At 56.4% G+C, this 55,273-nt stretch carries 48 protein-coding genes (1 of these 48 running past the window's edge); 12 read left to right on the top strand and 36 right to left on the bottom strand.

Going from position 1 to position 55,273, the window contains the following annotated elements; translation table 11 throughout:
- Nucleotides 1–538: flagellin (locus C0V97_RS07550; RefSeq protein WP_199751706.1), on the bottom strand; the 538-nt coding region annotated here is incomplete at its 3' end.
- Between the two features lie 638 nt (nt 539–1,176).
- Between C0V97_RS07550 and C0V97_RS07545 the strand changes: the two genes are divergently transcribed.
- Together C0V97_RS07545 and C0V97_RS07540 are read left to right on the top strand one after the other, a co-directional pair.
- The gene (locus C0V97_RS07545) at nt 1,177–1,791 is read left to right on the top strand and encodes a MotE family protein (protein ID WP_127102015.1); all 615 of its coding nucleotides are present in this window, start codon (nt 1,177–1,179) and stop codon (nt 1,789–1,791) included.
- A gap of 147 nt (nt 1,792–1,938) precedes the next feature.
- On the top strand, nt 1,939–2,292 hold the full coding sequence (locus tag C0V97_RS07540; protein ID WP_127102014.1) for a flagellar biosynthesis regulator FlaF: 354 nt from the start codon (nt 1,939–1,941) through the stop codon (nt 2,290–2,292).
- Nucleotides 2,293–2,335: 43 nt separating this feature from the next.
- Here the strand turns inward: C0V97_RS07540 and C0V97_RS07535 are convergent, their stop codons facing one another.
- The 20 genes from C0V97_RS07535 to C0V97_RS07435 all read right to left on the bottom strand — a co-directional run bounded on the left by C0V97_RS07535 (nt 2,336) and on the right by C0V97_RS07435 (nt 23,547).
- Nucleotides 2,336–2,680, bottom strand: coding sequence for a hypothetical protein (locus C0V97_RS07535; RefSeq protein ID WP_127102013.1), 345 nt, complete (start codon nt 2,678–2,680; stop codon nt 2,336–2,338).
- 115 nt (nt 2,681–2,795) lie between these two features.
- The gene (locus tag C0V97_RS07530) at nt 2,796–3,356 is read right to left on the bottom strand and encodes a chemotaxis protein CheD (protein ID WP_127102012.1); all 561 of its coding nucleotides are present in this window, start codon (nt 3,354–3,356) and stop codon (nt 2,796–2,798) included.
- Complete coding sequence (locus C0V97_RS07525; RefSeq protein ID WP_023980065.1) at nt 3,356–3,745, bottom strand: response regulator; 390 nt, start codon at nt 3,743–3,745, stop codon at nt 3,356–3,358. Before C0V97_RS07525 ends, C0V97_RS07530 begins: the two co-directional genes overlap by 1 nt.
- A 78-nt stretch (nt 3,746–3,823) precedes the next feature.
- Nucleotides 3,824–4,864: a chemotaxis response regulator protein-glutamate methylesterase gene (locus C0V97_RS07520; protein ID WP_127102011.1), complete on the bottom strand. Its 1,041-nt coding sequence runs from the start codon at nt 4,862–4,864 to the stop codon at nt 3,824–3,826.
- A 2-nt stretch (nt 4,865–4,866) separates the two neighbouring features.
- Nucleotides 4,867–5,709 (bottom strand): protein-glutamate O-methyltransferase CheR, encoded by an 843-nt coding sequence (locus tag C0V97_RS07515; protein ID WP_127102010.1) that lies wholly within the window; start codon nt 5,707–5,709, stop codon nt 4,867–4,869.
- Nucleotides 5,706–6,176: a chemotaxis protein CheW gene (locus C0V97_RS07510; protein WP_127102009.1), complete on the bottom strand. Its 471-nt coding sequence runs from the start codon at nt 6,174–6,176 to the stop codon at nt 5,706–5,708. Before C0V97_RS07510 ends, C0V97_RS07515 begins: the two co-directional genes overlap by 4 nt.
- 38 nt (nt 6,177–6,214) lie before the next feature.
- Nucleotides 6,215–8,497, bottom strand: coding sequence for a chemotaxis protein CheA (locus tag C0V97_RS07505; RefSeq protein ID WP_233582036.1), 2,283 nt, complete (start codon nt 8,495–8,497; stop codon nt 6,215–6,217).
- 27 nt (nt 8,498–8,524) lie between these two features.
- Nucleotides 8,525–8,908, bottom strand: coding sequence for a response regulator (locus C0V97_RS07500; protein WP_127102007.1), 384 nt, complete (start codon nt 8,906–8,908; stop codon nt 8,525–8,527).
- Nucleotides 8,905–9,195, bottom strand: coding sequence for a hypothetical protein (locus C0V97_RS07495; protein WP_127102006.1), 291 nt, complete (start codon nt 9,193–9,195; stop codon nt 8,905–8,907). Before C0V97_RS07495 ends, C0V97_RS07500 begins: the two co-directional genes overlap by 4 nt.
- Nucleotides 9,195–10,706, bottom strand: a complete 1,512-nt coding sequence (locus C0V97_RS07490; protein ID WP_158625371.1) for a methyl-accepting chemotaxis protein — start codon at nt 10,704–10,706, stop codon at nt 9,195–9,197. The genes C0V97_RS07495 and C0V97_RS07490 overlap by 1 nt, the downstream gene beginning before the upstream one ends.
- Nucleotides 10,707–11,206: 500 nt before the next feature.
- Nucleotides 11,207–13,171, bottom strand: a complete 1,965-nt coding sequence (locus C0V97_RS07485) for a methyl-accepting chemotaxis protein (protein ID WP_158625370.1) — start codon at nt 13,169–13,171, stop codon at nt 11,207–11,209.
- Nucleotides 13,172–13,895: 724 nt separating this feature from the next.
- Complete coding sequence (gene fliP, locus C0V97_RS07480; protein WP_233582035.1) at nt 13,896–14,735, bottom strand: flagellar type III secretion system pore protein FliP; 840 nt, start codon at nt 14,733–14,735, stop codon at nt 13,896–13,898.
- A gap of 384 nt (nt 14,736–15,119) precedes the next feature.
- Entirely contained in the window at nt 15,120–15,479 is a 360-nt protein-coding gene (gene fliN, locus C0V97_RS07475; RefSeq protein WP_127102003.1) for a flagellar motor switch protein FliN, read from the bottom strand.
- A gap of 3 nt (nt 15,480–15,482) precedes the next feature.
- On the bottom strand, nt 15,483–16,226 hold the full coding sequence (locus tag C0V97_RS07470; RefSeq protein WP_127102002.1) for a hypothetical protein: 744 nt from the start codon (nt 16,224–16,226) through the stop codon (nt 15,483–15,485).
- Nucleotides 16,226–17,275, bottom strand: a complete 1,050-nt coding sequence (locus tag C0V97_RS07465) for a flagellar motor switch protein FliG (RefSeq protein ID WP_233582034.1) — start codon at nt 17,273–17,275, stop codon at nt 16,226–16,228. The genes C0V97_RS07470 and C0V97_RS07465 overlap by 1 nt, the downstream gene beginning before the upstream one ends.
- Nucleotides 17,272–18,945, bottom strand: a complete 1,674-nt coding sequence (fliF, locus tag C0V97_RS07460) for a flagellar basal-body MS-ring/collar protein FliF (RefSeq protein ID WP_127102001.1) — start codon at nt 18,943–18,945, stop codon at nt 17,272–17,274. The genes C0V97_RS07465 and fliF overlap by 4 nt, the downstream gene beginning before the upstream one ends.
- Before the next feature lie 626 nt (nt 18,946–19,571).
- Nucleotides 19,572–20,315 carry a flagellar basal-body rod protein FlgF gene (flgF, locus tag C0V97_RS07450; RefSeq protein ID WP_127101999.1) on the bottom strand — a complete coding sequence of 248 codons (744 nt, stop codon included), beginning with the start codon at nt 20,313–20,315 and terminating at the stop codon, nt 19,572–19,574.
- A gap of 75 nt (nt 20,316–20,390) precedes the next feature.
- A complete protein-coding gene (flgC, locus tag C0V97_RS07445) occupies nt 20,391–20,798 on the bottom strand; it encodes a flagellar basal body rod protein FlgC (protein WP_127101998.1) in 408 nt (135 codons plus the stop codon).
- Between the two features lie 22 nt (nt 20,799–20,820).
- A complete protein-coding gene (locus tag C0V97_RS07440) occupies nt 20,821–21,231 on the bottom strand; it encodes a flagellar basal body protein (RefSeq protein WP_127101997.1) in 411 nt (136 codons plus the stop codon).
- A 144-nt stretch (nt 21,232–21,375) separates the two neighbouring features.
- Complete coding sequence (locus C0V97_RS07435) at nt 21,376–23,547, bottom strand: hypothetical protein (protein ID WP_127101996.1); 2,172 nt, start codon at nt 23,545–23,547, stop codon at nt 21,376–21,378.
- Nucleotides 23,548–24,774: 1,227 nt separating this feature from the next.
- Here C0V97_RS07435 and C0V97_RS07430 point away from each other — a divergent pair.
- Nucleotides 24,775–25,578, top strand: a complete 804-nt coding sequence (locus C0V97_RS07430; RefSeq protein ID WP_127101995.1) for a response regulator transcription factor — start codon at nt 24,775–24,777, stop codon at nt 25,576–25,578.
- 84 nt (nt 25,579–25,662) lie between these two features.
- Here the strand turns inward: C0V97_RS07430 and C0V97_RS07425 are convergent, their stop codons facing one another.
- The 10 genes from C0V97_RS07425 to flhA all read right to left on the bottom strand — a co-directional run bounded on the left by C0V97_RS07425 (nt 25,663) and on the right by flhA (nt 38,913).
- Entirely contained in the window at nt 25,663–26,433 is a 771-nt protein-coding gene (locus tag C0V97_RS07425; RefSeq protein ID WP_127101994.1) for a flagellar hook assembly protein FlgD, read from the bottom strand.
- 43 nt (nt 26,434–26,476) lie between these two features.
- Entirely contained in the window at nt 26,477–27,847 is a 1,371-nt protein-coding gene (locus C0V97_RS07420; RefSeq protein WP_158625369.1) for a hypothetical protein, read from the bottom strand.
- Nucleotides 27,848–28,436: 589 nt separating this feature from the next.
- On the bottom strand, nt 28,437–29,309 hold the full coding sequence (gene motA, locus C0V97_RS07415; protein WP_127101992.1) for a flagellar motor stator protein MotA: 873 nt from the start codon (nt 29,307–29,309) through the stop codon (nt 28,437–28,439).
- 104 nt (nt 29,310–29,413) lie between these two features.
- Entirely contained in the window at nt 29,414–30,475 is a 1,062-nt protein-coding gene (locus tag C0V97_RS18320) for a flagellar motor protein MotB (protein ID WP_158625368.1), read from the bottom strand.
- 18 nt (nt 30,476–30,493) lie between these two features.
- Nucleotides 30,494–31,252, bottom strand: coding sequence for a hypothetical protein (locus C0V97_RS07405; RefSeq protein WP_127101991.1), 759 nt, complete (start codon nt 31,250–31,252; stop codon nt 30,494–30,496).
- Between the two features lie 113 nt (nt 31,253–31,365).
- Complete coding sequence (locus tag C0V97_RS07400) at nt 31,366–31,800, bottom strand: hypothetical protein (RefSeq protein WP_127101990.1); 435 nt, start codon at nt 31,798–31,800, stop codon at nt 31,366–31,368.
- Nucleotides 31,797–33,167, bottom strand: coding sequence for a FliI/YscN family ATPase (locus C0V97_RS07395; protein ID WP_127102024.1), 1,371 nt, complete (start codon nt 33,165–33,167; stop codon nt 31,797–31,799). Before C0V97_RS07395 ends, C0V97_RS07400 begins: the two co-directional genes overlap by 4 nt.
- A gap of 62 nt (nt 33,168–33,229) precedes the next feature.
- On the bottom strand, nt 33,230–34,981 hold the full coding sequence (locus C0V97_RS07390; protein ID WP_158625367.1) for a DUF1217 domain-containing protein: 1,752 nt from the start codon (nt 34,979–34,981) through the stop codon (nt 33,230–33,232).
- 49 nt (nt 34,982–35,030) lie between these two features.
- Entirely contained in the window at nt 35,031–36,608 is a 1,578-nt protein-coding gene (locus C0V97_RS07385) for a globin-coupled sensor protein (RefSeq protein WP_127101988.1), read from the bottom strand.
- Between the two features lie 271 nt (nt 36,609–36,879).
- Complete coding sequence (gene flhA, locus C0V97_RS07380; protein ID WP_127102023.1) at nt 36,880–38,913, bottom strand: flagellar biosynthesis protein FlhA; 2,034 nt, start codon at nt 38,911–38,913, stop codon at nt 36,880–36,882.
- 386 nt (nt 38,914–39,299) lie between these two features.
- On the opposite strand from flhA, the gene C0V97_RS07375 reads away from it, so the two are divergent.
- Nucleotides 39,300–40,874 (top strand): tetratricopeptide repeat-containing glycosyltransferase family protein, encoded by a 1,575-nt coding sequence (locus C0V97_RS07375; RefSeq protein ID WP_233582033.1) that lies wholly within the window; start codon nt 39,300–39,302, stop codon nt 40,872–40,874.
- Between the two features lie 4 nt (nt 40,875–40,878).
- Here the strand turns inward: C0V97_RS07375 and C0V97_RS07370 are convergent, their stop codons facing one another.
- Complete coding sequence (locus C0V97_RS07370; RefSeq protein WP_127101987.1) at nt 40,879–41,721, bottom strand: transglycosylase SLT domain-containing protein; 843 nt, start codon at nt 41,719–41,721, stop codon at nt 40,879–40,881.
- Between the two features lie 410 nt (nt 41,722–42,131).
- Here C0V97_RS07370 and C0V97_RS07365 point away from each other — a divergent pair, with 410 nt between their 5' ends.
- Genes C0V97_RS07365 through C0V97_RS07355 form a run of 3 tightly spaced genes read left to right on the top strand, consistent with a single transcriptional unit; the run spans nt 42,132 to nt 43,964 of the window.
- Nucleotides 42,132–43,223 carry a flagellar basal body P-ring protein FlgI gene (locus C0V97_RS07365; protein ID WP_233582032.1) on the top strand — a complete coding sequence of 364 codons (1,092 nt, stop codon included), beginning with the start codon at nt 42,132–42,134 and terminating at the stop codon, nt 43,221–43,223.
- Between the two features lie 10 nt (nt 43,224–43,233).
- Nucleotides 43,234–43,560, top strand: coding sequence for a rod-binding protein (locus C0V97_RS07360; RefSeq protein ID WP_127101985.1), 327 nt, complete (start codon nt 43,234–43,236; stop codon nt 43,558–43,560).
- A complete protein-coding gene (locus C0V97_RS07355) occupies nt 43,557–43,964 on the top strand; it encodes a hypothetical protein (protein ID WP_127101984.1) in 408 nt (135 codons plus the stop codon). The genes C0V97_RS07360 and C0V97_RS07355 overlap by 4 nt, the downstream gene beginning before the upstream one ends.
- Before the next feature lie 595 nt (nt 43,965–44,559).
- Here C0V97_RS07355 and C0V97_RS07345 read toward each other — a convergent pair.
- The 4 genes from C0V97_RS07345 to C0V97_RS07330 all read right to left on the bottom strand — a co-directional run bounded on the left by C0V97_RS07345 (nt 44,560) and on the right by C0V97_RS07330 (nt 48,852).
- Nucleotides 44,560–45,162, bottom strand: coding sequence for a DUF6468 domain-containing protein (locus C0V97_RS07345; protein WP_127101982.1), 603 nt, complete (start codon nt 45,160–45,162; stop codon nt 44,560–44,562).
- A gap of 51 nt (nt 45,163–45,213) precedes the next feature.
- On the bottom strand, nt 45,214–46,224 hold the full coding sequence (fliM, locus tag C0V97_RS07340; RefSeq protein ID WP_233582031.1) for a flagellar motor switch protein FliM: 1,011 nt from the start codon (nt 46,222–46,224) through the stop codon (nt 45,214–45,216).
- A 178-nt stretch (nt 46,225–46,402) separates the two neighbouring features.
- The gene (gene fliL, locus C0V97_RS07335) at nt 46,403–46,921 is read right to left on the bottom strand and encodes a flagellar basal body-associated protein FliL (RefSeq protein WP_127101980.1); all 519 of its coding nucleotides are present in this window, start codon (nt 46,919–46,921) and stop codon (nt 46,403–46,405) included.
- A 212-nt stretch (nt 46,922–47,133) separates the two neighbouring features.
- Nucleotides 47,134–48,852 (bottom strand): flagellar hook-basal body complex protein, encoded by a 1,719-nt coding sequence (locus tag C0V97_RS07330; RefSeq protein ID WP_127101979.1) that lies wholly within the window; start codon nt 48,850–48,852, stop codon nt 47,134–47,136.
- A gap of 501 nt (nt 48,853–49,353) precedes the next feature.
- Between C0V97_RS07330 and C0V97_RS07325 the strand changes: the two genes are divergently transcribed.
- The 5 genes from C0V97_RS07325 to flgG all read left to right on the top strand — a co-directional run.
- Complete coding sequence (locus C0V97_RS07325) at nt 49,354–50,673, top strand: PAS domain-containing methyl-accepting chemotaxis protein (RefSeq protein ID WP_127101978.1); 1,320 nt, start codon at nt 49,354–49,356, stop codon at nt 50,671–50,673.
- 184 nt (nt 50,674–50,857) lie between these two features.
- The gene (flgK, locus tag C0V97_RS07320) at nt 50,858–52,426 is read left to right on the top strand and encodes a flagellar hook-associated protein FlgK (protein WP_127101977.1); all 1,569 of its coding nucleotides are present in this window, start codon (nt 50,858–50,860) and stop codon (nt 52,424–52,426) included.
- Nucleotides 52,427–52,444: 18 nt separating this feature from the next.
- Nucleotides 52,445–53,530: a flagellin gene (locus C0V97_RS07315; protein ID WP_127101976.1), complete on the top strand. Its 1,086-nt coding sequence runs from the start codon at nt 52,445–52,447 to the stop codon at nt 53,528–53,530.
- Nucleotides 53,530–54,936: a tetratricopeptide repeat protein gene (locus C0V97_RS07310; protein ID WP_127101975.1), complete on the top strand. Its 1,407-nt coding sequence runs from the start codon at nt 53,530–53,532 to the stop codon at nt 54,934–54,936. Before C0V97_RS07315 ends, C0V97_RS07310 begins: the two co-directional genes overlap by 1 nt.
- A 297-nt stretch (nt 54,937–55,233) precedes the next feature.
- Nucleotides 55,234–55,273: the 5' end (the start) of a flagellar basal-body rod protein FlgG gene (flgG, locus tag C0V97_RS07305; RefSeq protein WP_023980023.1), read on the top strand. The gene runs 746 nt beyond the window's last position; 40 of the gene's 786 nt are visible here — the first part of the coding sequence; its start codon is at nt 55,234–55,236; its stop codon lies beyond the right edge, outside the window.

The raw sequence follows: 55,273 nt of genomic DNA, 5'->3' as shown, positions 1-55,273 counted from the left end.
AGCCGCCCATGTAAGAAGCGATTGCTGCGTTGAAGCCCGTGATGGTGGTCTGGTCACCCTGCAGACCGGTGATGTAGCTCAGATTGTTGGATGTAATGCCCAGGCCATCGCTGGTGCTGCCCGAGATCAGGTTGACGCCGTTGAACGTGGCGTTACGCGCGATGGTGTCGATCTGCTGAAGCAGGCCGGTGATCTGCGTGCCGATCTGATCGAGAGCGGCCGGGCTGCCCTGGTTGTTGCCAAGGGTGGTGACGGCGTTCTGCACGCTGTTGAGCACGCTGATGATCTGGTTGACGGCTGTGCTCGTCGAGCTAACGGTCTGAGCGGCAAAGGAAAGGCCGTCATTCACGGCGGACTGGCCGGAGACGTTGCCCTGCATCTGCTGCGCGATGCCGTAAGCTGCCGCGTTATCTGCAGCGCTCGACACCTTCAGGCCGGTCGAGATGGTGTTTTCTGCATTGCTCAGAGCGGTCTGGGTAGCGTTCAGGGTCTGAACGGCGACCATCGCCGAGGCATTGGTGTTGATTGAAAGGCTCATCGAGTTTCTCCTGGTGCTCGCCCAGATATCGGGCCACGCAACCACCATAAAAACCCGAATGGATAAGAGAAGATTACCAGAATTCGCGTGACGTGAAACCGTGGCGGAAAAAAAGCGGTCTGATGCTCAGGCGAGTTTCCCCATGTTGCGCAGCCCCAGATGGGAGCGCTCAGAAACTGCTTGCCAAATCACGTTGCCGTAACTATCACGTGATCGTGGTGTCATGGATATGTCGACGTTCTGCGGGCATTGTAACGGACGGCTAATATATGTCATCGCTAAGTATATATTAACTCGAATACATTAATGGTTCTTTCAAGCTCAGAGACTTAATAACTTACTTATATTTGGGTTACATGGCGATGCCAAGACTGCCTTTGGGACGTTTGCTCCATATTTCGACTGTGTTCATGACCCTTGCGCTCGCAATGAATGTGCATGCGCTTGCCAGTCGCATGGGGCAGGATGAGCGGCCAGTTCAACCTGAAAATTCGGACCCGGGGATGGCGCCCAGCAAGGTGCCCACGGGATCAACCAGGGCTCGAGAGAATACTCTCGAAGCCGCGGCAAACGTGGGGCGCAAAGATGGTTGGCAGGCAATCCCAGTCGTGAGCCAAGGGCCAGCCCCTGGAGATGATATGGTGCCGGTAGATGCAGCTTTTCTCAATAACGACGCTCCTGCCTCGTCGTGTGTCGCAACGCCTTGCGTACCGGGCAGTATCGGCGAAACGACAGGACCGACCAAAGAGCAAGCCCAGGCGGAGCTGGTAAAGCGATTGCTCTCGCGTCAGGGTTCGATCGAAGACGAGCAACACAGGCTGGAAGAACAGAAGCACGTTTTGGACTCCGCGCGTATCGCTCTTGAGGACAGGATGCGTGCAATCGATAATTCGATGGCAGAGCTTGCGGAGAAACAGGCGCAGCATAAGGAACTGATGGTGGCGGAGACGTCACGACTGGTAAAAATTTATGAAGAAATGCCTCCACGGGAGGCTGCTGCCGTCTTCAATATCATGGATATCCATGTCTTGGTGTCGATTGCAAACAGCATGAATCCGAGGAAAATTTCAGCCATCATGGGCTACATGTTTCCGGAGCGAGTTAATACAGTATCGCAATATCTGGCCGGAGTGCGGAGCTTCCGTCCCAATCGTACGACGCCCGACAGTATGCTCGGTCATGCACCGAGTGCAGGGGTTCTTTCATGGCTACCAAACGTTCCCGCAGACCGTAGTCCAAGTGCGAAAGAGTAGACCTTGCTACCGCTGTCAATTCGAGCGTTACGATGCCCCGACGTGCGATATTGTCTGATGGCGGTATGTGCGCGTTGCAGGTTATCGTGCCCGTTATCAGCTGTGCGATCGTCTTTGATATCATAGACATGTTGGGATAGGTTCGAAATGCACCCTGGGTTGCGCGCCTACAAAGCCGTTGCAGATACAAGCATGACGGGCAGAGAGGCGGAGATCGCTTGCTTCACCATGATGATTGATGAGTTGAGCAGGGCCGAACAAGACGCATCAATGCGTATGAAGGCTCTGGATCGCCATCAGAAACTCTGGTCCCTCATAATGAAAGCGAACATCATAGATAGCGGGTTAACGCCCGACGAGGAGCGGGCCTTGATCATCGATCTCGCCGATAAAGCGCAGAGATACGGCATCCAGGCAATCCTCGATGACCGTCTGACGCTGAATCCTCTGATCGATATTGCGCAGGATGTCCTTGATGGCCTGACGGGTGTGGCGGGTTGAGGGACCGTATCCTTCTCTGCCCCACCCTCCTGGGTCTCTTCGCTTAGAAAAAATCCACCTCGCCGACAGAAGAGGGCGGCTCGCTCGTCTTGCCGGTGAAAAGGCCGCGCACACTGCCAAGCTGCACATTTTGGAGGAGCGAATCCAGGCTGACTGGCCTGTCGCCATTATGACAGGCCGTGTCCATGAAGTTGCGCAGAATGATCGTAATTGCATCCACAAATTGTGTCGCATGGTCGAGCTTCTGCAGATTCCTGATCTCACTTTCGTGAAAACTCGTATTCAGAGCAGACCTCTCGATCGCCGCCTGCACGCTTAGGAGATCACCATGTGTGATAACAAGCTGCGCAACGATATTGGAAATGACTTCGCGGGGCTCGGTGTTCATCGATTACATGATTCCCAAGTGACGTGGGGGAGGAAGCAATCCGTAAGGGGCGGCTTCCAGGTGCAAAGAGGCGACGCCGGATAGCGGGTAAATGATGAGCATGGGCGCAACCGAGCTAGAAGAGTTCGACATGTGCAACTTCGCTCATCTTCCACTTCTTCTCGTAGGCGGCCTCTTTTTTGTTATATGCTTGTTCTTCCACGCTAATAGCGCGGCCATCTTCGACGAGGTTTTGCTGTGCCTTTCCGGTCGCTGGCCAAAAGCGTATACGTCTGGCCTGAGTGCCACCGAGGCTCTGTGCTATGCAGGATATACGTTCGTCGGCCAGATAGCCGATGACAAAAACCGCGTTCTCATGACCAATCTTCCCGAGTGAGGGCACGATCGCTGCTCCGCCGAAAGCTTTGCACAAAAGCCGGTCACGTTTCCCACCAGAAGTGAGAATGCCATTTATGAGCTTTTCCATCGCGTTGACGCCGAAGCGGAGCGCGGTGTTGTTGTCGCATCCTTCTCCCGTCGGCAGGAGGAAGTGATTCATGCCTCCTATCCGGGCGATTGGATCGTACATGCAGACGGAGATGCACGACCCGAGCAGGGTCGTGAGCAGGGTATCGCTCCCGCTGGAGATGACGACCTCACCCTGAATGACGGTTTGAGCCTGCATCGGTTGCTGCATCAGGTAATAGGCCCGAAGACCTTCTCCAGTACTTCGCGAAGTTTCGCGACGGTGTAGGGTTTTGCAAGAAAATTATTGACGCCAGCCTTGATCGCTTCCTGCACAAGGTCTCGGCTGGCTTCGCTCGTTAAGATCACGAAGGCGGTCTTTTGGGTTTTTGGATTTTCGCGCACTGCGCGGAGCAGAGCCAAACCATCCATGACTGGCATGTTGAAATCAGATATCACGAGATGTGTAGGGTTCTGGCCCAGATACTCCAGAGCTTCCTTGCCGTCCTTACGTTGGGCCACCTGTGTGAAACCAAGTTGCGCCAGATTATTAGCGAGAACCTGGCGTATGGAGGCCTGATCATCGACGATCAGAGCTCTAATTTGAGAGGCAGCGGGCATATCAGGTCCTTAGAGCTTCGCGCGGAGGGAAATAACGTGATGCGGCTTGATGACTTGGAGGTGTATTTGAAGGAGAAATCATCGTATTCGTGCGGTCATCGCAGCATGACTGATTTGGCCGAGCGGTACGATCTGCGCGGCACCCCCAATTTCAGCCGCGACACGAGGCATCCCGTATACCACCGAAGTGGCTTTGTCTTGCGCAATGGTCCAGGCGCCTGCGCGGCGCATGGAGAGCAACCCCTCGGCACCATCCTGCCCCATACCGGTCAGGATGATTCCAAGCGCCGCTTTGCCAACCTGTTCCGCAACCGAGTCAAAAAGCACATCGACTGAAGGCACGTGGCCGCTGACCGGGGGCCCCGAATGCAGCCTTGTCGTCACCGCGCGATCCTTTGTAGCCACTGTCATATGACGCGTCCCCCCTGGCGCTATTCTAACATCGCCAGGCCCGAGGGTCTCGCGATCTTGCGCCTCGCGAATGGTTAGTCCCCCGATTTTTTTATCAAGGCGAGTTGCAAAGCTCGCTGTAAAAAACGCTGGCATGTGCTGACATATGACGATGGGAGGACTAGAGGCGGGGAAGCCGCTTAGAACCTCTTCCAGCGCCTCTACACCTCCTGTCGAGGAGCCGATTGCAATGACCGAGAATTCCTGCGCCCAGCCTCTAGGCTCAGGCGTCATCCTTACCGCCGAGAGCTCTTTGACACGCGTTTCAGGCTTGGACTTCGCTGCCTGGCGGACAATTCCTGGAAGGCCGGAATAGGCGTTCACACCCGGTGCAGATGACATGGCTTTCGGAAAACAGTCGAATGCACCCATCTGGAGCGCGGTGAGCGCCAGTTCGGCGTTTCGCTCGGTCAGGCTCGAGACCATGACGACCGGGATCGGTCGCAGCCGCATGATTTTGTCCAGAAACTGGAGCCCATTGATGTTGGGCATTTCGATATCGAGCGTGATGACGTCGGGCTGTTCCTTGATGATCATGTCCTTGGCCTCGAGGGGGTTCGAAGCCTCGCCTGTAATCACGAGGTCAGGATGACCTTGGAAAGCGTGACGGATCATCGCACGCGCTGTACGCGAATCATCGACTACGAGGACCTTCACCGGGGGGATCATGCTCAGCCCTCCTTTCTGTAAATGGTCGGTGCAATATTCACCAGGCCGCATTGCGTGGCGTTTGCCACGCGTTCGGAGTGACCAACATACAGGAAGCCACCCGGCTCGAGGCGTTCGGACAAACGCGCCCATAATGCTTCCCGAGTTTCGTCATCGAAATAGATGACGACGTTTCGGCAGAAGATGACGGAAAAACTGCCCCGAAACGGCCAGGGAGCATTCAGGTTGAGCACCTTGAAACTTGGTAACTTACGTAGAGAAGCGCTGAAGCTCAGTGACCCAGCGCCATCGTCCTCCAGATAGAGTCCGCGCTCCCGCTCGGGAATTCCCTCCAATTCGTCTCGCCCGTAAATGCCACCGGCCGCCCGCGCTACAACCTCGCTATTGATATCTGTGGCGAGGATACGAAAATCGTAGTTCCCGATTTCCGGGAAGCTGCCCTCCACCGTCATGGCGATACTCCAGGGCTCTTGTCCAGTAGAGCACGCTGCTGACCATATGCGCGTCTTTTTTCCCTGGCGAAGCACTGGGATCAACGACGGCATAACCTCAGTACGCAGATGATCGAAATGATTTCTTTCCCTGAAGAACCCTGTCACGTTCGTCGTAATGGAACAAATGAGTTTCTCCATCTCGACTGTGCCCGAAGGACTGGTTGTAAAGGCGAGATAGTCACTGAAGCTCGCCATCTGCAGTTCTCGGACGCGCCGTGAAACACGCGCATAGACGAGCGCCTTTTTTGTATCAGGGAGGCAGATACCTGCCTGTTCTTGCGCGATCGCCTGAAGACGCCGGAAATCAGCATCAGTGTATTCCGGAGCGGAGAGGGTGATCGGTGTCGTCATTCTTTCGGAGATTCGCCAACGAGTTGCTTCACGACCGTGTCCAGCTTCAGGATGCCGATCATCCTGTTATCGACGAGCACAAGACCATGAAGGCATCCTCCCTCGTCAGACGTCGGCTGGATGTCGGTCGACTTGATATCGGCGAGGTCGATCACCCTGTCGACGAGGAGGCCATAGACAACCCCACCCCGGGATTCGACGATGACCACCACACGTCGAGCGTTTTCGAGTTCCGGTGCGATGTTCAGATAGGCGGCCAAATCGATGACAGTCAGAATAATCCCGCGCAGATTGATCGCGCCGCACACGTAAGCGGGGGCGAAAGGAAGCGTCGTAGTCTTTTCGAAGCCTCTGATTTCACGGACACTAAGTATCGGTATGCAGTATTCCTGCGCGCCGACCGCAAAGACGATCATCTTGATGGATGCAACGTTTTGCCCGTCGATTGTTGCCAGCTGGTCGGTCATCGGAGATTCCTGATTGATACTGAGCATTTCTTGATGGCCTAGGCTACGAGCTCGGAAAGACCGAGCATTGATTTGTTTTCCGTTTGGCTGAGCGCCGCTGCTATCAACGCGGAGACGTCCAGAATGAGAGCAACGCTTCCATCTCCGAGGATCGTGGCTGCCGAGACCCCAAATATGTGCCGGTAATTCTTTTCCATACTTTTAATGACGACCTGCGTCTGTCCGCAGATTTCATCAACGATGAGCGCAGCTCGACTACCGGACTCATTCTCAACGACAAGCACCACAGCGCCCTCAAGTGTTCCTTGCTTGCGAGGCGCTGCGAGGCCGAGTGTTGCGGCTAGCGGCAGGAGGGGAATACACTCCCCGCGCTTGGAAATGATATTCGTGCCGTCAGGCAGGGCATAGATATCGCCTTCGCTCACGATGATTGCTTCCGATACTGCCGAAATCGGGATCACCATCGTCGTATCGGCTGCGTTGATCAGCATCCCGTCAAGAATCGCCAGGGTCAGCGGCAGGCTCAGGCTGAATGTTGTCCCTCTGCCCGACACGCTGCTGATAACAACGCGGCCGCCGAGGCTCATGATCGCCTGCTTGACGACATCCATTCCGACACCGCGCCCGGAAAGATCGGAGACCTCCGATGCGGTAGAGAAGCCCGGAGTGAAGATGAGATTGTTGATTTCGTCTTCGCTCAGTGTGGCATCTGGCGGGATGATGCCTCGCTTCACCGCCGTCTCGAATACACGCTGCTGATTGACGCCTGCGCCGTCATCTCTGATCGTGATCAGAATACGCCCAGACCGGTGTTCGGCGGAGAGCGTAATATGGCCCTCCGCAGACTTGCCAGAGGCGATACGGTCCTCACGTTTCTCTATGCCGTGATCGACCGCGTTACGCAGCATATGGGTGAGGGGAGCTGCAAGTTTCTCGATAAGGGTTCTGTCAACTTCAGTATCCTCACCCTCAAGTACGAGATTCACCGCCTTCTGCGTCATCGCGCTTGCTTCACGTACGACCCGTTGCATGCGCTGGAAGACGCTTCTCACGGGCTGAGCGCGCACCGACATGACCGCGTCCTGTATGTCACGGGTGAGGGTTTGCATGCCCTCAATGCTCTGAATGAGTTCGTGATGCCCCGAAACACCGCTTTTCTGACAAAGAGACTGAACCGCCGCCTGCGCGATAACCAGCTCACCGACAAGATCCATCAGGTCGTCCACACGGGAAAGATCAACGCGGATCGAGGCTGACTCGGTCTTGCGTGCGGTTGCAGCCTGAGGCTCGTCCTCTTTAAGTGTCTGGGTCGCGGATGCGATCGCTTCGAGTATCTTTTCGGCAGGTGGCCTTGAGTCGATGGCCCTTAGCTGAGCGCCGGTACCAACGCTAGGACGCGTAACCGGGACGATTGCAAGTTCTTCGGGAGGGTGGCTCTCTGAAGATGTGCCCGAACTTTCACTGACGCTCTCGAGCGATTCTGCAAATTCGGGTAAGTCCTCTCCTGGGATAAGTGAGGCGTCATCACGTTGTATCGCAAACGTGCAGCTATCGATCACCCAGTCGAACGCGTCGCGGATCGTCCCCTCATCGACGGCGAGCGGAAGCAGGATATCCCAACGAAGATAGGACTTTTCGACATCCATGGTCTCTAGGCTCGGCAGAGCCTCGGAATTACAGAAAATTGACGCCGCTTCGCCTTTTTCTTTCGCAAGATTCGTGAGGGCGAGCAGAATGTTCCTGGCGTCGTCCCCGCAACCATACATCTCATCATGGGGATGAAAGGACACATGCCATCGGGCGGAGGAATCCACCGCTGAACTATCCATCCCCAGCTCATCGCCAAAATCGAACGCGACGGGCTCAAATTCCATCGGGACAGGACAAAAGCCTGAATCGATCGCGTTGTCATCGGCCTCGGAATGCGTGTCGGAGCCCCGAGGATCAGAGGCAATCACCCCCTGTAACTCGGCGACGCTCTCATCGACACGCGATGGGTCAACTGTGGTTCCGCCGCGGGCTTCGACCACAAGGTCGCTCAGAACATCCATACTTTTGAGAAAGACGGCAATGACATCACGCGTCGGCTCGATCCGCGCCGACCGGACGCCGTCGAGCGAATTTTCGAAGACATGAGCAAAGCGAACCAGGTTCTGAAGCCCGAACGAAGCCGCCCCCCCCTTGATGGAATGCACCGCCCGAAACACCGCGTTGACCGTGTCGTCCTCTGCACGGTCCGCATCAAGCGCAGACAGCCCGGATTCCAGCTCCTGCAGCTGTTCGTCGCATTCCTGGAAGAAGATTTCCAGGATTTCATCCATGTCTGAGCTCATGCTGACCCTGCTTTGTTATTCTGTGACGCGACGTATGGCTGAGACCAGACTCTCGGAATTGAAGGGCTTGATAATCCATCCCGTCGCTCCAGCAGCACGCGCACGGGCTTTCTTTTCCTGGTCGCTCTCGGTCGTCAGGACGATGACCGGTAAATGGCGGAAAGGCTCCATCTTGCGTACAGTCTCGATGACACCGAAACCGTCCATACGGGGCATGTTTATGTCTGTAATGATGACATTAGGAGCAGGGATAGCCGCCTCGAGAACACTAATCCCCTCTACCCCATCATTCCCCTGGATCACGTCGTATCCGGCGCCTTCCAGGGCTGTGCGCAGCATACTCTGCATTGTTCGCGAGTCGTCGATTGTTAGAACGCGCACAGTCTTCGTTTCTGTCATGATGAGGTCTCGCTGGGGATTGACGCAGTTTCCTGCAGGAGGGAGGACACGCCGAAGAGTGACAAGGCTTCGACCAATTTTTCAGAAGGGTTGATAATCGTTCGCTTGCTGGCCAGAAGAACCTGAAGACAGAGCCCTCCGAGATAGGTCACATCCGACCCGTCAAGAACCGCTCCGCTATCGATGCTGAGCTCATCGCGCAGCGCGCTCGCCGCCTTGGTGTCGAGGCGGGCAGGAAGCGTGAGCGGCGTATGCCCTGTTTGAGAAGCCGCGCGTGAATCTGGCATCAGAAATCCTCCCAACCCTGATCAGAAGAGGTGACCTGCAGCGCAGGCTTGGGAGGGGTCTTGATTGGAGGTTTGGGGGGGGAAGATGAGGCAACCGCGATAGGCCGCTTCGCTGTGGTGGGGGGCGGAGAGGGCACGGTGACGACGGCCGGTTTCGACACTGGCGGTTTTGGAGTAGGGGCTCTCGGGGCGAGGGCTTGCGGAGGCGAAGCAAGTCCGACATGAAAACGCCCGAGGGTCTGGGAGAGCGTGCGTGTCTCTGCCGTCAAGCTGTGGCTCGCTGCAGTTGCTTCCTCAACCATCGCGGCATTTTGCTGTGTAACTTGATCCATCTCGTTGATCGAGGTCGTCACCTCGGCAAGACGCGTCGCCTGATCACGCGTTGTCGTCGTCAATTCGTCGATACGTTGAGCGATGTTTGAGACGCTTTCTGAAAAATCACCCAGATACTCGCTTGTGCGTTGCACGAGCGTCACACCCCGGTCGACCTGCTCTGCCGAAACTGAGATGAGGCGCTTGATCTCATTGGCGGATTTTGCAGATTTTTCGGCGAGGGAACGCACTTCCTGCGCGACAACGGCGAAGCCGCGGCCCGCGTCTCCTGCCCGGGCAGCCTCAACACCGGCATTCAGGGCGAGCACATTGGTCTGAAAAGTGATGCCGTCGATCACCGAGATGATCTCGCTGATCGCCGCAGAGGATTTCTGGATACCATCCATTGCGATATTAGCGTCCGCCATGATCTCAGTCGCCAGCTTGACCTTTTCGAGCGTCTTTTTCGTTTCGAGGCTGGACTCAGAGCAAACATCGGCAGTCATCTTGATACCAGTGCTGATTGTCCGGACCGAGGCTGCCGCCTGGCCAAGGTTCTCGGCCTGACGTTCGGTCCTTCTGGCGAGGTCATCCGAAGCTGTGGATATCTCCGCTGCTCCAGTCGTGATGAACTCGGAGCTTTTCGCCATCGTCTGCAGGACGTGCTTCCAGTGTTGGCAGGCTTCGTTGAAAGCCTCGCGAACCGGGGCGAATTCTCCGGGAGCGGCATCTTGCGATATGCGATGCTCAAGATCGCCAGACGCTACAGTCTTCAGAGCAGCGGTGAGTGAGGAAGTCGCAGTGTCGACGGCATTCTGCTTTTGAATTGCCGCTGATTTGAGTTGCTCGATCTCGCCATCCAGATGATTTTTTTTGCTGGAGAGATCCGCTTGACTACGAAATTTGGCGTGCAGTCGATCGAGGATATCCACGAGCGAACCGCTATCGTCCCTGTTTTCGGAGAAGCGCGTGCGTGCGCGTGTCTCGTCGCGAAGTAGTGCTTCTCCGAAGGCACGGACTGCTTCGACAGGTGTGGCAATCGCCGAATTGAGGGTTTGCCACCCTGCCAGCACTGCAAGGCATGTAGCGGCTGTCAGCGCAAGCGATATTGAGAAAGATAGGCGGGTTAATCCCCCATCGAAGAACGCGATACTCTCAGCGAGTGCTGTCGCGATGAGAAGGAATTCGAAAGATAGCATGACCGCGCCAATCTTGGATCGGAATGATGCTTCTCGATAAAGCCAGGTCTTCATATCTTCCTACTTCTCGGGAATAAGTAAACAATATAATAATACGGCCGATGATTCGAAGTCATTTCGGCTTTATCTGACAGTTTCGTCGAATTTCGAGCGCCTTCGATTGCATTGCGTCAAGAAGCTAGACGCTCACACGAAGCCATTAAAAACAAGTTAAGCGCTCTGCCGGGGAGAGAGAGAAGTTGAAACTTTTCCAGAGTACCCTCTGCTGTTTTCGCGCAATGGCGGTTCTTCCGTGAGAGAGATAACAAGCGTCATGTCTGCAGGACGTATGCACATCTCGGCGTTGAAACCTCGGGAGAGGTCGCCGGGCGCGTTATGGCCGCCAGATATCTCTCGGCACCCGTGCTGGAGCAGCCCGTTGGATAGACGGTCCGAGACCAAGCGACCGCTTGGCCTCGTCGCCGCCCGAACGGGAAATTCGGCGCGAGAGCCGCCGCGCTCTAGAGAACGGCGCGGCTCCTCATAGGAAGTGAAAAACGCAAAATCAGGTGCAGCATCGAATGAGTTTCCTGGGACAGACTCCGGGAGGCGGTACGAGCGTCATCCGCGATCCCCGCATTTTGCTGCGTGGTTTGATCCATCACGCCGAGTGCCGAATCGACTTCTTTGAGGCTAACCGCTTGTTCACGCGCGTTGCGAACGATCGTGGTCAGCTTTTCCCCCATGGTGGTGACAAGAGCGGTGATCGTAGCAAGCGCGCGCTCAGTTTCATGGACACATTCGGCACCGGAGCGGATCTCGTCGGTTGTCTTTCCCACGAGTTCGCTCACATTTTTAGCCGCTTCTGCGCATCGTTGCGCCAGAGTCCTGACTTCCTCGGCAACGACGGCAAATCCGCGTCCGGCATCACCGGCGCGCGCGGCCTCGATGCTTGCATTGAGGGCGAGGACATTGGTCTGGAAGGCGATGTTCTCGATGATCGATACGATGTCCACGATTTGAGCAGAGCTGGTTTCGATCCGTTGCATGGCGTCACGGGTACGACGCATAATATCGGAGGACGCCTCTGCAGATTTGCACGCGTCGACGCCGATCGTTTGCGCACTCGTGATGAGTTCTTCCGAATGAGACGCGCTGCGCGCGATCTGACTAATTGCTGCAGTTGTCTGCTCGAGTGCGGCGGCTTGTTGCTCAGTACGCTGCGCCAGATTTTCGGCGCCGCCATGGACCACGTCGCTTCCGGCACGAATGGTCTGGGCCGCCTCTGATATGCCCTTGATGGTCTCGGCGAGTTCACTTATCGACCGATTGAAATCGGCACGCAGGACCTCGAACTCCTCGGGTAGAGGCTGGCTCAGCTCTGAGGCGAGATCGCCGCTCGATAGTGCAGCCAGAGCCCCCCCAATCTGTTCGATAACCTTTCTAATGTCCTCGAGCCTGCGCTCGTCCTGCTCATGGCGGCTTTGCTGCGATTGCTCATTAAGGCGTCGCTCTTGCGCGATAAGGATATCGGCTTCCTGCGCCTTGAGAAGGGAAGCTCGAAAGGCGTCCAGGCCCCTTGCGATAGCGCCGATCTCATCCTGGCGCCTCGTACCGAAAACGTGGTTCTGATATTTCCCCTCCTCCAGAGCGGAGACCGAGGCAATCAGACCGGTCAGAGGCTTGCTCAATAGTTTGTGGAAGATGACCCACATGAGCAGGAGTGAAACGGCGATTAGAACAATCCCGGGGATGACGAGCCAGAAGATCGTGTTCCGCACCGGAGCTGCAATCGCCTCGGCAGGAAGGTCGACGACGAGTGTCCAATAGGTGTCGAAGCCATCGACCTTGAGCGGGACGAGAATTCGGTCCGCGCTGCCTCCGTTGAAGCCCGGGATGACCGTAATACGGTGGGAGGTAAAGGCTTTGCCGAACGACCGCGCTGAGTCATCCCGGAAATGCTGCATAAGCAGCGCAGGCGTCGGGCTCACGACCCAGTAGCCTTGGCTGGAGAGGAGGGAGATCTTGGTGCCCGGCGCAATCTGGACGTCTTGAAGCATCGGAACGAGCCAGCCCAGGGGAATATCGGCACCCACAACCGCAATGCGTCTTCCGTCAAAGGTGATTGGAAATGTGGGGGAGACCATCGGGACGCCGGTATCGTGGTCGATATAGGGCTCGAGGCCGTCCGGCTTTCCCGTACTGATGATCGTTTTATAAAAGTCGCTGTAATGAGCGGAGGGCGTACGTATCACGATGCTACCCCGGTCATCGCGCACGACATACGGGAAAAATATTCCCTCAGGATTGGTCCCCGGGCCGCCCGGGATCTGTGTGCCGTCAAATCCGCGTGGAACCTCCTTGAAGTCCATGCCAAATATTGCGGGAAAACGCTGCATATCCTCGAGGAGGAGATCGACGATGAACTGTTTGGTCAATATCCCGGTCTTGTGGCCACTTTCAATGGTGCTCTGAATGCTGCGCATTACGACGCTTTGTTCAGCTATGGAGCGGGCAATTTTTTGGCCGAGTATTTGGCTTTTCTGAATGGCCTGCGAATATACCCTTTTCTCTACTTCCTTCTTCATCATGAACCCTGAAATCGATACTGCGACGACCTGGATGATGATGAAGCAGAGGCCGCAAGCGACCAAGATCTTGGTGGCCAAGTTGACTACAGGATGGTGAAACGATTTTTTGCGCACGATGACTGCTTTCCATATGTGACGGCACGTGGCTCATAGGAGGCGTAACAGCTGCCCCTGAAGGGCAGCGTTTGGTCGTTCGGTTCTCAGAGAGCGCGGTTTGGCGCCGATGCGAGCCATGTCTGCGAAAGGGCAGGTGCCTCGCATCGTTAGATTCAGGTTAATCAATCACGAGGCGTCTGTGACGTCAATATGTTCCGGATACGTTATATCGCACCGCGGGTGGTATTTTTGTGCGGTTTGGCAAAAGGGTAACAGGCGACGCGCACAATGCGGGCAATATTGTGGGCTGAGTGATCTACCCGGCCAGAACGCGAGCCAGATATACTGACCGCACGCCCATGGTACGTTTGCATGCGCTTCGGGGGCTTGACGACAAGTCACGTCCTGATGGTGGCAGTTTTGCGCGAACCGGAAGGATTCTCTTCCTTGCCACCAAAGTAATGCGCGAGCGCAACTCAGCCTCGATGCTTGTTTCTAGGCGCTCTCAACACGCTTGCCGGCTCTATGAGCCGAAACTGCGCACGAGCCCGCCTGCAACCATCTGCCAGCCATCGATCATGACAAAGAAAATAAGTTTGAACGGCAGGGAAATTGTCGCCGGTGGGAGCATCATCATACCCAGACTCATCAATACGCTGGAGGTGACGATGTCGATGATCAGGAAGGGCAGATAGAGCAGGAAGCCCATCTCAAAACCGCGACTCAATTCGCCGATCATGAAGGCAGGCATCAAGACGCGCCAGGGGGTTTCTGCCACATGAGCGACAGGGGACAAATTCGCGAGATGATAGAAAGTCGCGAGATCGGTCGGTCGGGCATGTGCGACCATAAACCCCCTGAACGGTTCGGCTGCCGCTTTGAGGCCGTCAATTTCGGAGAGGCTGCCGCTAATCATAGGCGCAATTCCCTGATTCCAGGATTGCTCGAACGTCGGCTGCATGACGAAAAAGGTCAGGAAAAGCGAGAGCCCGATGATAACTGTATTGGGAGGTGTGCCTTGCGCTCCAATCGCGCCCCGCAGGAGTGACAAAACAATGACGATACGTGTGAAGGCCGTCACCATCACCAGTAGACTGGGAGCCAGAGAAAGTAGGGTAATGAGCGCAGTGAGCTGGATCAGGCGACTAGTCGTGCCCGGTGTCCCCCCGGTACCGCCGAGGTCGAGAGAGAGGGACTGACCATAAGCTATGACGGGCGTACAGAGTACGAGCACTGTCAGGATGAAAAAGGGTAGCCGGAAGGAATGCCACTTACGCGCGCGCGAAGGTACGGCATATACCGTGCCGTGATCAATTGCGCTGGCACCGGAGGTCAGGAGCATTCCGCCGAAGGGATGGATCATTGGTTCAACTCGGCGGATGGGGAGGACTCGGGATACAGGGCCTCATTCATGCTCGCAGCGGGCGGGGTCACTACGCGAGCCTCTTCGTCGAGCCAGCCGATGAAGAGATCACTGTTAGGACCTGTCAAGATAAGCCCACGTCGCTCCGAGCAGGAAAAGATCGTCAGGCGCCGCTTCGGATCGAGGGCAAGGGTGTCGGTAACGTGCAGGCTCTTCGTTGATCTCCCGCGGCTCACCCTGGGCTCCAGATATTTAACAACGATCCGCATCAGAAAGATGAGCGAGATCACCAGCGCAAACGAAGCGCCGTAACCGAGCCATGAATATGGTGTCATGGGAGCGGCCGGCCCCATAGTTTGCTAGCGAGATGCGCAAACAGGATTCTCATTTTTGAGCGGAATTCGTCGAAGACAGAATCTCGGTCATTGTCACGCCGATATTGTTGTCGTCAACGACCACGAGCTCGCCTCGAGCGATTAGGCGGTTATTGGCGTAGATATCGACGGCTTCACCGAGCTTCTTGTTCAACTCGACCACGGCACCGCGACCCAGCCTTAGTAGCTGGCTTACGGGCATAGTGGCTGTGCCGATCACCGCTGTGATCTTGACCGGAATGTCATAAACCGCATCGGTGTGGGGGGACGGTGATACACCAGAGACTGGCGCGTCAGACGCCGTTTCTGGAGTGTCGAAGGATTCCGAAGTGAAGTCCTCTAGTCCGATCATTCCGTTTTCTGCGCTCATGATTTACAGTCCGTCTGCCATCTTGCGTGTTTTTGTGTCTGGACGTGAGAGAGAAGTTACGGAGGCTAAAACCTTCTCCACAGCTCTTCTGCGCCATTCGTCCGGATCGAGAACGACCATGTTTGTTTCAGTGCTGATTCTGATACGTGACTCTTCAGGAACAGCACAAGGCGTGAAGCTAATTTTGTCGGGATAGGCGAGGGCGCTTCTGATTAGGGCCTCGTCAGACGCTGTGCAGGATACTGTGACCTCGGATCCGTAACCCGTAATCAGGTCTATCGCATCCTGCACCAGATCACGATGCATACCGCGTAGCACGTCGGGAGGAAGCCGCGTCAGGGCGCCGACTACGTCGATCACGGTCTGCGCGAAGAGCTCTCCTGCGCGTTCCGCGAGGAGGGCGTTTCGTGCGCGCTCGTTTTCTTCGTCAAGTGCCATTTCAGTCAAGGCTGAGGAAAAAGAAGCTTCGGCTGCAAGCCGTGCTGCAGTCGCGCCTTCACTGCGTCCAGCTTCGAAGGCAGCCTGAGTCAGCGCCTCGATCTCATCTCGAGGAAGGGAGACCAGCGGACTCGTTTGTGTGGCTGGGATATCCAGCTCATCGTTGGTGGGGGTGTGAATGGGCGCAGGGGGAGGCGGCTTCGCATTGAAGTCGACAAGATGACGAGCGAGGGGCGCCTGCAGAGCGCTGACTGCCCTTGGCGTAGGCTCGCTACATGACTTCAGGGAGAAGGGTACAAATTCAGACATCAGGAAATAAATTCGTCAGTGCCAGAGCTATCGCTGATATCGATTTCTCCCGCATTGACCAGATTTTTTATCGTCATGACAATTTCCGCCTGTGCTGCCTCAACTTCCTTCACGCGCACAGGGCCAAGGGAGGCGATTTCTTCAAGCAGTATATTACCAGCCCGTTTCGACATACACTGGAGAAACAGCTTGCGCTCGCTATCCGTTGCGCCTTTCAAGGCAACAGGTAGGCGATCGCGATCCATCTCGTTGACAACCCGCATGAGCGATTCCTGCGAGAGGCGGGATATATCCTCGAACGTGAACATGAGCGCTTTGACCTTCTCCATATCCTCATGACTCTGCTGATCCATGAGCTCTGTGAGACGTGTCTCGGTCTTCCTGTCAAAATTATTGAAGACTTCAGCCAGAAGCTCGTAGCTGTCACGCTTGGAGGACCTGCCGAGGGAAGAAATGAATTCTGACCGCAATGTTGCCTCGACGCTCTCGATCACTTCGCGTTGCACCGTTTCCATGTGCAGGATGCGCATCATGACGTCTGTCGCATAATCCTCAGGTAAGAGGGCGAGAACACGCGCCGCATGGGCCGGCTGCAAGCGGCTCACAATGACCGCCGCAGTTTGAGGGTATTCGCTTCGCAGATAATTAGCGAGGATTGACTCCTGTACGTTGGCCAACTTGTCCCACATATTGCGCCCGGCAGGTCCACGGATCTCATCCATGATCTTCTCGACCTGATCAGGGCTGAGCGAACGGCGCAGGAAGGCCTCGGTCGTCTCGAAGGTTCCGACCAGACCATCGGCAAGCTCGAAATTCTCTATGAATTCCTTACACACCATCTCGACCATCGGGGCTCTGACCACGCCTAGTCCTGCCATAGCTATCGAGATGTCACGTATCTCGTCCTCATGCAGGGACTGCATAAGAGAAGCGCTTCTATCGCGACCGATAGCCATGAAGAGGATCGCCGCCTTCTGCTTGCCCGTCAGGATGAATTCTGGTTCGGCAGGGGCGGGTGATCCCGTATCAGGGGGAGGCATGACACTCATGAAGGGGCTCCCTGTCGTGGCTCGGGCGATTCAAGCCAGTTACGGATGATCCCGAGGCTGCCCTCAGGATTCTGGTCAATACGATCAGCAACTTTCGCAATGGTTCCTGCACGGGCCTTACCCTCGATCCCATCGATCGAGACAGTCTCCGCGTCGTTGCGAAGCGCCAGGCTGTTGCCATTGTTTTGTCCGAGCGCGGAATGGCCTGAGTCGTTATCCAGAAAAGCGTTGGAAGCGCCGTTGAGTGCCTCAAGATGGGTCGGCCCTGGCCTGGAGAGGGCAGGGAGAACACCGCTACCACTCCCACGTCGAAGCAGAGGCCTAAGGGCAAAGAAGCCGGCTCCGAGCGCGAGCAAGATCGGTATGACCCATTCGGCGAGATAGATCAGGTGATCGCGAGAAAAGAAACCTGGGGCACTGGGGAGGGGCTCGACACCCCCGTCTGGCATGAAGCGCATGGAGACCACTTCAACCTGATCGCCGCGCGCTTTGTCATATCCCACGGCTGTCTTGACGAGGGTTGTGATTCGCTCGATTTGTGCGGCATCGAGTGGCTTCCATATCTCGGCGCCACTCTTGTCTTTAGCATAGGAACCATCAACCATGACGGCCATGCTGACACGCGAAACGCGTGGATGGGTCTGATTGACGACCCGCACGCGTTTGCCGATTTCGTAGTTGTTCGTCTCTTCGTCTCGCGTATCGCTGGACCCGCTTTTGTTGGACTGCCCAGCGTTCGCATTAGGAAGATTATTGGCAACGGATGTATTGGGACTCGACTCTGTGTTGACGCTCTTGTCCGAGCTCGTCTGCTGTGATCTCAAAACCTGCTGATTGGGGTCGAAGCTCTCTTCGGTCTCATGGACCTCATCCGTATTGATGGTCACCGCCGCGCGAGCGCGCACATGCGCGGTTCCTAATGTCGGGACAAGCATGTCCTCGACTGACTGGGAAAGCCGGGTCTCCTCGGCATGTCGGAACTTCTCGAACGCGTTTTCCTGGCCATCTTCGCTATTAGGCTCACCGGGCTTCGCCAGCACGTCTCCCCGTGTGTCGACAATCGAGATTGATTGCGGTCTCAAGCCAGGAACGGCTGCGGCAACGAGGTTCTGAATTGCTTGGATGCCGTCAGGGGCGATGCGCCCCGCGCGCCCAATGTCAATCACGACACTTGCCTGAGACGGATTAGTCTGTACCGAAAACAGGTCGCGATGAGGAAGTACAAGATGGACACGCACATTGCGTACGCCCTGCAGGAGTCGGATCGACCGCTCGAGTTCGCCCTCAAGGGCACGCGTTTCGTTGATGTTCTGCTCGAACTGTGTACTTGTCAGCGTCGCGCTCTTATCGAAGAGCTCATAGCCGACGCTCCCGCCATTCGGAAGGCCGTCCTTGGCCAGAAGAAGGCGCGCCTTCGCGACTTGATCCGAAGGGACATAAAGACTGGTGCCATCCGGAGAGGTTGTGCTCGGAATATGCGCTTTGGTGAGATCCTCAACCATTCTGGCGGCTTCGTTGAGGTCCAGGTTACCGTAAACAAGGGCATTCGGCTGGCTGGAGCCACCGATCATCAGATAGCCGAGGAGCCCAAGCACGAGCGCTCCGGCCATGCCAAGCGCGATAAGGCGGTTGCGCCCAAGGCCTTTCAGGGATGAGATAAGATTTTTCATCAATTATGGTCGTCAGTCGCGGTCGATTATTTCAACAACTGGCACCGTCAATCTCCATTGCTCTTTATTCAATTTCTAGTTCTATCCGCAGTCGATTGCGTTGACGAAGGTTCTAAATGACGAACGTAATATTCAGGCGGTTGGTAAAAGCACGCGTCAGCCGAAAGGATGATGGACGGTTCAGGGCATATAGGCATTTGTCGGCGGCGTCTCTTTGAGCGGCAGGTTGAGGCGATTGGCGTTCTGATCTTGGGTAAGACCCGTGGGACCCTGCGCAACCTGTCGAGCCACATTGGGCATGAGGTCGGGTCTACTCCAGCAATCCACCCCGTTCCAGCTCTGTGTGCAGTATGGTTGGGGCGCCGGGGGGCGTTCCGCAGGCGCACACCAATCCTCGCCCTGTTGTATATACCCGGCATTACACTCACGCCCTGTGAGGTGGCGGGCGACATCGTCCACGGCGCATGCAGAGAGCATGAGGCATGACATGCCGAGCATAAAGACGCACCGGATGCCTCTACCGCTAAGCACTGAGAAGGGGTGACGCATCGCGGTCCTTGCTGGAAGTCGTGAATTGTTGCAGTCGAACCGGGAGTCAAAAGAGACCCTGTCATCACGGTTCGGATTTAGCTCGTTGGTTCAGCGGCTATTTTGTCGATGGCGTTCATGCCACGCGTGGTTTCGGTCTGGATAAGCTGGAAAGTAAGGTCGTAGTCGCGCTGGATTTGAACCAGGCGGGTAGTCTCGGCGACGGCATTGACATTGCTTCCCTCGAGCATTGCTTGATGCAGCTCAGGATTGGGAAGCTGACGCGTAGGGGTGGTCGGCCGGAGGAGGTAGCTTCCCTCCGCGATAAGCGTCTGAGGATTATTCACAGTTACAATGCCGATCATCCCCAGAGGCCCATCCTCGGTCGAAATGGTCCCGTCCTTTGCAATCGAGAAATCGCCGCTCTCCTGTCGCAGCACGAGATTGCGCCCGTTATTATCGAGGACCGGATTACCCGCGCTGTCGATGATTGTGCCGTCCAGGCGCCGAGTGAACTGCCCATTTCGCGTGAGCCTTACGCCCTGTGTCGTACGCACCGAGAAATAGCCTTCTCCGTTGATCGCGACATCAGTGGCATTACCTGTGCTTCTCAACGGGCCCTGGACAAAATCGCGAAACGTCGCCTTGTCCTCTGTATAGGCTTGCTCACGATCACCCGGAATTTGCCCAGAGCCCTTTTGATGCACGAGGTACTGCGAAAAGAGCTCTCGCGACCCCTTGAAGCCGTCTGTATTTTCGTTGGCCAGGTTATTCGCAGCGACGTCGAGCTCACGCTTGAGGACATCGATACGCGACAAAGCAATATAAGCGGTACTATCCATGACGCACGATCTTCCCTTGAGATTGAGGCAGTGTAGGGGGAAGGTGTAAGGAAAATACTTCCAATAAGACTGCCATTATTTCATCAAATTAATGGTTCGCGTGAGCATGGAGCGTGTCACCTGCATCGCGTTGAGGTTAGCCTCATAAGAATGCTGCGCCTCATGCGTATCCATGATTTCGGTCATTGCATCGACATTGGGAAGCTTCACAAGCCCATTCCGATCTGCGGCGGGATGAGACGGATCGTAATGTGTCTCAAAAGAGGACTGATCTTCACCAATCTCTTTGACCGACACAGAAGACACACCCGTATCGCGGTTGAGGATTTCCTTGAATGTGATGGTTTTTCGACGATATGGGTCGGAACCCGGTGTCGAGCCCGTCGTTTCAGAGTTAGCCAGATTTTCGGCCGCAACCTGCAGTCGCTTTGCCTGCGCCTGCATCCCGGACGCTGAAATTCCGATCGTATCTGAGAAATTCATTTTTTACCTCATGGACCCGGGGTCAGGATGAACCAAGCGCAAGCGAAAACATCGACATATAGGTGCTGTAGGCATTCGTCGCCATGCGCTGTTGGTCGTCAGTCTGAGCAATCTTCACGAGCTCACCTTCCAGATCGACGCGGTTGCCATCAATCGACATGCTTCCCTCAGTCTTGCCCGTACCTGATTGACTCGTCGCTCCGGTCAAATGCGCTGAATCTGTGCGGGATAACGGCACGGACATCTGATGCGAAAGTGCGCTTTTGAAATCTGGCAGATCGCGAGCTACATAGCCTGGAGTATTGGCGTTGGCGATATTGCCCGCAATCAGTGACTCTCGCGACTGCAACCACTGCATGCGCTGCTTGGCGAGGTCGAGGACATCTGTTCCCTTGTCCACGCCAGTCGAAGGCGTTGATAGTGCTTGGAGCATTAAATTCTGCCCTTCGTTATGCAACCGTGATGACGGCAAATGGCATTATCAGAATGTCCGAAACTGTAGAATGAAATCGGCTGCGAGAGAAGCACAACTGCGGTCCGTAACAAAAAAAATCCCCTTCTGGTTCCAAAGCGATGCTCATCGCTGTGCTTCCGTCGTAGGGGAACCGGATTGAGTCAATAACGCGAATATCCTGGCCTTCGGGCCAGTCATCTCACGCGCGGTAACGCGGTCCGTCAGCCATTTGAGGGTCGCGATGTCCCCGGCGCGGGCCGCATCTGAAGCTAGTCTTAGGGCTAGATCCTGCTGAACATCCGACAGTGTCCCCCCGGCGGGAAGCTCGGTTTGCGCGATAGCCTGAAGCTCATGGCTCGCAGAGGTCCAATCGGCTTGGTTTTCGAGCATTCTGACCCGCATCAGCTTCGCTGAGGTGCTTTGCGCAGCCTTCAGTATGCTCAAGCTTTGCGCTTTATCCCCGTTCACTAGCGCGATTTCAGCGCGTGCTACGTCACGCTGCGCTTTGATTTCGGGAGAAATCGACGGCATATCGGTGGCGTCGAGTGCAGCGGAGGCCTTGGCGGCATTTTTCAGTTGAAGATAGGCTCGCGCAAGAGCGAGGCCCGCTTCTGCTTTATTCTCCGGGCCAGTCAGACCAGGGATCGCGGTCTCCAGGGCTTGGCTCGCATCATCAGCAAGCCCCAGCGAGAGCAGAAGCTTGCCGTAAGCAGCCTTCAGGAGTGACGAGTCCGGGCCTGCTGGCAGCAGCGCGATATGGGATTTGATCAGCGCGGCATTGCGAAGGGCTTGTTGATTGTCCTGTCCATGCGCGCCGGTTTCTGCCAGGCCCTTCAGCGCTGCGATGAGATCCGCGTTACGCCTTTTTGAATACGCCGAGGGACCGTCCGGCGGTGCGCCTTGGTCGATCATCAAGGCCGCGCTTTGCCATTCGCCCGCTTCCAAAAATGCTTCTGCCTGCGCGAGGCGTACTGGTGCTTCACGTCCGGCAAGGCGGGCGTCGAGAATAAGCGCGTCAAGCGCGTGGATTGCCTGATGAGGCGTCAGCTTTCCTTGCGTACGATCAAGCAGGATCAGTCGCTCGGCGGATTTTTCGGCGATAACAGGGTCACGGTCCGACCTGAGACGATCGAGCGTTCGCCGCGCGGCATCGGTTCTTCCGATCCGTATATTCGCAAGCGCGCGTGCGAACTGAAAATCTGCCTCTTGTGGCAACGTATTCAGACTTGGTAGATCACTCGGACTTGCCTCGCGCGCTATTGCCTCTGCGGCGCGCGGCAGAAGGACCGTGCGCACGTGCCGCGGATAACTCCTCAATCTATCGAGATCGAGCGCGAGACGATGCAGGCTAGAAGCGTCACTTTGCTCAGTGCGCGCCAGATAGAGGGCGCGCCAGAGCTGCGCGGCGCGTTGCTGGCTTTCTGGCCAAGGGCCATCGAGCGCCGATGCCTCTTCCAGATCATCGTTCATCAAGGCTGTGGCGGCGGAGAGGAATCGAATTTCAGGACGTCCAATTTCTTCCGGATCGTCTCGAAGCGCGACGGCTAGAATACCACGCGTCTCTTTGAACGCTCCCATACTAAAGGCCGCTTGCGCCTCCTTCACGCGACTATTGAAGCGTGCCGCCGGGCTAGAATCTGCGGCGGCTAGAAAGGAAGAGTGAAGTCTCTCGCGGAGCCCTGTATCGGCCAAATCCTGAAGAGCCAGCCACTTCAGATCGATATCGTTCGCGTATACCGCCCGACCGTCATCTATCATACGGTGGCCATCTCGATTGAGAAGAAGGCCGGATGGGACAGCTTGAAGGGTGACATCATCATCCCGCGAAGCGACCACGACGCCCTCACTCGTGGGCCATACATCATATCCGGGCGCGCGGCGCATCGAGGCGATTCCTCCATCGTCCAGGAGAGATGTGCCGACTAAAAGCCGCCCGCCAGAGCTTGGGTCGGCGATCGAAAGGACGCGACCGCTACGGCGCATCGGATAAAGGATGCCGGTCGGAACCGAGATGGGATTCAACGCCCGGCGGTCTCGTTGTGCGGCATCGACGGGCGGTTGGAGGCCCAGAACCCATCCGTCGCTTTGCTGGGAAAGATAGAGAGGGCGGGTGTCACCCTTGCGCAGCTGGATCACGGTCGCATCAGGCAAGACACTGACGCTCAGTGATGCGAAGATACCGTCTCCGTGTATCGCAGAGGTATCCATCGGGATCGCGTTATCAATGAGGATTATGAACCGATCACCGCTCTCGAAGGCAGCAATGCCGGCTTTGGCGGGGATCGGAAGCAGCACCCGGCTCTGTGAGGACGCGGACATTGAGAGTGTCGGCTCAGGTCGGGTACCTCCCACGTCAGACGCGCCATGCGGCGCAGATTCGCTCGAGGGATGAGGCGATGTATTCCTGCTAGACGCCGAGGTGGTAGGCGGGGGAGGGTCCAAGAAAGTGGCGCGCCAGGACGACGGCAAACCGTTCACGAGATCGCTGCCAGAGACCTGATTGGTGCCACCGTCCGGCTGCGCAATTGCAGCGGGCGTTGACCCGGGAACGGGATTCGCGCGGGCTTCCCTGTGATGGGCTGCCGAACGGGTTGGGCGGGCGTCGCTGGAAGACGTAGCTGCGTAAAAGCAGACAAGCGCTACGGGGGGCAGCCAGGGAAAATACCTGGCAAAACTCAGGGGAGAATAAATCACTTTCCAGCTTGACCTAAAAAACAAGCCTTTGCCTCTCCGATATGCCTGTCCGTACACATGTGTTTCACAGGCTCCGCCCCGACCGCAGCAACTGCAGGTCAGGCGAGCAAGTTCAGGATCTGACTGAACGTCGAACTGCCCGTGGCGGAAACGTTGGTTCCGTTACTGTCGGCTTGGGTCGTCTCTGCTGCAGCGTTTCTGATATTTCGATGGGCCATGGCTGACGGGCCGCCATGGCGGCTCACCTCATAAGAAGCATGGGCGTTAGAACTTGTCGCTTTTAGCAAAGCGGCTGAGACCGAAGAGGCGGCTGCGATATCTGACATGTTAAACCTTTTTTGAAATCTGGCTCCGCAGCGAAAAGCGGCGATTTTCTTACAGCGATCGAGACCCGGTCTGACCGTGTGGGCTCATTATGAAGCAAGTATGTTTCATTAACGTTAAAATCTTTTGAATCGTTTGCAGGGCAGTCCGGTGGCTCCTAGACGTTGGATTAGCACGTTTTTTTTCGTCGAGCAGATATTTTTTGCGAAATATTTCCTATTTATGCGCAAGGTCAAGGATGATCGTTAACGATCCTTGACGAATTGTCGATGCCAGTTTGCAACACCTCGAGAAAATCGGCAAAAAGCGGCCATGTTTTGTCACTGTCGGATGGTCGCATCAGTTTTTGCGTTGTAAGATGAGGCGAAATGCGGGGTGTTGTAAGTAAATAGAACTTAGCGAAAAATTAATTTTCGTTACCGACAGTAAACAACAAATACATGATCATATTTCTGGTCGCAAAAAACTCAACGCGAACTTTTGTGAATTATTGGTGGATAATAAATGCGCATATTATGTGTGGCTGAGAGCTCAGGTTTCAGCCGACCTAGTGTTGAGCTTGCAAAAGCTGCTATCGCGGGTTCGCTCTCGATCATCGTCAATGATTCCTCAGGGGTTGTGGAAACTCTACGTCGATCGCATTTCGACGTCGTTGTTTTGCAGCAGGCAGCGTCTGACACGCGCATGATCCGACAATTGCGCAAAGGGAAAATTGCGCTCCCGGTTGTCGTATTCCGCAAGATGACATCGGTAGAAGGGGAGGTTGAATTACTCTCCGCTGGTGCCGATGATTGCCTGAGCGAGGATACCGATCATACGGTCATTTTGGCCAGGCTTCGCGCTGTCATGCGGCGTGCTGGCGGGCATGACAGCCCCACGCTACAGATTGGACGGCTGTCCGTTGGCGTTGAAAGACGCGAGGTCCATATCGATAATACGGTCGTGCCTTTGACGCGCAAAGAATATGATCTTCTCGCGCTTCTGGCGATGCGGAAGAACCAAGTCTTAAGTAAAGAGGTCCTCCTGGACAGTCTTTATAGTGGTGAGGACGAGCCTTTCGGCAAGGTCATTGACGTGATGATCTGCAAAATAAGGAAGAAGATCCGCGCACTCGGTATCGCCGAGCCATTCACAACGCAATGGGGTATCGGCTACCGACTTAATGAGGCCGCTTTCATGCCCGTCACTCTGACCTTGCCCAAGGAAGATTTGCAGGTGCGATCGGTATCCAAAGAGACATGCCTGCCGGTGATGGGGGGAATTCACATGCTGAATGCGATACTCCCGCCCGAACGCGCCAGGGGCTGAATTGTCGGAAATCGCTGCATCTTGAAGTAAACGCTCTGCTTCATTGAGGCATTCCGGTAAACACCGGAATGCCTATGCCGTTTCTCAGCTCTCCGCAGCGCTGGAGGTGCTGGTATCATCCGCGGCCGTTGTCGATGTTTTTCCGCTGAAATTGGTGATATTCGAGAGGGGAATGGTCGCAGCGCCCATTTGGATCTCAAGGTCAGAGCTGCCTTTCGTGACACCTGTGACGATGCCCTTGATGGTGAATGGCAAATCGGACGTGGTCCCAGTCGAATCGATGGTCTTGACTGCTACGCTGTATGCGCCGTCGGCAAGCTTGTTGCCGGAATTGTCTGTACCGTCCCACGTCCAGTTATTGGTGCCAGAGACGGACGTTCCTGTCTCGGTTTTTACGATCTTTCCGCTCGAATCACTGACAGCAATTGCGACGTTCTGGCCCTGCGTGGCGGTGAAGCTCAGAGATGCCGCGCCACTTTGCAGAGGCAAGGTCGTAGTTTTGGCTGTTGCCGTCTGACCGACCCATTGGCTGCCAGAGCTGAGCTGGCTACTTTCATTAAGTGAAATAAGAGAGGAGAGATTCGTGTTGGTCTGAACCTGCTGCTCCACCCCTGCGAACTGTACCAGTTCAGACGTAAAGGAGTCCGAACTCATTGGACTGCTGGGATCTTGATGCTGCAACTGGGTCGTCAAAAGGGTGAGGAAGGTCGTGTAGTTATTGGCCAAAGACGACAGGCCGAGCGCGGCGCTGGAACTCGAGGATGTGCCGGACGTCGTCGCATTGGCAGAGGCTTTTGCAGTGGCCTCCGCCGCTTGGATAAGTGCGGTTTGATTGCTGATCGATGAGGTTGCCACGTAGTTTGCCCTTTCCAGAATAGTGTAGAGTTCTCGATTGGCGTTACGCCGTTATGTTCAGTCGGCCGTCTCGGCCCATCGCAGGGCCGTCGTTTCGGGTTGACGCGTAGGTCTCGGTTGTTGCGTCGCGGTCCATGACATCCGGGATGCTGAGTTGCGGTTTATAGCCAGGATTGGAATTCTGCCCTCCACCCGCGAATCCTTGCCCTTGCGCGAACGAGGTCATGCCGCTCTGAGACTGGTGGTCATGCGTTTGTGTATTGGAGCCGGCAGACCCGGGAGCCACAATGTCTATCTTGATCGTGCTCGTATCGATTCCGGCTGAGGTCAATGCCGCGACCAGATCGTGTCTATTTTTGTTGAGGTTCTGCGCTGTGACATCGTCGTCACTTTGAAGGATGATACGGGTTGCTAGGCCATTCTCGCTCTCGAGGCTCAGATGGATCGGGCTCGAGTCCGCTGTCTGTATCGTCATAGAGAGAGCGGTCATATCCTGTGAAGGGCCAGACGATTGATCGGTTCCTAAAGACGGATCAGTTCTTCCCCCTGACTTGACTGTATCGGATAGGCTTCGGTCACTCAGATCGCTCTGTCGATCGGCGAGCAGCGATGCGAACTCGCTGTGTAGACTGCCAATCGAGTTTGCAAGCTGCGTCATCAACGGTTGAGGTGAACCACCGATTTCGTTGCGCTCGTCGGATGATGCGTCCCCGTCTCCAGATGATGCGCCGCTACCTAGGCCGCCGCCAGTCGTAGATCCGCTCTGTGTCGCATCTGCGTTCTGAGCAATCTCCTGGCCGGACGCGACGCCCGATGCTCCTGCACCCGCCTGCGGACTATCATCCAGCTCACGGACACCCTTGATGAGAGAATCAAAGCGAGGCGTTGGGCTCGTTATCTGCAGGAGCGGCGCGGCAGAGGGCGATGCGTTTGCCAGCCCTTCGTGAGTTTGGTCTTGAGCTGGCTGCGCGGATGACTGTTCATCGGTGATCTGAGTTGTCGAAAGCGACCTGCTGCCGTCAAAAGTTTCGATAGATGAAGTGACTGAGGCACCGCTCGTTATATTCGCGGCAAGTCGGGTGATCGTTACGCCCGGACTGCTTGGAAGGACCGCGCTCGAAGCCAATCTGTTCGATATCTCAACGTGACCCGTATTGGTCCCGATGAGATAGGCTCCGGCTCCGCCTGCAAGCGCTGATGATGCGGTCGTGTAAGCGGCAGAGCGGATTGACCTTGGCGCGGTGTCTGGCTGTGAAAGCGCGCTGGCGGAATTGAAGGGCAACTTCTCTCCGGCGGGGAGGGGGGTGATTGCTGTAGACGTCGATACGAAGGAATTGCCGTCGTCGGGATTTGAGTCCAAATTCTTCTGTGCCAGGGCGGACCCTGCGCTCGAAAGCGCGATAAAGCCACTCATAGTTGCGGTCGCCGTGGAGCCCGCGCCCGGTACTATCGTGCTTCCTTCGATCCCCGGTTTGTCTTGGTCAGCAGGGCTCGCTACCAATTCTGAAGATGTCGAACCAGGCGTGCCGTTTGAGGTCAGGACGGCGAAATTCATCGGAATCAGATAAGCCCCCTGAAGGCCTGGAGAACCCGATCCGTCCTTGACTTGAGAGCTCGTGGCGTCTGTGCTTTCCGCATTCGCCGCCGGAATGGGTCTATGAAGCGGCTTCGTCATAGCCTGTGAAGAGACAATTTGGGCACCCGATGAAATCGGGAGGCGTGCGCTTGAGTCGGAAAAACCTGAACTCGTCACATCGCTTCGACCCGAAGGGATTCTCTTGGGGTGTTCCGAGGTTGCTTGTCTTTGATGTGCCGCTGCGGAAAGCTCGTTCCTGAAGGCGGGCTTGTCGCTACCTGGTTCTGCGATCACCTGGGCGCCCGACGTTACGCGGCTCGCGAGGCCAAGGGAGCTCATTGTCGAAGCGCGTTCGTTACCGACTGAGCGGGAATGGCTTTCTCTGAGTTTCATTGGGGAGCCTCCGAAGGCCGGTGTTGCGTGCGGATCACGAGGCGACGGCCTGAGACTCTGAGAGCGCCGTGTCTAATTCGAAAAAGCTTGGCATTGCTTCCGGCGGGATCTCTTTACGTCCGATCTCGGCGCTGACCTGAGGGGGATTCCCTTGGAGATGAGCGACGAGCACCGTTTTGATGATGTTCTGATAGCGGCTGTCCTGCACGATCACGGCCTTGATCCTGGATGCAAGCGGTGCAACCACACCGTAAGATAAAAGGACTCCAAGGAAGGTACCAACGAGCGCCCCGGAGATCATCTCACCCAGGATCGCGGGTGGTTTGCTGATGGAGGCCATGGTCTTGATCACGCCCAGCACCGCCGCGACGATGCCGAGTGCAGGGAGAGCGTCGGCGATGCTGGTAAGGCATTCCGAGATATGAAGTTTCTCTTCCTGGTTCTTGCGCAGTTCGCGAGCCATCACATCATCGAGCTGATAGGCGTCTTCGAGGTTGAGACTGACGAGACGCAGATAATCGCAAATCAGATTCCGCGTCTCCTCATCGTCACGCACCTGTGGTGAAAGCGCGAAAATACCACTTTCCTCGGGATTTTCGACGTGCTCCTCAAGCGCCATAGGCCCTTTGGACTGGGCGAGGCGGGTCAGGCGGAAGAGGATAACCAAGAGACCAATATATGCGGCCTTGTCGTATTGCGGGCCTTTCAAGGCGAGCTTGAAATTATGCGGCAGTTCCTTGAGAGCGCCGAGAGAATTCGACATCACAAATATGCCGAGCGCGGATCCAAGAATCGTCAATAGCTCAAATGGCATGGATGCGAGAAGGGGGCCGAGTACGCCGCCGGAGGCTGCGAATGAGCCAAATACGCAGAGCAGGGAAAAAACGAGCCCCCCGATGAAAAGCATCTTGCAGTTCCAATTCTGAGTCTGATCTGGGAATCTGTAGGTCGAAAAAGATAGGGCTTAAATAGTGGTCTCTGCGAGGAGCGCCGCCGTAGGCGATCGATAATTTATTTCGGGCTAGGGGGATTATCTAGGTTTTTTTGACGCGCCTCCCCACTATTGGGGGGCTCGGGAGATGGTGAGTCCATATTTGGATGAAGGCGATGCATAATGATCACAACACGACGATTGGCAGCCGCAGAGGGTGTTGCCTGTACCGCAAGCTCACGGTCGGCTCCCCCTGAAACGTCGAGAAGCCGGGTATCGGGATACCCTGCCTTGACTAGGATTTCACGAGATTGGTCGGCTCTCAATGCAGAGAGTGTCCAGTTCGACATCGCGCCCGAAACCTTACCTTTGTAGGGGGCGCCATCAGTGTATCCGACAATTGAGATACGCTCTGGCATTGGGGCGAGCCATTTGGCTATCTCGGTGAGCATCGCGCGGCCCGCCTTGTTTGGGCTCGAGGCGCCAAGATCGAACATGGGCACATTCCGCGTGTCATGGAGTTCGATCCTGACCTCTTTTCTCCCATAGGATATCGAGAGATTGTCGGTATAGGCGCTTGTTTCGCTGCCATCCCTCAGCGCTTTTTCCAACTTGCCCGTCATTTCGCCCAGGCTTTTCTGCTCGGCTTTCGCTGCCTCGGAGCCCACTGGTCCCGGCTTGTCTTGACGTGAACCGCTTTCTGGGCCGCCAATCGGTACAATTGCTGCCTGAACTGGGAGTGATTCGTGTTCCGTCTGATGACGGATTGCCGGTACCGCGTCGATTGGTGACGAAGCACCATGGCCTACGTAAGGGACCGGCACTGGTCCCGCCGTATCCATGTTGGCATCATCTTCCAGGCGATCGAAGCTGCTGCCGCCCATCATGGGAGCGGGAGGGGTGTCAACGATCTTCTCAGGCGGAACTGCCGATTTCTCATCGGCTAGAGGGTTAAAATACTGTGCAATCCCGCGACGCTGTTCGTCGGTCGTCGCGTTCAGCAGCCACATGACCAGAAAGAACGCCATCATTGCAGTCATGAAATCAGCGTAAGCGATTTTCCAAGCGCCGCCGTGATGGGCTTCATGGCCGTCATCCGCGGATTTGCGGATGATGACAGTTGGTCGGTTCTTTTTGGCCATGAGCGCCCTGCGTTCCCGTTATCGTCCCTTTAGATGCAACATGCCAAGACGCGAAGAAGGGGTCCCCTCAAATCCCGCTCGTCCAGCATGGTTAAGGGCGATCGAAGTATCCAGCCAGACCTCACCTCCCAAATCCCGCCAACGCTTGCAGAACGTGAAATCTTCACTCAGGTAGGTGCCTGTTTCCTGGTCGATGCTTCCGTCGAATAAGGCGTAACACATCGCGCCGTCACCGGAGCCAGCAGCGTCGATGCGCTTATAGGCGGTTTCCGGGTGATGTTTGATCATTGCGGCAATCGCCTTGCGGCTGATCATCATGAAGCCGGTTCCAGCGTAATGGGTCCTGAAAAGCGGCCCTTTTTCCCAGGACCCGTGCATCGCATCTGTTTCACCCACGTAGCGCAAAGACGCAGTTTCCATCTTCTCGCCGCGATTGAGGTTTTCCTGCGTTCCCTTGTCCCAGAAGCGCTCCTTGATCGGATACATTCCCGCGATGACGTCCTTGTCCGCTGCGAGCAGTCGTGCAGGTGCTTCCGCTGGAAACCCGATATCCGCGTCAACGAAGAGGAGATGCGTCGCATCGGAACGGGTGTAGAATTGATGGACAAGCGTGTTGCGCGCGCGGCTAACCATCGCATCATCACCCAGCAAAGACAGGGTCATTGGTATGCGAATGATACTCGTGCAAGCAATGATCGACTCCATATATTCCTGCGTAACGAGCCCCCCGAAGCAGGGCGTCGCGATGAATATCTTGGCGTTCTGTGTCTCTTCCATAACGTTCCTGATCGCTACTGAAAATAAGGATGCACCGCTGTCATAGCAGGCTGGAATGAACAGGTTATTGCGCGTGACAAAACGCGGCTTCCCCGGGCGTTAAAACAATCTTGTCAAACACGTAAGCCGCGGAACTGCCGGGCCCGTAATGATAACTCATCGAGCTCCGCCTGCTCACGGCGTACGTGAGAATCATTACGCTCTTTTTCTCGACGCCGGAAGAGCGTCTCTGTTGCCTTGCATTCGAGCGCCGCTCGCAAGGCAACGTTTTTGGCTCGCTCGGTTTGCACCACTGCTGCGCGTTCTGCCTCCTCTGCGGTTGCGAGCCTTTCAAGCCCGGCCGGAAACCAGGCCCTGAAGTCCTCCATTGTTGCGTTGCCCTCAGAGGCTATCTGACGCTCCAGAGCAAGTGTTTCGGTGGCATAAGCCACGCTTGCCGTAGCTTCGCTTTCGAGCCTGCGCATCGCGATGAGACCTGACTTCGCCGCCTGTTTCTCGCGTTCCCTGAGTTTGACGAGGGATGCGAGCGCACGCAGGCGCCGCGTCATTGCGGGCCCCCATAGGCCGCTATGAGATTTTTGAGGGCAAGAAAGCTATCGGAAAGCGCTCTGACCTCGGCGCGATCTTGCTGCAGAAGAGACTCTATATCAGGAGCGAGCCGAATCGCGCGGTCGGATTTGGCATCGCTCCCCTCGCGGTAGGCGCCGAGTTGCACGATGTCCTGAATGTCGTCCCATACGGCCAATGTCGCTCGCGCTTCGCGGGTGAGGGCAATTTCCTCTGCGTTATTGCAACCCGATGCCGTGCGCGAGAGGGACTTGAGGACATTTATTGCCGGGTAACGCCCCGCCTCCGCAATGCGTCGGTCCATAACAACATGGCCGTCGAGTATGCCACGAACGGCGTCTGCAACGGGCTCATTGTGATCATCACCTTCCACCAACACTGAATAGATCGCCGTGATCTGTCCCGTCTTTCGATTGGGCGCGGGGAGGCCCGGTCCTGCCCGCTCAAGGAGCTTCGGCAGCTCCGCGAAAACGCTCGGGGGATATCCTCTTGTTGCTGGAGGTTCGCCACTGGAAAGGCCGATCTCACGCAGAGCATGGCAAAAGCGCGTGACGCTATCCATGAGGATAAGAACGGATTTGCCTTGGTCGCGAAAATATTCGGCTATGGTCGTCGCCGTGTAAGCCGCCTCCCGTCTCATGAGAGGAGGAGAGTCGGACGTGGCGATAACGACGACGGCTTTGGACAATCCTGCTGAACCAAGATCGTCCTCGAGAAACTCGCGTACCTCACGCCCGCGTTCACCTACGAGCGCGATCACCGCAACATCGCAGTTGCTGTTGCGTGCGAGCATACCCATCAGGGCTGATTTCCCAACCCCTGAACCTGCGAAAAGCCCTAGCCGCTGACCTTCCCGGCATGTGGCAAACAAATCTAGCGCAGAAATGCCGAGACTTACACGCGGCCCGAGGCGCGCGCGCATTGCCGCCTCAGGCGGCTTGGCGCGAACATTGCACGGCGTTCCGTTGGGGGAGAGCGGCTGCTTGCCGTCAATTGGTCTCCCCATCGGATCGATGACGCGCCCTATGAGATCGTCGCTGACCGTCAAGAACGCCCCAGAACGCCCCTTTCGCGTTTCATAAGGAGGTAAAGGGAACAGAGCACGACAGCCGGCGCCGATCCCGTCTAATGGCCCAAACGGCATGGCGATGGCCTCGCTGTTGCGAAAGCCAACGATCTCGGCGTCAACTTTGCTTTCATCCAGGGCGAGAAGCGTTACCCGATCTCCAACACCAGTGAATCCTGTCATTCCGGACAAAGATACTGAAAGACCGGTCACTGCAGTGACGGAACCCTCCAGCGTGGCAACGGGGACGTCATCGAGGGGTGTCTCAACAGCGTGTTTTATCGTCTCAAGACGTGAAGCGAGGGAGCCGAGCCATGCTTCAGAAAATGTGGCGGACTGCGCGCTCAAAACAGGCCGGAATAGACGCTTGAGGACGATGAGCTGTCATTGTCATCGAAAAGGGCCAAGATGCCGGACTTGGAGTTGTCGCCACCGAACAAGTCAAGCATGTCTGCAGGCTTATCAACGGGTTGGGGGGTGATCTGAAGAAGTGTCAGATATTGTTCGGCATATTTTTGGATCTGCTCAGGCGTCTTCAACTTTGAGAAGTCGACCTTCTTGGTGAGCATACGCAATTGTTGGTTATAGCTGAGCGCGCCGAATGTCGATGGATCATATCCGGACACAGTCTCCACGACCTGCAACAGCTTGGTATCGGACATAAGCTGATTGATCGAGGTCACACTGCTCATTTTACGCGTGAAATACAGGGCATTACCTACCCCGTTATCCGTATTCGCATCGTTCGACTCATATTGCTGCTTCTCATAATTCGAGATGATTTGGTCGATCGATACGCCATCGACGGTGCTTGCTATCGTGCTGTCACTCGTCAAGACCGTTTGAGGCGCCTGCGCGGTTTGAGAAAGGTTGGGGGGCTGTAACGCTACACTGTACTGCACTCCATTTACGGTTGCTTTGAGCGAGGGGATATCATGCGTATACTGCCCGTTCACCTTGAGCAGATTTCCCGATGCGTCAAACCCGACAGAGACAAGGGTGCTGTTGACTGTCGAGCCGTAGGGATCAACAACATACGCATTCCATGTTCCGGGATCACTGCTGTCCTGCGCCCATTTGACCGATAGATAGGTGCGACCGAGTGTCACGTTATTCGCGTCATCAGAGGCTTGGTTTGGGTCGAACGGGGCGGTGACGTAGGTTTGGTCAGTTCCAGAGATAGTGCCGAGCGTTGCAGAGGGCATCGTCAGGGAGGTACTGGAAGAGTCTACGTTCTGAAGCAGGACCGACTGGTTCGAACTCGTCGCTTGATAGCTGTTTTCCGCCATCGTCACACCCGTCCCACCCCCGAGCGATCCCAAGGAAATCGAGATGGCCTGTCCCTTGCCATTTGCGTCATTCAAAGTAATGGGGAGCAATACGGCTTGCCCAGAGGCTCCCGAGGCGATGCTAGCGCCCGTGAACACGTTGCTGGCTGAAGCGAGCGTACCGTTGCTATTGAAAACAACATTGAATTCGTTATTCGCGACCAGGGCGTTGCCATCCGCATCATAGGCGGAGACATTCCAGCTTAATGGATCAGAGCTGCTCTGTGTCCATTTGAGCGCGACCTGATGGGCTCCGGAGAGATCGTCATACGCGGTGACCGAGGGGGACGTATAGATCTGGCCGGTTGACGCTGCCGAGGGAAGGGTGGCGCTCATAGTGAGCGTCGTCGTTGGTTTATAGGTCGTGCTCAGCGCCGTCGAGCCGGAACCAGCAATAAACGTTGTGTCTGCCGTGCTCCCCTTGTTCTGACCCCACACCTTGAAGGCATCGGCAAAGGCCAGCCAGGTTGCGTTCTGAGATTTGCGCGCCAGAGACGTGCTGGAGCTGGGATCCTGGGTGAGGAGGTCCTTGATCAGTGCGGTTGCATTGGCGTAATTCCCCATGCCGAAGGCGCCGAGCACAACCTTGAGAGATGAGTAGTCCTTTAGAAGGGCATCTGCTGAGGTGATCGCCGGCGCTTTCTTCTCGAAGGCAGCAACGGCCTGTTTTGTCGCAACATCGCTCTTCGCGTAATTGGATGCCGCGAGATCTTCGTCTTTCAGAGCGGAGAGATAGCTGGCGACAGGCGATATGTTGGTTATGGCCATATCAGTCTCTCCAACTCCCCGGTTCGTGACGAAGTTTATCCCGAGAAGGTTACGAAGAGGTTTCCAGAATGTCCCTGCGCCTTCCTTCGCACTCAGGTGGCGATTCCAGGGTGGGTAGTGTGCGAGAATTTTTTCTCGTGGCCGCGCCGTCAATTTCCCCCGCGATGACGAAACGTCTGACGAGCTGGCTGAGCGAGCTCGCAGTATCGATGAGGCTTCGTACCGCATCGGCGCTCTCCTCGGCCGCAGCGGCGTTTTTCATGGTTGTCTCCTCTAGCCCACTCATGGCGACGTCGAGTTCGGTCAGGCTCTGGGATTGGCCTTGGGCGGAGGTGGCAATGACTGTGACGGCGCTGCTTATTTCACGGATTTGCTCCATTACCTTTTGCAGTGCGAGACCGGCCTCCCGCACTTTGGTCACGCCGAGCCGCACATTGCCGGCCGACTGCGCGATCAACCTGCCAATTGCTTCAGCAGCTTCGCGCGAACGCTGGGAGAGGGCGCGGACCTCATTTGCGACAACGGCAAATCCACGCCCAACGTCACCTGCTCGGGCAGCCTCCACGCTTGCATTCAGCGCGAGTAGATTGGTTTGGAACGCGATCTCGTTGATAATTGTGATGATCCCGCCGATTTCCTGAGACGAGGTCTCGATGGCGGTCATCGCTGCGATGGTGTCATTTTTGATGGCATGAGCATGCTCGGCCTCACGCCGGGCGACGATGACCATTTGCTCGGTTTTGCGCGTCTCCATGGCGGTCTGCTTGACGCGTTCAGCGATTTGCCCAAGTGCGGCGGACATTTCCTCACCCGCGGCCGCCTGTTGCTCGGTGCGGCTGGAGAGTTGGTCGGCACCATGACCTATCTCGCTGGCATTGGTCCCCACATGGGCCGCCTCAGCACTGATATCGCGTATCGTCTGCTCGAGCGTTGTGGCAGCCTTATTGAAGTGCTGCCTGAGGGCATCGAGCCTATCCGGTATGACGCCATCGGCAATCCGGCGAGAGAGGTCTCCGTTGGCCAGGGCACTCAAGGCCTCTCCGAGGGCTGTGACAGTCGAGCGATCTTCCTGAGCGCGTCGTTCTTGCTCTTCCTGCAGTCGCGCGCGGGCCTCATCGACACCCGCCATATAGGACGAAATTGTCAGATCGATCTCAAGCAAGACAGCCTTGATGAGACTCTCTATCCGCGCAGAAACCTTCTTCGCGTTTGACGGAAAAAATCTGCTCGTAAGTCCTTTGGAGACGCTTTCCTCGATGACCGCGCGGATAAGGGGGACGAGGACCTGACCATAGGCTCCAATATAAAGGCTTGGATTCAAACCGATCCGGGCATGAGCCGCACCTATCCTCTGTACGTGCGCGACATAATCTTCGTCGAATCTGGCCCCGGCGATACGCTGCCAGTGATCAAGTTGTGCCTGTTTTGCACGCGCCATATGGGCGTCGTCGCCGAAAAAGCCCTGTGTCTGAGGCGTTTCACGAATTTTACGATAAAGACCATCGAGTGCTGTCGGAAGCTCGTTCCTTATGAGTTCGGCCATCGAGCGCAACGCCGCGGCGTCGCTCTCATTCATGCCGATGAAGTCCTGCTTGCGATTGAAATCGGTAAGAAGGGTTCCGGTCATGTCGAGACTCCTCGCTTTTTCTTTCTATGTCTCCCATGCGTCATGACGCGCGCGGTACCGACTGAACTTTGGAGGAAAGCGAAGAGAGGACTGTTTGTTGCTATTGTCAATCATCAAGTGATGCGGCGCACAATGCGATGCACGGAACGTTTCGGCTAATCGGCAGCCAATTTCGTCGACAGGACGCGCAGCAGTCGTCAGTCCGGAACCTCCCCGCTACTAGGCACCTCTTCGCTTCGATTTCAGCTGTGAAAATTTTAAGGACGCGAAACTAGGAGATTGTTTCCACCGTCTTGATCCGCGCTCGAGGATAGATTTCGGCCTGCGATAATACGGGCACCGCCGGGCGGACACGCTCGACGATGGAGCGCATGGGGTCACGGACCGCAGAAGAGACCACGATGACGGGTACTTCACCGCTCGTGGACACTGCATTGAAGGCATCGCGCAGCTTGAGCACGAAGCGATTGAGCATCGAGGGCGGCATGGCCAGGCGCCGTTCGTCTCCCTGTCCGGCGATATGGTTGGCGAAATCATTCTCCCATTCGGGAGAAAGCGTGATCATGGGAATATATCCCGCTGGACCCTCCAATCCGCTGCAGATCTGTCGTGAAAGACGGATACGAACGTGGCCCGTCAATGCCTGGATCCCGCGCAGACCCAGGCCATTGCCTTCCTGGATGCTCTCTAGGATTGTCGGCAGGTCACGTATCGAGACGCGCTCCGCCAGCAGGGACTGCAAAACCCGTTGAACCGTACTCAGGGTTACCTGAGAAGGGATCAGGTCGCCCACGAGCTTCTGCTGATCTCGGGGCAGTTCATCCAACAGGCTCTGCGTGGCGACGTATGTGAGCAGGTCAGGCAGGTTTTGTCTCACAAGTTCGCTCAGATGCGTAACAAGCACGCTCGCAGGATCGACAACGGTACATTTCAGAGCCATGGCTTTGGGCTTCAGCGCAGGAGCGATCCACACCGCCGGAAGACCGAAAGCAGGTTCGGTCGTTCTCTCGCCCTCAAGGTCCGGCGTGCCTCCCGACGGCGTCATCGCCATAAGACGACCGGGGCGCACTTCTCCTGAGCCGATCGTAATCTCCTTGAGCTTGATCACGTAGCGATCGGATGGGAGGACGATATTGTCCTGTATCCGGATAGGCGGTGTGATGAATCCCATTTCGGAGGCGATGGTTCTTCTCAGCGCCTTGATCTGCTCGGTGAGCTGCGCGTTTTCCCCGTTGGTCATGGGAAGAAGCCCGAAACCAAGCTCCAGGCGCAGAAGGTCCAACTTGAGGACTTCGGAAATAGGGGTGGCGGAGGGAGCGGGGGCGGTATCGCTCACCTCAGCTTCCGCGTCATCGGACGCCGGGACTTTCCAACGCCACCATGCGGCAGCTCCGGCGAGCGCGCCAATGGTCAGAAACGGAAATGCAGGCAGGCCGGGCATAAGTGCGAAACAGCCGGACAGCACCGCGGCCATGGCCATGGGCTTGGGATTTCCGCCGAGCTGACGGACAAGGGTGACGTCCGCAGAGCCGGAGGTGCCGCCTTTCGTGACGACGATACCAGAAGCCGTTGAAACGAGCAGGGCCGGGATTTGTGAGACGAGACCATCACCTACCGTGAGTGTGGTGAACGTGCTCGCCGCATCACCGATCGGCATGCCGTAGCGGAGAACGCCGATGGCGAGCCCCCCCACGATGTTGATGGCTGTGATGATGAGCGCGGCAATCGCGTCTCCTCGCACGAATTTTGCGGCGCCATCCATGGCACCGTAGAACGAACTCTCATCCTCGAGTTCCTTGCGTTTCAGCCGCGCGACCTTGTCGTTGATGGCACCCGACGAGAGCTCCGCGTCGATGGCCATCTGCTTTCCCGGCATCGAGTCCAGAAAGAAGCGCGCCGCCACCTCGGCAATACGCCCGGACCCTTTCGTGATCACCATGAAATTCACGACGAGAAGGATACTGAACACGATGCCGCCGATCACGACATCGCCCGCCATCAAGAAACCACCGAATGCCGCAACGACGTGGCCCGCGGCGTAAGTCCCCTCACTTCCATGGCTCAGAATCAGGCGTGTCGTGGCGATTTCAAGAGAGAGCCTAAGCAGCGTCGTCAACAGAAGCAGAGTGGGAAAAGAGGTGAACTCGATCGGACGTTCGAGGAACAGAGAGACCATCAGAACGAGTACGCTGGAGGTGATCGACAGCGACAGGCCAAGATCGAGGATGAAGGTTGGAAGTGGGATGATCAGGATCGAAAGAAGCAGGAGCACGCCGATGGCGAGACCGACATCGGTGCCCGGAATAGCCCTGCGCCAGGACGTTTTGTAACTGCCGTCGCGAACTGATTGCGAAGCGCGGTTAACCTGACCCGAGAGAGATGAAAGGAGGCGTGCGGCTGTTTTTCCGCCAGAGTAGGGGCGGTTGGGGGAGGGGGGGGAGACCGGGGAAACGTTTGCGCTATCCAAGATGTCCGCTTTCCTAGCCTTCGTCGTTATGGCGCCTGCTCTTGAATGCAGGAAACCCAGACGGAGCGTTCTGTGGGGTATGTGGCGCAAATTGTTCCGCTTTGCGCCCGAATCTCGAGGCTAGAGGTATCCCGACTCGCGCGGATGAGGCAAGATATTAAGCGTTACGCGTTCATTGATCGCGAACCCGCCCAATCAATAGTCCGAACATGATCGGTGATCGCATGACACATGACCCGCAAAGCCTTGTTCCGCGAGCGGTGGATGATGCACCGTCGACCGGGGAGGCGTGGTCGAAAAACCCCGGCATGCCCCCTGCTCCTGAAAAATTCGTTGAAACCTGTGAAGCGTTGCTAGGCGCCGGCGACGGTATGGCGGGACTTAAGCTTATCCTTGAGACGATCGCTGTTCATCAACAGGAGTGGCAGCTTTCCATGGCGGGCGCGTCGCTCGTCCTGCGCTTTACGACGCGGTACGATATTGTAGAAATCCTCTTGCGCAACGTCATCCGTCTGCAACCTGACAAGGTTCCCGCGCAAGCATTTCTCGCTCATTTGCAGATTGTACGTGGGGATTTGGGGGGAGGGTGCGCGAGTTTCGCGCGTATGATGGCGACCTACCCTGAGCACAAGGCGGAGATAGGCGAGTTCATCAGTATGTCCCTGCTGGAAGTGGGATATCCTGCGGAAGCTCTGGAGGTCCTGAAAAGCCTTTTCAAGGATGGCGACGAGACCGCTTCTTTGTTGAATAATGCTGGATGTGCTCTTGAGCGGCTCAATCGCTCTACTGAAGCGCTCCCTTGGTATGAAAAGGCTTTGAGGCGTGAGTCCGGACGCAAGGCCATAATTTTCGGTTACGCATGTACACTGATAAAAGCGGGCCAGTTCGAACGGGGGTGGCCGGTCTATTTCGGTCGGGAGTTGCAGATCGGCAGGCAGCAGGAGTGGCTGCGTGCTATGCCGCGGCTACGCCCGGAAGTCGATGTTGCGGGCAAGCGCATTCTTCTTTTCCAGGAGCAGGGTCTTGGAGACACGCTTCAGTTCATACGCCATGCCTCCACGCTTGCCGCGCGCGGCGCACGAGTTGATATCTCCGTCCCACAGCCCCTCATTCGTCTACTTCGACATTCTTTCCCTGATATGACGGTGCTTGAGCCTGGCGTGATCAGCGAGACTGGCGCCTATGACTACGTATCTCCGATCCCCGATCTTCCCTACATAACCGGCATGCGGACCGTACATGACATTCCCGCTGCGGTGCCTTATCTCTCAGAGGTCCCGAGTGATCGCGAAAGAATGGGCGCGCTACTGCCTTCCGGGCGTCCGCGTATCGGGTTGGTGTGGGCAGGCGAAAGACGCCATCGTTCGGAATTCGCGCTCGCGGACATGCGTCGTTCAATTTCATTTAACGACATGGCGGGCGCGATTTTGCCGGCGGACGCCATTTTCGTTAATCTTCAGTTTGGAGCGCCAAGGGAGGAATTGAAGGCCTGGACCGGCCAAATGATTTACGATCCCATGGGCGACGTCCGCGATCTGGCCGATACCGCAGCTCTCATGCGCGGTCTCGACCTGATCATTTCGGTCGACACATCCCCGGTCCATTTGGCGGGCGCACTGGGATGTCCGGTCTGGTTGATAAGCCGATGGGATGCGTGTTGGCGATGGGGGGACGAAGGGACGGGAAGCCCCTGGTACCCTACGATGCGGGTTTTTCGCTCAAACCAGCGTTCGTTTCAGCCTGTCCTCGAAGAGGTTGCCAAAGCTTTGAGGCTATGGATCGACATGCGCCCGGCCTGACGGGTCACCCTGTAGGGCGTGCCAGTTGTGTTGGCATGCTCCTGTACGAGGCAAGACTGCGTCCCTTCATCCCGTTCATCCCGGACCGGTGGAGAGGGGGCTGCGTAAAATGACTAAATCCCTGGAACGGGTGGAACGCTTTCACCACGGGGCGCGACCCTTCGCCCGCATCTGCGAGGATAGCGTCGCCGTACGGTGATTGACTGCGTGTTTTTTCCGGCACGGCCACTGGGGCGCCGCGGAGCGGACGCTTTTGGTTCGCTACGGGTGCAACCTGCTCGTCGTCCGGTATTGCCCAGGTCTCGAGCACTTTCCACTGATAGGGAGTTCCGAGCCCCGGGGTCTGTGAGTGATAAGCCGCGGCGGCACGTGGCCAACTGCCCATCTTGTCGTGCATCTGGGTGAGGAAACGTCCCGCATAAAGGGCATTCGACATAGGGTCGAATGCCTGGTCAAGTGTCGGGAAAGCATCGGGATGCTGTTGCAGGTTCACTTGCAGACAGCCGACGTCGATTGACAGGACACCTTCCTTGCGGAACTCCGTAGCAGCTGTGATGGCCTCTTGCTTGCTATCGTAATAATGGCCAACCCCGTTTGCCATGATTGTCCATGGCCATGCTGAGAGATGTCCCTGCGCATCGGTCTTTCCGCTCTCGACCCGACTGATCGCGTACAGGAAACCATCAGGAATGTGGAGCGAGCGTTCTGCCTGATTCGATGCGATACGGCACTGTTCCGCCTGGAAGCTTTGGGCACGCCCCGGTGCGGCAGGCGCAATAATAGCGATACACAGCGCAGCGAGGCGCAGACTGCCTTTTTTTAAACCGGAGGATTGTTCTGCGGTCATGCTTCCAGATCGCCTACCAGCGAAATTGAGGGCAGGCCGCCTATTGGCAGCCGGTCATGGGATGAGGACTCACCGCACTCGGAGCGGCCATTCAGACAAAAGATGCCTGCGTTCCGTTACAGGATTACCGCAGGCTGAGCCAACCATAATTTTCCGCAGCGTTGCGGCAGCATCTCAAACGTCCCTGCGATACGAAGCATTAACCTTGTTGTGGTTGAAAGCGACTCTTCCTTATCGTAGGCTCCCGCAAACAGGCCCTCGTTAACGATGGCAGTCGACGGTGCAGGGTATTCCGCTTGATCACAAAATTCCGTTCCACGTTTCTTGCGAGGACTCGAGCTGGGCTGCGCGGTCATGTAATGCGCTTCCGGAATAGTGGAGGCACGATCGGTCGCTTCGTTTGCGGGCCCATGTTCTGCTTATTGATTGGCGTCGGGCTCTATGCGCCAGTCGCGAATGCGACGGCCGTGCGGGTGAAAGACATCGTCGATTATGAGGGTGTGCGCGATAACCAGCTTGTGGGGTACGGACTCGTTGTCGGTCTGCGCGGGACCGGCGATCGATTGACGAACACGATTTTCACGCGTGAGACCCTCATAAGCATGCTGAACAGGCTCGGGGTGAATATCCGAGATCGCGAAGTGCAGCTGCAAACTCACGATGTTGCCGCTGTGATGGTCACGGCGACCCTCCCTCCGTTTTCTCATGGGGGCGGTCGTATTGACGTGACCGTCTCTGCCGTTGGTGATGCCCGGGACCTCGCAGGGGGCACTCTGCTTGTGACGCCGCTCCAGGCGGCCGACGGCGAGGTCTACGCCGTTGCGCAAGGATCGCTCGTTACGAACGCCTTCGCCGTCGGGGGTGCCGCAGCTTCCGCGACGCGCAATATTCCGACGACAGGGCATATCGCCAACGGGGCCGTGGTTGAGCGAGAGGTTCCGGTTGTTCTCGGGAGTGGCGGACTGATCCATCTTTCCCTGCGCAATCCGAACTTCACGACTGCAAACAGGATCGTCACCGCGATCAATCGTTCTCTGGGGCGGGGTATGGCGCGTATGGATGACCCACGGACGATCTCCGTGAATATGGCGGGACGGGACGCTCCTTCTCTGCTTTATAGGATCGGAGACCTCATGATCGAACCAGACACAATGGCGAAGGTCATTGTTGATGAAGCGAGCGGAACAATCGTCATGGGGGATAATGTGCGTATCAGCACTGTTGCCATCGCTCAGGGAAACCTGACGATCCAAGTGACAGAGACTCCGCTCATTGCCCAGCCTGCGCCCTTTTCCAATGGAACGACGGCGATCGTGCCGCGCACACAAATCGACGCCAGCACAGACAGCTCCCACCGGCTGGGGATACTACGCGAAGGCCCGACTCTCGCCAGTCTGGTTGCGGGCTTGAATGCCCTTGGTATGGGGCCACGGGATATGATCAGTATCCTGCAGGCGATCAAGGCCGACGGGGCGCTACAAGCCGATCTAGAGGTACGATAAGATGATAGGCATGACGCTTCCAGCGGTTTCCCCTCTTTCCGGCGCGCAGAACGACGCTCTTGACGATGCACAGAGGAAGGCCCGTAGCGCAAGCGCCGACAAGGCGCGTGAAACTGCGGAGTCATTCGAGGGCCTCGCGCTGGGGGAGTTGCTTCAACCCATGTTCGATACCGCTGACGTGTCCGATAACGCGTTCGGTGGGGGGGCAGCCGAGAAGCAGTTCCGTTCGTTGCAGGTGCTGGAGATGGGTAAGCAGATCGCGAAGAATGGCGGTGTGGGTATCGCGGAGAGTGTCTACAGACAGATACTAGCGATGCAGGAGCAATCGGGGTCATGAACGGCGCAGGAACTGACGGTTCGATAGCGGTCAAAAAGATTATTTCGCGTTTTATGGTCTTGCTTGAGGAGGAAAATGCTCAGCTACGCGCCGGTAAGCCGGAAGCGGTTGAGGCTCTACTAGAGCGCAAGATGAAGCTCTCCAATCTGCTGGAAGAGGCATTGCTTCGCTTCGAACGAGAAAATGGAAACAAGGCGGCTCTAGCACCGACGATGAGTAATTTGATCCAGCGTGTTGCGGAGAATCAAGCTCTCCTCGAGCATGTTTCTGCCGCGCAGACCGAGTTCCTGAAATTGATCTGTGCGCCGCATGTGGACGAGGAGCAGCAAGCCTATAGTGCATCCGGCCGCTATGCTGCTCGAACGGCGCAAAGTGAGGCGCTCACCCTGCGTAGCGATATTTGAGAATCGGAAAGTGACACCTAGCAATGATGGGGCGCGCCCTGCTTCGCAATCGGAAGACGCGATCAGGGCGTACGGGACCAGGGGGAGTCAGGGTCGCAAGTTGGCACTGTTCAGAGCTGGCTCGCTGCTCTCGAGGTCGAGTGGGGGCGCTTTCGCGGCGCTCATGACACTGACGTCCTGTCAGTCACCAGCCAAGCCGTACCTCACCATGGGCAAGCGCATAGCGGATGCAGGGTTTGTTGCTCATCCGGCCAACACGACGGCTCGCTATGCGATGATGAATTCGCTGCCCCCAGGCGTTATGACTTATCGTCCGTCTCCGGCTGGGCTAGTTTATCTATATGCAGACCCGATTGGGTGCGGTTGCGTATACATGGGATCGGATGTTGCATTCGTCTACTTGCTGAACTCGTCGCCTATCGTAAAAAATCAGCATGTGCCAATAAAAAACGTTCCCTCAGTGGCGGAAATGGCCGCCGAGAATAGGCGTGATACGTCAGGCTGGGACTGGAGTGCCTGGTCTAATCTCGCGGATCCTGGCCCGACGCAGCCCCGTTATGTTAGTGGCGCCGCCTGGTGATATCGTCCCGCTGAGTTATTCGCCCAGGAATTTACTGCTCAGGCGCTGTCGTGCGCTTCGATGAACGGGCTTCGGCTTGTCCAGATTTGAGGAGATGGCGGCCGCAGGATGGGGAACCCGTGAAAGCGTATCGCTCGTTTGAGGTTGTTCCGCCTGGGCTTCAGGAGTTTCTGTGGCGCTATCGGCCGAATCATCGTCATCGTGCAGAATGGGTGTCTCGATCTTTCGAAGCATATCCAGTTTGATATCGGAAGCGTCTTCTAGGAGCTTTCCAAGCGCCTGCTCGCTTGTCTCCGCCTGTCTCGTGAGCACGCTCAGTTGCTCGGCCTTCGAGTCTGCTTTGTCGACGAGGGTATCGAGTTCACCGCCCACAATCTTAGCCTGCTCGATGGTCCGGCTTAAGGGGCGGCCGCTGACCTGACCTGCCACGCGCAGCTTTTCGACGCCATCATGGGCGTTCTTTATACTGGTTTCGAGCTTCTCGATAAGTTTGATCAGGCTGGCTCTGTCGCTCTTCAGAGCCGAGAGCGTTTTGCTTATGTGGAAGTTATAGGCGATGCCCAGCAGGAGCAGGACGGATAGAGCTGCTTCTATGAACACCTGGATCTGAGCGAGCATCGACGTTCAAGCCTCCATCACTTTCTTATTTTCCTTAGCGCTCACGGGGGATTAGACCGTCGCTCGCGGTTCGGAAGGTACGTCGCTTGGGTTGTGAATGTGGGGACTATCTTCCGGGACAAGCCTGTGGTCAATCTTGACGGCCGCCTTTCCTGAGGACTGACCAAGATGACCCTCGAATAGAGTTGTCTGATTGCATTGTAGAGTGACAGGCAGCGTATTTTTCACCTTGTGAGGGAAGACAAGCTGCGTGCCTGGCTTCATCTTGAGCAATGTGGAAAGAGGGACGGTCTGTTCCTCCAGAACGGCCAATATCTCGGCATCTGTCTCCATGATCTCGGAGATCAGATGGTTCTCCCACACTGAATCGCGCCCAAACCGCTCTCCCATGAATTGCTGGGAGAGGAGGTCGCGCACGGGTTCAAGGGTCGCATAGGGAATGACGAGGTCCATATTGCCGGTCCTGTCTTCCATATCGATATGCATTTTAGATGTGACAACCGCATTCGAGGCTCGAGCGATGGCCGCAAACCGCGAACTCACTTCAAGCCGCTCGAATACGAGATCAACCTGACACACCGGACTGAATGCGATCGACAACTCTCTCAATGTGAGCGTCATGAGTTTTTCTATGAGGGTACGTTCTATCGCGGTATGAGGCCGACCCTCGGTGCCCGAATGTCCCTTGCCGCGCGGCCCCCCCATGAGGATATCGATGATAGAGTAGGCCAGTGCCGAGTCTATGACGATAAGGCCATAATTTTCCCACTGCACAGCTTTGAACACTGCGAAGAGCGAGGATGAGGGTACGCTGTTAACATAATCGCCAAAACACATGGAGCGCGTATACTCCATCGTGATTTCGACATTGTCATTCGTGAAGTTTCTGAGGCCCGTTGTCAGGAGCCTCACGAGCCGGTCCAGAACGATCTCGAGCATAGGCATGCGCTCATAGGCGACAAACCCGGCTCTGATGACGCGCTCCATGCCACTCTCGTGGCGCTCGGGCAGGTCGCTGAATGCGCCTCCAAGAAGGTTATCGATCTCGGACTGATCGAGCATTTCGCTTAATGTCTCGTCCGGTGAAAAATCATTGGGGACATCATTAAAATAGTCGCTGCTGAAGTCACTTGTAGAAGCAGCGCTCTCTGAGCCGGGGGCGGGCGGTATATGATCTTCTCTGGGAGGCATGACGCGACTCTACCTGGATATAGGGGCTCTGTAGATATGCAAATTTGCCTTATTGGATGAGGAATTCGGTGATGTAGAAGTTCGTGATGTTCAGAGGCGCGATCTCGATGCGCAGACGTCTCAGCAGTGTCTCACGGAGCCTGTATACGCCATTGCCTCTTATTTCCTGTGGGCGTGTCTCATGCAGATACGTCTGGAAAATATCCTGGATCTGCGGAATGTACCGGCGCAGGGACGCCTCATTTTGTACGCCCGCAATCTCAACTCGCGCCGTCATCTTGACGTATACGGGGCGTCCTTCGCCGTTATCGAGGCTTGAGATGATCGATGGCACGGCCAGAATGGTTGTTTGTGTGGGAGCCTGACCTGCAGGATCTGCCGAATCCTTGTGAGAAAATAGCCAGCCCTTATGGATCGCAAAGTAGCCCGCGCCCCCAATGGTCAATAGCAACACCAACGAAGAGACGATGAGAATGAGACGTTTGCGTTTTGGTTGAGCCGTCTTTCCGAGCCGATCCTCCCCAACAATATTGATGTCGAGATCATCGTTCGCACGGGAGTCACTCATTTGTTTATTGCTCACCTTCTTCGGGCGTTAGTTTGGTCGAGGGGCGCAGGCGCGTGACATTAAGGGAGCCACGCACGCGTACAAAAGTATCGACTCCGAGAGTACGCATGACGTAACGCGGGAAGCTCCGCATAACGCTAAAAGCGCGGCCTCGACGTGACACCTTACGGTGTCACGGGCGTGGCCATAAGCGAAGCTTCGAAGCCCCGTGGTTACTGCTTCATGGCAATCGTCGCTTGCAACAGCGTATCAGCAGTGGTGATGACCTTAGTGTTTGCAGAATAAGCTTCCTGCGCCACGATCAGTGCAGAGAGATCACTCGTGAGATTTGTCGTTGAGGATTCCGTATAGCCGACGGAAAGCGTCCCCGTCCCGTTGGCGCCCACAGTACCGATGGCGGGATTGCCCGATGCGGAGGTTGCCGTATAGGCTTGCCCGTCCACCGCATTAAGACCATTTACATTGGCGAAGTTGGCAAGAGCAATTTTTCCGACGAGCTGTGACGCGCCGTTGCTGAACTGAGCCATGACCGAACCATCGCCCTGTATCTGCACACCCTGATAGGTGCCCGTGCCGATGCTATCGGATGTCAATGCCGTTGTATCCAGACCGAGCGAACTCGATGTGGAGAGGAGCGGGCTAGCTGCGTTGGTCATGTTTGGAAGATTGACCGTGTAAGCCTGCCCGTTAATTGTCGCGGAGAGGCTGGTCGGAGGCGAATTTGCTGTCCCATTGGCATTGAAGGTAATTGAACTCGAAGCGCTCAGCGCGGCGCCAGTTGACGAGTTTATCGCCGAGACACTCCATGTCGGGGGGGAGGCGGATGTCTGTGACCAGCGTAGCGAGACGGGTGTGCCAGAGACCTCGATTGGCGATGTCATGTAGCTCTGATTTGAGCCGGTCGTGGTTCCGATCTGCGCGCTATTTTCAGTCAGCGTTGCATTTGCGCTGTCTAGCGTCAGGCTCGAGACTGCACTCTTACTGGCCGTCCCTGTAGACTGCGCCATGATCGTTCCACTCGTTCCGCCAATGGTGCCGAGGGAGAGATTGATCGTCTGGGTGGAGTTCGTGCCGTAGGAGGCCGTGATCGGCAAGGTAACGGCAGCGCCGCTCGCCGTTGATCCAACGGCCGCCCCGGTCGAATCAGTCACGCTTGCCAGCGTGCCGTTGCTGTTAAAGGTGACGTTATAGGTGTTGTTCGCCTGATTGATTGCCCCGGTGCCATCCGCGTCGTACGCGCTCGCGGTCCAGACCAAGGGATTGGTTGTGCTTTGCGACCAGGTAAGCGCTACGTGATGCTGGGTTGCGTTCGCATCGTAGACTGTCACTGGAGCCGTCGTGTAGGTTTGCGCATCGGCGGCGGTGTAATTTGCCGTGTTTGCCGGCATCGTCCCTACCGTTGCGGTAAGGGTGAGCGTGTTCGTCTGGGGCGGACGATAAGCCACGTTTCCGACATTAATCTGTGTCACAGTCGTTCCGAGTTGGCCGGAAGACGGATCGACCATGTAGCCGTCCATATAGTAGCCGCTCGTATTAACTAGATAGCCCTGGTTATTTTGGGAAAACTCGCCGTTCCGGGTGAAATAGCTTTGGTTGGAAAACTGCGTCGTGCTTGTGCTGCTCGCTCCGGTCGCTTTCGAGACAACGAATAGTCCGTTTCCAGAAATGGCCGAGGAAAGGCTGTTGCTGCTGCTTGTCGGTGTTCCCTGATCGTCAACGTGCTGCACGGTGATTGCAGAAACTGAATCCGAGACGTCTGCGGAAGCTGTGTTGCCTATCAAGGAACCCGCGACGAAATTCTGAAACGCTGTCGTATCGGCCTTATATCCAACAGTCTGGCTGTTTGCGATGTTGTTGCTCAAATTCGTAAAGGCAGTCGACTGCGCGTTTATGCCGCTGACAGCCGTCGTGAGCGCATTGAATACTGACATTGGGTGTCCTCGACCTTTGTGCCGCGGGCTGCTTCGCCTGCCGCTATGGGCATTAAATACGAAACATCCAAATGTTAAATGAACGAGACAAGATAAAAATGCACAACGCCTTAGGCGGATCGGCGGCAGTCGGCCCGAGCTGAGAGCGCGGACAGCAACATTTTCCGAGCGACATGAAGCCTAGCGGCACATTGGGTAGCACGCGCTGACGGAAACGCAAGCTTTGTTACGATGTTTTTCCCGATGTCCGGCGACGGCGCATACCGAGTGCGGTAGAGGCGGAAATCTGCCGAGTCCTGGCCCCGAAATGCGCCAAATGAGGACAATAAACCTTTCGTTAACCATTTGCACGAACATATGAGTTGACCGGTAGAAGGCCGGTTCATCTGGGAGTCGCGTCAAAGTCGGCGCTATTAAACTGATCTTCACCTATGTGGCTTAGGGTCCGCATTGACCAGCCCTCCCTCAATTTTTGACAGCCTATCTCCGGAGTAAGAATCGATGCTCAAGTCGTGGCCTGGTGGCTGGGCGGATGCCAAAGCCAAGCTCAATGCGCTTGACCGTGCGCTGGCATTCATCGAATTTGATATCAACGGCATTATTTTGAATGCAAATGAGAATTTTTGCGAAGCGATGGGGTATCGTCTCGATGAAATTATGGGGCGGCATCACAGGCTTTTTGTCGATGCCGCTTACTCTGCAAGCGCTGACTACGCCTCATTTTGGCGTGGGCTAGCCCAGGGCGTTTTTTGCACTCAGGAATGTGTCCGGATTTCGAAGAGTGGATCTGAAGTGTTGCTTCAGGCAAGCTACAATCCGGTCAGAGATGTGTCCGGTAAGGTTTACAAAGTCGTCAAGGTTGCGGCCGTCATCACGGGACGCGTTCGGGCGATCGACGATGTCGGCAAGGGATTGGCGCGTCTGGCGGATAATATCCTGAGTTTTCGCCTCAATGGCGAGATCGATCCCACATACGAGAAGCTGCGGGAGGATTTCAACAGGGCGATCGCCAAGTTAGATATAACTCTCGGGGGCGTTGCTGCCTCGGTGGGGACCGTTGCGAACGGCGCGAATGAGATCGTTGTCGCATCAAATGATCTCGCACAGAGAACGGAAATCCAGGCAGGGAATCTCGAGCGCACTGCGGTTACGTTGAACCAGATTACAGCGCGCGTGTCGCAGGGGGCCGATAGTGCCAAAGCTGCTGCTGCGTCAGCATCATCGGCAAGGGGAGAGGCCTTGGCGGCGAGCAAAATCGTCGATGATGCGGTTGTCGCGATGGAACGAATGCGCGAGGCATCGAAGTCGATATCGCAGATCACAGGAATGATCGAGCAGATTGCATTTCAGACCAATCTGCTGGCGCTGAATGCGGCGGTCGAGGCGGCGCGTGCGGGTGAAGCCGGGCGAGGTTTTTCCGTCGTGGCTACCGAAGTTCGTGCGCTCGCCGAGCGATCCGCAAAGGCCTCTCAGGAGATACGTGTCCTCATCTCCGAAAGCACGGCCCACGTGGATCGTGGCGCGGGTCTCATTGTCGATGCAGGTTCCGCTTTGGGCGGGATTGTCGAGCGTATATCCGGAATTGACGGTCTTCTCTCAGAGATCGCTGTCGGGTCAGAGGACCAGGCTGAGGGCCTCGGGCAGGTGAACCAGGCGGTCGGACAACTTGATCGCGTCACTCAACAAAACGCGGCGATGGTTGAGGAGGCAACTGCGGCGGCAAATAGCCTCGGCGTTGAAGCGGGTCGCCTGAAGGGGCTTGTGGCGGAGTTCACCCTCAGCGAGGCTGTTCCTGGTAAGGCGCCGGCCATCGCAGCTTAGGGCCTGTATAAGGCGCCTGGCCATAACATGGCGAGGCGCCCCCTGCTCGAAGATCGTCTGGAAACCTTTCTGAAACCATTTGTCCTTACGAACTGCGTTATAAGTTACAAACCCCGTGAAGATAGGCCTTTTTATCCTGGTCCATCCTGGATGATTTCCGCCTTCCTCTGCTGACTGGACTCCTATGAACCTCCTGGCATCCCTCTCTATTGCTACGGGTAGTCTCAGTGTCATTGAGGCACAGTACGCAGTGACCGCCAATAACGTGGCGAATGCGAACACAACTGGATATGTGCGCGAAACAGCCGCGACACTCTCCTCCGTGGCTGCGGGCTTCGGAACCGGGGTGCGGATCGGCAACACGCAACTCGCAATCAATCAGGCCTTGCAGGCGTCACTTTACCAGCAGAATGCTCAGGCATCATCCTACACGGTGATGAGTAATTCGCTTGCCTCTGTCTCATCCATACAAGGCTCGACATCGGCGGATTCAGGGAGTACGTCTTCGCTTTCAGATCAGCTCGGAAATTTGCAGAGCGCGCTCATTTCGTTGACCTCGACGCCGACACAGAGCGCCTCCCAGACTGCTGTCATCAATAAGGCATCAGCGTTGACAACGACGGTTCAGACCCTCGCTTCGACCTATGCATCACAGCGTCAAGCGGCAGCAGATGGGGTTGTGTCGGACGTTTCCTCGATCAACTCTGGCCTCACCCAGATCGGGGCGCTGTCTCAACAGATCATCAAGTTCAAAAGTCTGGGTCAGAATACGGCAGATCTCGAAAATCAACGTCTCGGCGTGATGTCAGACCTGTCCTCAGAACTGAGCGTCTCGTTTTCGACCAAGGCCAATGGCGATATGATCGTGCGTACGGCGGACGGCACACAATTGCCGACAAGGCCGGACCAGATTGGGCAAGACGATGCGACACAGACATTGCCCAGCTCTACGTGGCCGCTTTCGACATCGAGCGCGACCCTTTCGAGCAGTTCTTACTACAGCGCTCAGAACAGCAATTCCTCTATACCGGGGATCACGCTTTCCGGTCAGGATATCACGTCCAGCCTCACGGGGGGTAGTATCGGGGGCAATATTGCCTTGCGCGATACTGTCTACCCTCAGATGCAGGCTCAGCTGGACTCATTCTCATACACGGTGATGAACCGGTTCAGCAGCGCAGGGCTCCCGTTATTCGTTACGAGTTCCGATGCGGGTGCCTCCAGCTCACTTCAAGGCAGTGATCTGACCAAGCCTGTTCCGCAGGGGATTGTCGGGCTGTCCTCTTCGCTGAGTGTTAACAGCGTCTACAGCAACGATCCGTCCCAGCTCACGACTACGACCAACAGTGACGGGACCACAAGCACTGGCGTCACCACAACTGTCAGCAACGTGCTGACAGTAGGATTTGGTTCAGACCCCTCAGACGTGAACGGTACGCTTGCAGCACCATCTACTAATCTTGGTCCTGCCGGGTCTCTCTCGACCGGCTATACCGGTAACCAGGGACTTCTGGCCCTCTCTGCCGCCCTGACTTCCAATCAGGGGGCAACGATCGCGGCAGCGAGTTCCGGCGTCACCTCGAGCACCGCGGTGGTCACCCTGCTGCAGACCAAGGTTGCTGACGTTTCCGGCGTCAATGTGAATGATGAGATGGCGAAGACGGTCGCTCTTCAGAATGCCTACACGGCCAATGCGAAGATAATTTCCACCGTCCAAACCATGTTCAACGCACTCTTGTCCGCAATCCAGTAAGCGTTTCGGGGAACTCTCATGAGCAGTTCGATAGGCCAGTTCGGAGGGTCGGCTCTCTCCCTGATCCTCGAAGCGAGCGTCAAGGATCTCAACGCGCAGCAGGAGGTGGCTACGTGGCAAAGTAGCACCGGAATCACCGGGGCCACTTATGCTGATCTCGGGTCGTCACGATCGACGGTGCTTAGCCTTACTCCCAAGGTTACCCAGGTCGAAGCCTGGCAGTCGAATATCACAAACGCGCAGAGCACGCTCTCTGTGACTGCGACGGGCCTGAATCAGCTCGTTTCCCTTGCTCAGACGCTTTCGACCAATCTGCTCGGGATTTCAGGGACCGCGACGACGAGTCAGGTTGCCGCAGCGTCTTCCTCCGCGACGAGTGCGCTCGCGAGTCTGAAAACTGTCCTCAACACCAGCGACGGTGCGAATTACGTGTTTGCCGGGACAGATAGCAACACGGCACCTATCAAAGGGAGTGGCACGCTTTCATCCAGCAGTTTGGCGGAACAAATTGCCGCAAGCGTCCAGTCGCTCAACGGGACAAATGCCAGTGCGGTCTTCTCCCAGGCGACCACACTTGCCGGGTCTACTGACCAAGCGCTCACGGTATTCTCGGCGTCCCTTTCCGTATCGCCTTCGCAGGCAGTGTCCAATCAGCGGGCGATTATGAGTGGAACCAATGGGACAACGAGTTTCGGCATCGTGGCGACGCAGTCCTCAACGACTTCGTCAAGCTCGGACAACTCCACCGGTTCCCCCATCAGGGATCTGATGCGCGACTTGATGGCAGTTTCCTCCATGAGTGGAATGTCGTCCAACACACCTGGCTTTTCGGATCTTGCAAAACAACTCTATGCGTCCCTCGGTACGACCATCAGCCAATTAACGGAGCAGGAGGGGGCGGTCGGCGCCACGCAAAACAGCCTTACAGCGCAGTCGACCCTTCTGACGGGGGTGTCCTCCATGCTACAGACGCAGCTGGGGGACGCACGGAATGCTGACATGGCCACGGTCGCGACTAATGCCGCGAATATCAAGACAGCACTGAATGCTTCATACATCCTGATTTCCAACATGAAGGGCATGACGCTCGCGGATTATTTGTGATGACGCATCCGCAGGGTAGCGCAGAGGCGCTCCAACTTGCTGGCAGCTACGAAGCGGCCGCGGCAGCCTATCAGGCGCGGCTTCAGAGCTCTCCCGATAATGCGCGCACGCTGAGCAATTACGGCGGACTGCTCAATCTGCAAAATCGGTTTACCGACGCCCTCGCATTGCTGGGGCGTGCAGTCACGCTGGATCCAAACTTGCCTGATGCCTGGTCAAATATCGGCAATAGTTTTCTGCATCTGAGTCAATACGAGAATGCGATAGCGTGCTATCGCAACGCGCTTAGGCTCGATCCTTCGCACGCTCTCGCCCTGAGTAATATGGGTGTCGCTCTGGATCATCGAGGGGACCACGCGCTGGCGCGAGGATTTCATGATGCTGCCGTTCAGATCGATGGTCAGAATGTCTACAGCCGGACGAACCGCGCGGTGTCCCTCCTTCAAAGCGGGGACTATCTCGAGGGTTTCGCGGAATACGAGCATCGCTGGACGGCTATACGTGCCAACAGTCAGCCAACGGATAAGCCGCGTTGGGCGGGCCAGGAAGCCCAGGATCAGACCCTTCTCGTCTTCACGGAGGGAGGTTTCGGGGACGTATTGCAGTTCTCGCGACTGGCGCCGATAGCAGCTCGTCGCGTTGGGCGGGTCATTTTGCGGGTGCGGCCAGAGCTCGTCTCCCTCCTGAGACGCAGCTTATCCGGTGTGCTCGTGACCTCGGAGGCCGATCCGCTTCCTGAGTACGATCTGGAATGTCCCGTATTGAGCCTCCCGCACGCGTTGGGGATCACGCTACCTGCAATTCCTGATGCGGGCAGATATCTGTTTGCTGACCCTCTCAAGATTTCGTGGTGGCGCGATTTGATCGCTGCAGACACGGACGGCGCCAAGAGCGATGCTTTCCGCGTCGGACTGGTCTGGGCAGGCGCTCCGCACCCTGAAATTCAGGCCGCTTTTCTGGCGGACCATCGACGCTCAATGGATCTGGGTCAGTTGGCTCCATTGGGAGAGGTGGCACGGCACCACAGTTCTCTCGTATTTTACAGCTTGCAATTAGGGGAGCGTGCCGGTCAGGCCCTTTCGCCAGCGGAGGGAATGCGCGTCGTTGATCACACGGCGCGTATAGCGAGTTTTGACGATACCGCCGCGCTCATCAGCACTCTTGATCTGGTGATCGCAGTGGACACTTCTACCGCCCATGTTGCTGCGGGCCTTGGTAAGCCCACATGGCTTTTGTCCCGGTACGATCAGTGTTGGCGGTGGCTTTCCGGGAGGAAAGATTCGCCATGGTATGAGTCGGTGTGCATTTATCAGCAGACTAATCCGCTCGATTGGACGCAGCCTGTTCTGAACGTCGCCGCAGATCTTGAACGCTTGATCGTGCAGGGGCGGTCTTCCGTAGAGTAGGCTCGGTGACGGTACGGGCGTGTCCTAAAAGACGCGGATGGGACCGATTTCGGATTTTCTGGAAAGTTTCATTCCTCGACCCTCGTATTGTGCAACAAAGCGTTGTAGGCTGTAACCAGCTCGTGATGACCGCCGTTGCGGTTGGCGAGGGATCAATTTTGCTTACCTGAAAATTTACCGTTCGCCTGATATTAGCGCGGAGTAGTCCTCTGGAAAGCGGCCCCTCTGCGAGCACAAACATTATAGTGATGCTGAGAGCGGTGCCGAGACTGCTCTGCGGGAGATTGTCTTTAAATGATGAGATCGCTTGATATCGCGAATACGGGCATGCAGGCCC

This window comes from Asaia sp. W19, assembly GCF_003994335.1.
Taxonomy (GTDB): Bacteria; Pseudomonadota; Alphaproteobacteria; order Acetobacterales; family Acetobacteraceae; genus Asaia.
Note: the sequence above shows the minus strand (reverse complement) of the source record. Positions and strands in the feature narration are given on the sequence as shown.

Coding starts and splice junctions, on each gene's coding strand:
- C0V97_RS07495 (WP_127102006.1), bottom strand. CDS start 9,195: ATGCCAGATTCACGCGCGGCTTCTCAAACAGGGCATACGCCGCTCACG.
- C0V97_RS07315 (WP_127101976.1), top strand. CDS start 52,445: ATGAGCAGTTCGATAGGCCAGTTCGGAGGGTCGGCTCTCTCCCTGATC.
- C0V97_RS07430 (WP_127101995.1), top strand. CDS start 24,775: ATGCGCATATTATGTGTGGCTGAGAGCTCAGGTTTCAGCCGACCTAGT.
- C0V97_RS07490 (WP_158625371.1), bottom strand. CDS start 10,706: ATGCTATCTTTCGAATTCCTTCTCATCGCGACAGCACTCGCTGAGAGT.
- C0V97_RS07530 (WP_127102012.1), bottom strand. CDS start 3,356: ATGCAGCAACCGATGCAGGCTCAAACCGTCATTCAGGGTGAGGTCGTC.
- C0V97_RS07310 (WP_127101975.1), top strand. CDS start 53,530: ATGACGCATCCGCAGGGTAGCGCAGAGGCGCTCCAACTTGCTGGCAGC.
- motA (WP_127101992.1), bottom strand. CDS start 29,309: ATGCTTTTCATCGGGGGGCTCGTTTTTTCCCTGCTCTGCGTATTTGGC.
- C0V97_RS07510 (WP_127102009.1), bottom strand. CDS start 6,176: ATGACCGACCAGCTGGCAACAATCGACGGGCAAAACGTTGCATCCATC.
- C0V97_RS07540 (WP_127102014.1), top strand. CDS start 1,939: ATGCACCCTGGGTTGCGCGCCTACAAAGCCGTTGCAGATACAAGCATG.
- C0V97_RS07385 (WP_127101988.1), bottom strand. CDS start 36,608: ATGACCGGAACCCTTCTTACCGATTTCAATCGCAAGCAGGACTTCATC.
- fliP (WP_233582035.1), bottom strand. CDS start 14,735: ATGATCCATCCCTTCGGCGGAATGCTCCTGACCTCCGGTGCCAGCGCA.
- C0V97_RS18320 (WP_158625368.1), bottom strand. CDS start 30,475: ATGGCCAAAAAGAACCGACCAACTGTCATCATCCGCAAATCCGCGGAT.
- fliF (WP_127102001.1), bottom strand. CDS start 18,945: ATGAAAAATCTTATCTCATCCCTGAAAGGCCTTGGGCGCAACCGCCTT.
- C0V97_RS07485 (WP_158625370.1), bottom strand. CDS start 13,171: ATGCGCAGCATTCAGAGCACCATTGAAAGTGGCCACAAGACCGGGATA.
- C0V97_RS07390 (WP_158625367.1), bottom strand. CDS start 34,981: ATGGCCATAACCAACATATCGCCTGTCGCCAGCTATCTCTCCGCTCTG.
- C0V97_RS07470 (WP_127102002.1), bottom strand. CDS start 16,226: ATGTCTGAATTTGTACCCTTCTCCCTGAAGTCATGTAGCGAGCCTACG.
- C0V97_RS07360 (WP_127101985.1), top strand. CDS start 43,234: ATGACGCTTCCAGCGGTTTCCCCTCTTTCCGGCGCGCAGAACGACGCT.
- C0V97_RS07355 (WP_127101984.1), top strand. CDS start 43,557: ATGAACGGCGCAGGAACTGACGGTTCGATAGCGGTCAAAAAGATTATT.
- fliL (WP_127101980.1), bottom strand. CDS start 46,921: ATGAGTGACTCCCGTGCGAACGATGATCTCGACATCAATATTGTTGGG.
- C0V97_RS07525 (WP_023980065.1), bottom strand. CDS start 3,745: ATGCCCGCTGCCTCTCAAATTAGAGCTCTGATCGTCGATGATCAGGCC.
- flgC (WP_127101998.1), bottom strand. CDS start 20,798: ATGAATTTCTCAGATACGATCGGAATTTCAGCGTCCGGGATGCAGGCG.
- C0V97_RS07440 (WP_127101997.1), bottom strand. CDS start 21,231: ATGCTCCAAGCACTATCAACGCCTTCGACTGGCGTGGACAAGGGAACA.
- C0V97_RS07405 (WP_127101991.1), bottom strand. CDS start 31,252: ATGGAAGAGACACAGAACGCCAAGATATTCATCGCGACGCCCTGCTTC.
- C0V97_RS07365 (WP_233582032.1), top strand. CDS start 42,132: ATGTTCTGCTTATTGATTGGCGTCGGGCTCTATGCGCCAGTCGCGAAT.
- C0V97_RS07545 (WP_127102015.1), top strand. CDS start 1,177: ATGGTGCCGGTAGATGCAGCTTTTCTCAATAACGACGCTCCTGCCTCG.
- C0V97_RS07465 (WP_233582034.1), bottom strand. CDS start 17,275: ATGAGTGTCATGCCTCCCCCTGATACGGGATCACCCGCCCCTGCCGAA.
- C0V97_RS07420 (WP_158625369.1), bottom strand. CDS start 27,847: ATGAGTGGCTTTATCGCGCTTTCGAGCGCAGGGTCCGCCCTGGCACAG.
- flgK (WP_127101977.1), top strand. CDS start 50,858: ATGAACCTCCTGGCATCCCTCTCTATTGCTACGGGTAGTCTCAGTGTC.
- fliM (WP_233582031.1), bottom strand. CDS start 46,224: ATGCTCGATCAGTCCGAGATCGATAACCTTCTTGGAGGCGCATTCAGC.
- C0V97_RS07375 (WP_233582033.1), top strand. CDS start 39,300: ATGACACATGACCCGCAAAGCCTTGTTCCGCGAGCGGTGGATGATGCA.
- C0V97_RS07345 (WP_127101982.1), bottom strand. CDS start 45,162: ATGCTCGCTCAGATCCAGGTGTTCATAGAAGCAGCTCTATCCGTCCTG.
- C0V97_RS07500 (WP_127102007.1), bottom strand. CDS start 8,908: ATGACAGAAACGAAGACTGTGCGCGTTCTAACAATCGACGACTCGCGA.
- C0V97_RS07325 (WP_127101978.1), top strand. CDS start 49,354: ATGCTCAAGTCGTGGCCTGGTGGCTGGGCGGATGCCAAAGCCAAGCTC.
- C0V97_RS07515 (WP_127102010.1), bottom strand. CDS start 5,709: ATGACGACACCGATCACCCTCTCCGCTCCGGAATACACTGATGCTGAT.
- C0V97_RS07400 (WP_127101990.1), bottom strand. CDS start 31,800: ATGACGCGGCGCCTGCGTGCGCTCGCATCCCTCGTCAAACTCAGGGAA.
- fliN (WP_127102003.1), bottom strand. CDS start 15,479: ATGAGCGCAGAAAACGGAATGATCGGACTAGAGGACTTCACTTCGGAA.
- C0V97_RS07330 (WP_127101979.1), bottom strand. CDS start 48,852: ATGTCAGTATTCAATGCGCTCACGACGGCTGTCAGCGGCATAAACGCG.
- C0V97_RS07505 (WP_233582036.1), bottom strand. CDS start 8,497: ATGGATGAAATCCTGGAAATCTTCTTCCAGGAATGCGACGAACAGCTG.
- C0V97_RS07520 (WP_127102011.1), bottom strand. CDS start 4,864: ATGATCCCCCCGGTGAAGGTCCTCGTAGTCGATGATTCGCGTACAGCG.
- flgF (WP_127101999.1), bottom strand. CDS start 20,315: ATGGATAGTACCGCTTATATTGCTTTGTCGCGTATCGATGTCCTCAAG.
- C0V97_RS07370 (WP_127101987.1), bottom strand. CDS start 41,721: ATGACCGCAGAACAATCCTCCGGTTTAAAAAAAGGCAGTCTGCGCCTC.
- C0V97_RS07535 (WP_127102013.1), bottom strand. CDS start 2,680: ATGAACACCGAGCCCCGCGAAGTCATTTCCAATATCGTTGCGCAGCTT.